General features: G+C 58.9%; 40 protein-coding genes and 9 pseudogenes. 24 read left to right on the top strand and 25 right to left on the bottom strand.

The features are described 5' to 3' along the window. Nucleotides 1-273: 273 nt before the first annotated feature. Nucleotides 274-873, bottom strand: coding sequence for an SOS response-associated peptidase family protein (locus EV561_RS32900; protein ID WP_132528095.1), 600 nt, complete (start codon nt 871-873; stop codon nt 274-276). Between the two features lie 237 nt (nt 874-1110). On the opposite strand from EV561_RS32900, the pseudogene EV561_RS32895 reads away from it, so the two are divergent. From EV561_RS32895 to EV561_RS38175, 3 genes and pseudogenes are all read left to right on the top strand, one after another. Further along, a pseudogene (locus EV561_RS32895) lies at nt 1111-1652 on the top strand (dienelactone hydrolase). After that, on the top strand, nt 1649-2011 hold the full coding sequence (locus EV561_RS32890) for a dihydrodipicolinate synthase family protein (protein WP_348633766.1): 363 nt from the start codon (nt 1649-1651) through the stop codon (nt 2009-2011). The pseudogene EV561_RS32895 and the gene EV561_RS32890 overlap by 4 nt, the downstream one beginning before the upstream one ends. 675 nt (nt 2012-2686) lie before the next feature. Further along, nucleotides 2687-2803, top strand: a pseudogene (locus EV561_RS38175) (GTPase RsgA); the annotation flags it as partial. Nucleotides 2804-2886: 83 nt separating this feature from the next. On the opposite strand, the gene EV561_RS32880 reads toward EV561_RS38175, so the two are convergent. Beyond that, nucleotides 2887-3138: a hypothetical protein gene (locus EV561_RS32880; protein ID WP_132528093.1), complete on the bottom strand. Its 252-nt coding sequence runs from the start codon at nt 3136-3138 to the stop codon at nt 2887-2889. A 316-nt stretch (nt 3139-3454) separates the two neighbouring features. Here EV561_RS32880 and EV561_RS38170 point away from each other — a divergent pair. Next, a pseudogene (locus EV561_RS38170) lies at nt 3455-3605 on the top strand (MFS transporter); the annotation flags it as partial. Between the two features lie 228 nt (nt 3606-3833). On the opposite strand, the pseudogene EV561_RS38165 reads toward EV561_RS38170, so the two are convergent. From EV561_RS38165 to EV561_RS32850, 6 genes and pseudogenes are all read right to left on the bottom strand, one after another. After that, a pseudogene (locus tag EV561_RS38165) lies at nt 3834-3997 on the bottom strand (ISL3 family transposase); the annotation flags it as partial. Nucleotides 3998-4112: 115 nt separating this feature from the next. Then, nucleotides 4113-5177 carry a sn-glycerol-3-phosphate ABC transporter ATP-binding protein UgpC gene (gene ugpC / locus EV561_RS32870; protein WP_132528092.1) on the bottom strand — a complete coding sequence of 355 codons (1065 nt, stop codon included), beginning with the start codon at nt 5175-5177 and terminating at the stop codon, nt 4113-4115. Between the two features lie 18 nt (nt 5178-5195). Next, on the bottom strand, nt 5196-6086 hold the full coding sequence (locus EV561_RS32865; RefSeq protein ID WP_132528091.1) for a carbohydrate ABC transporter permease: 891 nt from the start codon (nt 6084-6086) through the stop codon (nt 5196-5198). Continuing rightward, a complete protein-coding gene (locus EV561_RS32860; protein WP_165928008.1) occupies nt 6083-7018 on the bottom strand; it encodes a sugar ABC transporter permease in 936 nt (311 codons plus the stop codon). Before EV561_RS32860 ends, EV561_RS32865 begins: the two co-directional genes overlap by 4 nt. 56 nt (nt 7019-7074) lie before the next feature. Beyond that, nucleotides 7075-8397 (bottom strand): extracellular solute-binding protein, encoded by a 1323-nt coding sequence (locus tag EV561_RS32855; RefSeq protein WP_132528089.1) that lies wholly within the window; start codon nt 8395-8397, stop codon nt 7075-7077. A 38-nt stretch (nt 8398-8435) separates the two neighbouring features. Continuing rightward, the gene (locus tag EV561_RS32850; protein WP_132528088.1) at nt 8436-10103 is read right to left on the bottom strand and encodes a gamma-glutamyltransferase family protein; all 1668 of its coding nucleotides are present in this window, start codon (nt 10101-10103) and stop codon (nt 8436-8438) included. A gap of 144 nt (nt 10104-10247) precedes the next feature. Here EV561_RS32850 and EV561_RS32845 point away from each other — a divergent pair, with 144 nt between their 5' ends. Then, complete coding sequence (locus tag EV561_RS32845; RefSeq protein WP_132528087.1) at nt 10248-11453, top strand: ROK family transcriptional regulator; 1206 nt, start codon at nt 10248-10250, stop codon at nt 11451-11453. Between the two features lie 4 nt (nt 11454-11457). Here EV561_RS32845 and EV561_RS32840 read toward each other — a convergent pair whose 3' ends face one another. Together EV561_RS32840 and EV561_RS32835 are read right to left on the bottom strand one after the other, a co-directional pair. Continuing rightward, on the bottom strand, nt 11458-12360 hold the full coding sequence (locus tag EV561_RS32840) for an ROK family protein (RefSeq protein WP_132528086.1): 903 nt from the start codon (nt 12358-12360) through the stop codon (nt 11458-11460). A 5-nt stretch (nt 12361-12365) separates the two neighbouring features. Further along, nucleotides 12366-13388 (bottom strand): SIS domain-containing protein, encoded by a 1023-nt coding sequence (locus EV561_RS32835; RefSeq protein ID WP_132528085.1) that lies wholly within the window; start codon nt 13386-13388, stop codon nt 12366-12368. A gap of 149 nt (nt 13389-13537) precedes the next feature. On the opposite strand from EV561_RS32835, the gene EV561_RS32830 reads away from it, so the two are divergent. Then, on the top strand, nt 13538-14413 hold the full coding sequence (locus EV561_RS32830) for an aldose 1-epimerase family protein (protein WP_132528084.1): 876 nt from the start codon (nt 13538-13540) through the stop codon (nt 14411-14413). A gap of 39 nt (nt 14414-14452) precedes the next feature. Here EV561_RS32830 and EV561_RS32825 read toward each other — a convergent pair whose 3' ends face one another. From EV561_RS32825 to EV561_RS32810, 4 genes are all read right to left on the bottom strand, one after another. After that, entirely contained in the window at nt 14453-15697 is a 1245-nt protein-coding gene (locus tag EV561_RS32825; RefSeq protein WP_132528083.1) for an amidohydrolase family protein, read from the bottom strand. 653 nt (nt 15698-16350) lie between these two features. Then, nucleotides 16351-16794 carry a substrate-binding domain-containing protein gene (locus tag EV561_RS32820; RefSeq protein ID WP_165928007.1) on the bottom strand — a complete coding sequence of 148 codons (444 nt, stop codon included), beginning with the start codon at nt 16792-16794 and terminating at the stop codon, nt 16351-16353. Then, a complete protein-coding gene (locus EV561_RS32815) occupies nt 16775-17419 on the bottom strand; it encodes a TenA family protein (RefSeq protein WP_132528081.1) in 645 nt (214 codons plus the stop codon). The genes EV561_RS32820 and EV561_RS32815 overlap by 20 nt, the downstream gene beginning before the upstream one ends. Nucleotides 17420-17424: 5 nt before the next feature. Further along, a complete protein-coding gene (locus EV561_RS32810) occupies nt 17425-18267 on the bottom strand; it encodes a BtpA/SgcQ family protein (RefSeq protein ID WP_132528080.1) in 843 nt (280 codons plus the stop codon). 28 nt (nt 18268-18295) lie between these two features. Here EV561_RS32810 and EV561_RS32805 point away from each other — a divergent pair, with 28 nt between their 5' ends. Next, the gene (locus tag EV561_RS32805; RefSeq protein WP_132528079.1) at nt 18296-19192 is read left to right on the top strand and encodes a PfkB family carbohydrate kinase; all 897 of its coding nucleotides are present in this window, start codon (nt 18296-18298) and stop codon (nt 19190-19192) included. 5 nt (nt 19193-19197) lie between these two features. On the opposite strand, the gene EV561_RS32800 is transcribed toward EV561_RS32805, so the two are convergent. The 6 genes from EV561_RS32800 to EV561_RS32775 are packed head-to-tail and all read right to left on the bottom strand — an operon-like array spanning nt 19198 to nt 24892. Beyond that, nucleotides 19198-19968, bottom strand: a complete 771-nt coding sequence (locus tag EV561_RS32800) for a glutamine amidotransferase (protein ID WP_132528078.1) — start codon at nt 19966-19968, stop codon at nt 19198-19200. Nucleotides 19969-19979: 11 nt separating this feature from the next. Beyond that, nucleotides 19980-21059: a phosphotriesterase gene (locus EV561_RS32795; RefSeq protein ID WP_132528077.1), complete on the bottom strand. Its 1080-nt coding sequence runs from the start codon at nt 21057-21059 to the stop codon at nt 19980-19982. A gap of 1 nt (nt 21060) precedes the next feature. Beyond that, nucleotides 21061-22065: an ABC transporter permease gene (locus tag EV561_RS32790; protein WP_132528076.1), complete on the bottom strand. Its 1005-nt coding sequence runs from the start codon at nt 22063-22065 to the stop codon at nt 21061-21063. Then, the gene (locus EV561_RS32785; protein ID WP_132528075.1) at nt 22062-22874 is read right to left on the bottom strand and encodes an ATP-binding cassette domain-containing protein; all 813 of its coding nucleotides are present in this window, start codon (nt 22872-22874) and stop codon (nt 22062-22064) included. The genes EV561_RS32790 and EV561_RS32785 overlap by 4 nt, the downstream gene beginning before the upstream one ends. Further along, the gene (locus EV561_RS32780; RefSeq protein ID WP_132528074.1) at nt 22871-23827 is read right to left on the bottom strand and encodes a substrate-binding domain-containing protein; all 957 of its coding nucleotides are present in this window, start codon (nt 23825-23827) and stop codon (nt 22871-22873) included. Before EV561_RS32780 ends, EV561_RS32785 begins: the two co-directional genes overlap by 4 nt. 39 nt (nt 23828-23866) lie before the next feature. Continuing rightward, nucleotides 23867-24892 (bottom strand): LacI family DNA-binding transcriptional regulator, encoded by a 1026-nt coding sequence (locus EV561_RS32775; protein WP_132528073.1) that lies wholly within the window; start codon nt 24890-24892, stop codon nt 23867-23869. 837 nt (nt 24893-25729) lie between these two features. On the opposite strand from EV561_RS32775, the pseudogene EV561_RS38160 reads away from it, so the two are divergent. Both EV561_RS38160 and EV561_RS32765 read left to right on the top strand, forming a co-directional pair. Then, nucleotides 25730-25849: pseudogene (locus EV561_RS38160) on the top strand (ProQ/FINO family protein); the annotation flags it as partial. A gap of 49 nt (nt 25850-25898) precedes the next feature. Continuing rightward, nucleotides 25899-26601 (top strand): annotated as a pseudogene (locus EV561_RS32765) (IS6 family transposase). Between the two features lie 69 nt (nt 26602-26670). Here EV561_RS32765 and EV561_RS32760 read toward each other — a convergent pair. Together EV561_RS32760 and EV561_RS32755 are read right to left on the bottom strand one after the other, a co-directional pair. Continuing rightward, nucleotides 26671-27087, bottom strand: coding sequence for a hypothetical protein (locus tag EV561_RS32760; RefSeq protein WP_132528072.1), 417 nt, complete (start codon nt 27085-27087; stop codon nt 26671-26673). Continuing rightward, nucleotides 27080-27340 carry a type II toxin-antitoxin system prevent-host-death family antitoxin gene (locus EV561_RS32755; protein ID WP_245513147.1) on the bottom strand — a complete coding sequence of 87 codons (261 nt, stop codon included), beginning with the start codon at nt 27338-27340 and terminating at the stop codon, nt 27080-27082. The genes EV561_RS32760 and EV561_RS32755 overlap by 8 nt, the downstream gene beginning before the upstream one ends. A 679-nt stretch (nt 27341-28019) precedes the next feature. Here EV561_RS32755 and EV561_RS38155 point away from each other — a divergent pair. The 7 genes and pseudogenes from EV561_RS38155 to EV561_RS32720 all read left to right on the top strand — a co-directional run. Continuing rightward, nucleotides 28020-28193 (top strand): annotated as a pseudogene (locus EV561_RS38155) (IS6 family transposase); the annotation flags it as partial. An 822-nt stretch (nt 28194-29015) separates the two neighbouring features. Further along, nucleotides 29016-29603 (top strand): thioredoxin family protein, encoded by a 588-nt coding sequence (locus EV561_RS32745; RefSeq protein ID WP_132528071.1) that lies wholly within the window; start codon nt 29016-29018, stop codon nt 29601-29603. A gap of 65 nt (nt 29604-29668) precedes the next feature. Further along, nucleotides 29669-31300 (top strand): FAD-binding protein, encoded by a 1632-nt coding sequence (locus EV561_RS32740; RefSeq protein WP_132528070.1) that lies wholly within the window; start codon nt 29669-29671, stop codon nt 31298-31300. Then, nucleotides 31297-31623 (top strand): ferredoxin family protein, encoded by a 327-nt coding sequence (locus EV561_RS32735; RefSeq protein WP_132528069.1) that lies wholly within the window; start codon nt 31297-31299, stop codon nt 31621-31623. The genes EV561_RS32740 and EV561_RS32735 overlap by 4 nt, the downstream gene beginning before the upstream one ends. A 15-nt stretch (nt 31624-31638) precedes the next feature. After that, the gene (locus EV561_RS32730; protein ID WP_132528068.1) at nt 31639-32472 is read left to right on the top strand and encodes an ABC transporter ATP-binding protein; all 834 of its coding nucleotides are present in this window, start codon (nt 31639-31641) and stop codon (nt 32470-32472) included. 17 nt (nt 32473-32489) lie between these two features. Further along, nucleotides 32490-33359 carry an ABC transporter permease gene (locus EV561_RS32725; RefSeq protein WP_132528067.1) on the top strand — a complete coding sequence of 290 codons (870 nt, stop codon included), beginning with the start codon at nt 32490-32492 and terminating at the stop codon, nt 33357-33359. A 16-nt stretch (nt 33360-33375) separates the two neighbouring features. Beyond that, nucleotides 33376-34392: an aliphatic sulfonate ABC transporter substrate-binding protein gene (locus EV561_RS32720; protein ID WP_132528066.1), complete on the top strand. Its 1017-nt coding sequence runs from the start codon at nt 33376-33378 to the stop codon at nt 34390-34392. 207 nt (nt 34393-34599) lie between these two features. On the opposite strand, the gene EV561_RS32715 is transcribed toward EV561_RS32720, so the two are convergent. After that, nucleotides 34600-35829 carry a LysR family transcriptional regulator gene (locus EV561_RS32715; protein ID WP_132528065.1) on the bottom strand — a complete coding sequence of 410 codons (1230 nt, stop codon included), beginning with the start codon at nt 35827-35829 and terminating at the stop codon, nt 34600-34602. 232 nt (nt 35830-36061) lie between these two features. Between EV561_RS32715 and EV561_RS32710 the strand changes: the two genes are divergently transcribed. The 7 genes from EV561_RS32710 (at nt 36062) to EV561_RS32680 (ending at nt 43345) form a co-directional block, all read left to right on the top strand. Continuing rightward, the gene (locus tag EV561_RS32710; protein ID WP_245513145.1) at nt 36062-37450 is read left to right on the top strand and encodes an LLM class flavin-dependent oxidoreductase; all 1389 of its coding nucleotides are present in this window, start codon (nt 36062-36064) and stop codon (nt 37448-37450) included. 172 nt (nt 37451-37622) lie between these two features. After that, nucleotides 37623-38687, top strand: a complete 1065-nt coding sequence (locus EV561_RS32705; protein ID WP_132528064.1) for an ABC transporter ATP-binding protein — start codon at nt 37623-37625, stop codon at nt 38685-38687. After that, on the top strand, nt 38684-39568 hold the full coding sequence (locus EV561_RS32700) for an ABC transporter permease (RefSeq protein WP_132528063.1): 885 nt from the start codon (nt 38684-38686) through the stop codon (nt 39566-39568). The genes EV561_RS32705 and EV561_RS32700 overlap by 4 nt, the downstream gene beginning before the upstream one ends. After that, nucleotides 39565-40374, top strand: a complete 810-nt coding sequence (locus tag EV561_RS32695) for an ABC transporter permease (protein ID WP_132528062.1) — start codon at nt 39565-39567, stop codon at nt 40372-40374. The genes EV561_RS32700 and EV561_RS32695 overlap by 4 nt, the downstream gene beginning before the upstream one ends. Further along, a complete protein-coding gene (locus EV561_RS32690) occupies nt 40371-41432 on the top strand; it encodes an extracellular solute-binding protein (protein ID WP_132528061.1) in 1062 nt (353 codons plus the stop codon). Before EV561_RS32695 ends, EV561_RS32690 begins: the two co-directional genes overlap by 4 nt. Nucleotides 41433-41509: 77 nt before the next feature. Then, nucleotides 41510-42853, top strand: a complete 1344-nt coding sequence (locus tag EV561_RS32685; RefSeq protein WP_132528060.1) for an LLM class flavin-dependent oxidoreductase — start codon at nt 41510-41512, stop codon at nt 42851-42853. A 3-nt stretch (nt 42854-42856) separates the two neighbouring features. Continuing rightward, nucleotides 42857-43345, top strand: a complete 489-nt coding sequence (locus EV561_RS32680) for a flavin reductase family protein (protein WP_132528059.1) — start codon at nt 42857-42859, stop codon at nt 43343-43345. A 251-nt stretch (nt 43346-43596) separates the two neighbouring features. On the opposite strand, the gene EV561_RS32675 is transcribed toward EV561_RS32680, so the two are convergent. Beyond that, nucleotides 43597-45348: an EAL domain-containing protein gene (locus EV561_RS32675; RefSeq protein ID WP_132528058.1), complete on the bottom strand. Its 1752-nt coding sequence runs from the start codon at nt 45346-45348 to the stop codon at nt 43597-43599. 605 nt (nt 45349-45953) lie between these two features. Between EV561_RS32675 and EV561_RS38150 the strand changes: the two are divergent. Further along, nucleotides 45954-46374: pseudogene (locus tag EV561_RS38150) on the top strand (helix-turn-helix transcriptional regulator); the annotation flags it as partial. On the opposite strand, the pseudogene EV561_RS32665 reads toward EV561_RS38150, so the two are convergent. Beyond that, nucleotides 46372-46813, bottom strand: a pseudogene (locus tag EV561_RS32665) (zinc-binding dehydrogenase); the annotation flags it as partial. The pseudogenes EV561_RS38150 and EV561_RS32665 sit on opposite strands and share 3 nt — an antisense overlap.

Here is a 46813-nt window from a genome sequence, read left to right as displayed (position 1 = left end):
AAGACGGCGGATTACTATCAAGCACGCCGAAAGGGCCGCTGAAAAAGCATCGTCAAGGCTCGTCTTCGAGCCATCTAGCGAGGATCGGCTGAAAAATTAGCGCTATTTCCGCACCTTGCTAAGTGAGATTCGTCTCATCCTGATCGCCGCGCTATAATGGAATGATTGCTCGCGTTGCGAGATAGAGCAACGACCGCCGCCGACAATACGCAAAGAGGCAAAGTCCGACCTGTCCCGAGCGCCTCATCCATCCCGGCTCTTTTCCTTCGCGTGCTATGAGCCGGTCGGCCGGTCTCTGCGGGTCTCCACCCTCAGCGAGCCTACCGGGAGCGGGCCTAACAATTCTTCCTCTGGCTTGGTAAGGTCAATCCACGCCTTCCAACCTAGCGGATGAAGAACGACGACCTGGCGATTGTGAACAGGCTCTACATCCGGCCCCGACTCCGTTGTCAACATCGTGAACGCCGCAGGCTGGCCTTTGCGGCTGGGCCGCCAGATCGCGGCGATCGCCATCATGGGCGCGCTCACGAGCGCAAAACGGTGTTTGGCCTTCGAGTATTTCCTCCCCGTATACGCAAAGAACGCGCTGGCCGGAATCAGACACCGATGGCTGTCGCCGAAGTGCTTCCGCTCCGATCGAAGGTTGAACACGGGACCGCGCGTTCGGGTTGGGGGAAACCCGAACTTCATCTGCGTCAGCTCCACGATATTATCGCCGGCAGCACGGATGACCGGGGCCATCTCGCCGATCTTGATGTCGTTGGCAGCCGGCATATCCAGTTCCGATTGGTGGGTGGGGATGCCAAGCGCGAGATCCTGCATCACCTTGCAGTATTGGGTGTAGCTGATGTGTTGTTCGTACTCGGTACACATGGGACAAGCCTACTGCTCGGGAATCGTTCCAGAAGACCGCTATGAGAGCGGGCCGTCGACTGCGCTGATGCTTAAGCGGCAAGCTCGGATACTGTTGGCCGCACCTCTAGCGCGAGCGGTAATCGGATGCGTCTTGCAATAGGTTAACTCCAGGGTCCGCAGTCATCAACCCATATGTCGGCTGCCTCCCGAACCGGCCTTACCTGCCGCACCTCATCGGTTATTTAGAGATGACTTATGGCTGAGGTCTTGCTGTTCCACCATGCTCAAGCAAGGGCTGACCCCTGGTGTGTGCGCGTCCGCCGGTGTCTTGCGGGCCGGCGGTCACATCGTGCACACGCCGGACCTGTTCGACGGACGGACGTTCCAGAGTATCGACGAGGGTCTCGCCTACATCGGTAGAATCGGATTCGACGAAATGCGGGAGCGCGGAGTCCGCGTCGCCAACGAACTTCCCCCTGAGCTCGTCTACGCGGGGTTCTCCTTCGGTGTGCTACCGGCGCAGAAGCTTGCACAGACACGTCCCGGAGCCCGCGGAGCCCTGCTCTTCAAATCTTGCCTGCCGATCACTGGCGAATGGGCCTTCGTTCCCTGGCCTGACGGCGTTGCGACGCTAATCCACGGTATGGACAATGGGGCGACATCGACGCCGCCCGCGAGATTGTGGAGAAGGTCGAGAACGCAGCACCTACTTCGCCGACAGCTCGCTCCCGTCGTACGACGCGGATGCGACCGCGTTACTAACCATCCGAGTGGTTGAGTTCCTGAATCGCGTCTGAATCATGCTGGAGATTGCGGAGACCCTGCTCGCCTCCGTGTATCCGTTCGGACGTCCGGCGCGGCTCTTTGGGTCGCCCTTTCCTCGCTCAACGCCGAGGTCAGCGGGCAAAAACCGCAGCGCCTGCTCGCTTCCAGCTGCGATGCTCTGAACGTCCTGGGGACGACCGGCGAAGAGACTTCCCTGTCGGTGAAAACCCGGCGCTCGCTGATGGAGGTCGCCGCCTCAGAGCTTCCCAGTGACGGGCTTATGGTGGGGATCGGCGCGGCGGCGCCATCGGATGTCGTCGAGCTAGCGTCGGCTGCCGCAGAGTCCGGCTACGCCGCAGCGCTGGTTCTCGGCACCCCATCCCTCGCCTGAACCATGCAGGACAGTCAGCGAATATGGCAAAAAGGGCTGTCACGGTGATTGCCAACCAAGCAGGAAGACGCAGGAGTATAGGGACAGGAAGACAAAATACACATCGGTGCATTTGGAGAACGGTTTTGCGGCATTGCAATAGTCAACAATGCGTCGCAATATAGCTACTACATATCTCTGCAGTTAGGTTCCGTGCGATGAGGATTTGCATCTATAAGTCGGAAAAAGCACCTGACCTCACCCTCCTGCTGCGAGAAGGATTGCCGCTCCCGCTCGATACCAAGATCGACAAGTGGACCAAAATCAAGGTAGTCACTGATGGGGAAATGAGAGCAGACCTTTTGATTGAGATTGGTGGCACCGGATATGCGGTAGTTCGGCTTGGCGCGCCTAGACAACATTAGGCGGTAACACCCGCCTTGCTGCCGCGTTGTCACCAAGCAACAGTTGCCTCGCGGGGCTTTCTCTCCTGAAAACGCGCATATCTGGCACTCACGAGCTGATCAGCGGCCAAACGTTCGCTTTGGATTCCAATAGCGGTCACCGCATATTGTTGACGTGATAGCGCCCAGACGCTGCAACACTACTGTCCAGCACACACCACTTCGTCCCGAAGTGGGCTCCCTCATTGAGAAACGTCAGGAACGCTTTGACATTCGGATTGGCGCGGAGGCTGCCCTGGAGGCCGATCGCCTGGAACGCAGGCGAAACCCGCTTGCAGAAAATCGCGACCGAAGACGGGTCGTGAGCGGACCACGCGCCAACAAGATCGTTCGCAAGAAGAAATACTGAGAGTTTTTCGCGTTTGCGACAGTGCTCATCGGCGTTAGCCCGATCCACCGCTTTGGTGAATTGGCTGGCCTGCGGTCACCACGTCAGGCTCTAGGGTTGCGATAGCGGTCAAGAAGAACCTGCAAACAGCCGGTCCCACTTGAAAAGGTTACTTCTTTGAACAACCGCGACATGAGGCGCGGTCGCAATCCTTGCCTCTCATCGATGAGGAGAAATGACATCCTCTTTATCTCGATCGTGATCACGCCTGCAGCGTCATGCCGACGATAATTCCCCGAATCGATCGCATGGAATCCGTTTTCCACCGCCCATGCGGCTATCATATCCGCGTTCATCAAGGTCCTGCTTTTGGAGATGCGGACGTCCTTCCCTAGTTGTCCCACTCGTGCAAATTGCTTTGCGTTGCTAGGGTTACCGTAACTGAAACGCCCAAATCCAGCCAAATCCGTCGAAGGTTACAGTTCCGGCTTTGGTGTTGCTAGAAAGACTCGCAGCAATCGGTATGGCTCCGCCGTACCCCACGTTGATTTGCTCTTGAACGGAGTCGAACCGGCGACAGGCTGATCAAAATTGCCTGTTTGATTTGCTCCAGATTGAAAGGCGGCTTCTACCCGTCACCACGAACACGTTCCGGTTCGAGCCGGATCCGACGCGATCAAAGCGGCGGCGAGCCCTGTGGTCGCAGGCGCCCTTTTCGCTGCACCCTACCGCATTTGGCCTTTGGTCATCTGCGCGGCACATCACCTACGACATGCTGATGTTGCTGCAATTTCGACACTACAAGCCACCCGAGGAAAACTGACCAAGCAATATTCCAAGCGGGCAACCCAAAAGGCTTCGGCCGCTGCGATGTTCCACCGTGGAGGCCAGCCTCATTCGCCACAATCAAAGGCTCCTAACAGTCTGTCGCGGCGCGGCGTCAGACTACGACGAGGCCCTTGCCAGGGTCAATCAAGGCCTCTTCCGCAATTTTGGTGCAGGTTGTGATAGTCCCCCCTGTCGAACCAATATTGCTGCTGGCCTGCGTCCACGCTCGGGCCAGCACCTTCCTTTTCAGGAGGCTGTATCCGGAACGTCCGTACATCTGACGCTTGATCATCTTGGGTCGATTGATTTTCCCCTCGACCGGGCTGGTGCTCTAGGGCTCCGTGTGGCTTTCACTGCCTCAAGACCACGTTCGATCCCCGCAGCAAATGACGCCAGTTACTTTATGGGCTTGTTCGCAACCGGCGTGAATCCGCTACCTGCACCAAAGTTGTTGAGAACCCAAACAAAGTGAGTTTCGAGTTAATGGGTGTGGCTTGTCCATTCACAGCCGCGCACCGGTGACCTTGTCAAAAAGATGAATCCTGTCGAAAACAGGGGTGATCTGTAGCTGGTCCCCCGGCTGTACCCGTATACGGTCGCGCGAAAGCATCACGACATCCAGCGAACCGACTTTGGTGATCAGCAGAGTTTCAGGTCCCGTCGGTTCCACGATCCTCACCGAGGCGAGAACAGATCCGGTGCCAATCAAAACATCTTCCGGCCGCAACCCATAGACGACCGATTTCCCTACGAGCTCGTGACGGCTTTCGGGCAGGGGAAGATCGACCTTGTCGTCAGTCCTTAGCACAGGGCGGCCATCTACGAGCTTCACAGTTCCGGGGAAGAGATTCATTGCCGGCGAACCGATAAAGGTCGCGACAAAGACATTCGCCGGCCGGTCGTAGAGATCAAGCGGCGCACCCATCTGCTCTATCCGACCGTTCTGCATCACGACGATCTGGTCCGCCATTGTCATCGCCTCGATCTGATCATGTGTTACATAGATCGTCGTGGTGCGGAGCCTCTGGTGCAACTCCTTGATCTCGCTTCGCATCTGCACGCGAAGTTTAGCATCTAGATTGGAAAGCGGTTCATCGAACAGAAAGACCTTCGGATCGCGCACGATCGCCCGACCCATGGCGACCCGTTGGCGCTGTCCGCCGGAAAGCTGGCGCGGATAGCGCTCCAGCAGCGCATCCAGGCCGAGAATGTTCGAGGCACGATTGACGGCGGTATCAATCAACGGCTTGGCCGTGCGCTTGAGGCGCAGGGAGAAGCTCATATTCTCCGTCACCGTCATATGCGGATAGAGCGCGTAGTTCTGAAAAACCATGGCGATGTCGCGATCCCTAGAGGCGACATCATTGACCACCTGGCCGCCGACGCGGATTTCCCCCTCCGTTATGCTTTCGAGACCGGCAATCATCCGAAGCAAAGTCGATTTTCCGCAGCCGGACGGACCGACGAGTACGACGAACTGACCATCGGCAATATCGATATCGACGCCGCGAACGACCTCCGTATTTTCGAAGATCTTCTGGACGTTGGAAATTTCAACGCGAGCCATTGCGCACTAACCTCACTTCTATTGTTTCAGTCCGGAGCCCGCGACGCTCTTGATGAAGTATCGCTGCATGAAGGCGTAGACGAGAACGATGGGCGCGAGCGCCATGGTCGCTGCCGTCATCAGCATTGGGATGTCGGTGCCGTAGCGGTCGTCCTGCAGCAGCGCGAGGCCCAGCGACATGGTGCGCATGTTCTCGCCATTGGTGATGACCAGCGGCCAGAGAAGGTTGTCCCATTCGCCGAGGAACCGCAGGATCGCCAGCGAGACCAAGGCCGGGACATGCATCGGCACGATGATCTGGAACAGGATGCGCAGTTCGCCGGCGCCATCCATGCGCGCGGCATCGATCAGTTCGTCCGGCGTTCCTGAAAAAGCCTGGCGCATCAGAAAGATACCGAAGCTGCTGATGGCCGCCGGGATGATCAGCCCGGCATAGGAATCTAGCCAACCTAAATTGCGTACCAGAATATACTGCGGAACTAGGATGACGATAAAGGGAACCATCATCGTCGCCATGATGATCCCGAAGACGAGATCCCGTCCGGGAAAGCGGTATTTCGCGAGCGCGTAGCCGCAGAGCGTCGAAAAAAACAGGTCGAGAAGCGTCACCGACGTCGCAACAATGACGCTGTTCATGAAATAACGAAAGAAATTGATACGATCGAGAACGTGCTGGATATTTTCCTTCAGCAGAGGATGTGGGGGTATCCACCAGAGCGGCTTGTCGAAGACATCCTCATGCGACTTGAGCGCCGTGATCACCATCCACACCAGCGGGGTGACGATGAGACCGCAAGCGACGATCAGGATCAGATGTATGATCCAGTTGCCGCGATCGAGATGGGATCGCTTCGCCGGTCGCCGGACACGCGTCGCGGCAGCGCTGTTTTCGAGGGGAGTATCGCTCATGCCTGCGGCCTTAGAACACGGAATTGAATGATCGTCAGGACGAGGAGTGCCGCAAACATCACGACGGCCATGGCCGAGGCGTAGCCCATGCGATTGAAACCGAAGGCGACATCATAGATCAGATAGGGCAGCACCTTGGTCGCATTGGCCGGGCCACCGCTCGTCAGTGAGTAAAACAGGCTGAAGGCCTGCGACGCGCGGATGATGGAGATGACCGATACGAACAGGATGAAGGGCTTCAGCAGCGGCAGGGTGATATTGCGGAAGATCGCCCAATTCCCCGCCCCGTCCATGCGGGCCGCCTCGTAATAGGAAGAGGGAATTGCCTGCAAGCCGGCCAGGAAAATGACCATGTAGTAGCCGATATTCTTCCAAACGCTAACGATAAGGATCGCCGGCATGGCGAGATTGCGGTTGTTCAGCCATTGAACGCCACCAATGCCGAAGGGCTCGGTAAACATCAGATAAAGACCTGAAGTCGGCGCATAGACCACGCGCCAGATCATCGCGACCGCCACCATCGTCAGCACGGCGGGCGCAAAGATGATCGCCTGATAGAGACCGCGCGCCTTGATCTTGCGGTCGAGAAGCAGCGCGAGGCCAAGTGAAATCGGCAGCTCGAAAATGATCAAGACGAAGGTGTAATAGATAGTCACCATGGCCGAATTCAGGAACGACCGGTCCGAGAAAAGCCTGACATAGTTGCCCAGCCCGATGAATTTCGGCGGACTGATCAGATCCCACGATGTCAGGCTGACATAGAAAGCGTTGCAGACGGGATAGATGACGAAGACCGCGAAAAACAAGACGGAGGGCAGGACCATGAGCCAAGCCGTCCCCGCATAGGGATATTCCTTGCGCAATCGCGAACGAAGCTCACGGGGCGATAGGCTGCGTCGCTGCTTCTTCGTTGTGGACACCGGTTCACCCATGGGTCGCCCCCTATATTCCTTGGCCATGCTGTACGAAAAAATGCGGCACAGGCATGTCAGCTCTGGAGCAGATTATCGATGTCGCTTGCCAGATCCGGCACCACCGCATCCGGTTTGTCGCCATTGGCTGAGATGCGGTCGTAGGCCTGGGCGACGGCGGTTGCGAGCTCATTGAAGCGATGGGTACGCGGCAGGGGAACGCCGATTTCGAGATCGTCGAAGAAGACGCTGCCATAACCTAAAGCTTTGACCGCATCCGTCGTCCGGAATCCTTTCCACGGCAGGACGTAATGTGCCTTGCTGAACCAGATATCCCGGCTTTCGGGACGCTGCGTCATGTAGGCGACGAACTGCCACGACTCCTTTTGAACCTGTGATTTGGCGCTGACCATATATACCCAGGGGTTCAGGCGGGTCGCCGGCTTGTCGCCCTTGAACTGCGGCAGGCGGGCAACGCCATAGATACCGTCCTTGTAGGTGACTTTCGGAAACTTGGCCTCGACGGACGGTGCGAGCCAGAGACCGGAATTCATCATTGCCACGCGGCCGGAGCCGAAGTCGTCAACCGGATCGATGGTCGGCGCAAGACCGAGCGCGCTGATGCGATTGTCGCCGTGGAACGTGTCGTAGAGATATTGGAAAGCGGCCATGCCGGCGTCATTGCTGAAGCCGTTGCCGTCACCTGCTGCATTCAGGAAATCGACGCCCTTCTGCGGAAGCAGAGTGCCCCAATAGTAGAAATGCGAGGAGATGCTGCGTGCCATCCAGCCCCAGCCGGCGCGGGTCACGGTGCCGTTGCTATCGGTCTTGGTGAGTTTCCTGCCCATTTCCATGACCTCATCCCAAGTCTGCGGCGGCTTTTCGGGATCAAGGCCGGCTTCCTTGAAGAAGTCCTTGCGGTAGTACATGGAGATGGAGGCAAGATCCATCGGCACCGCGTAGAGAACGCCGTCGACGATGAAGCCGTCGAGCACACCGGGCTCGAAAGCATCGACCAATTCCTGCTGCGTCTTGAAGCCGAAGGCGGTGTAATCCACCGGCGCGACCAGCTTGCGATAGACATAGTTCGTCACATTGTTGTCGCCGACGGAGACAAGGTCAGGGCCGCCTTCGCCGCCACCGGCCCATGCCGTCAGGATTTTCAACTCGTTCTGGTTGGTCTCGAAATCCTCGTGGATGACCTGGATGCCGGTTTCCTTCAGGAAGCCGGGGACCATGATCTTGTTCACGATTTCCACACGTGTCTGATAGTTGTGACCCCAGTAGGTAAGTCCCTTGCCAGATTGCGCGAAGGTCGAGCGCAGGCCCTGCGAATAGAGCGCCACGGCGGCCGTGGATGCACCCATGGTCTTGATCACAGAACGACGTGAAATTTTCATGCTTCTGTTCCCTTTATCTTTATTTGGTCAAGTCCGGTTTATCTGCCGACGGCGTAGCTCATCCGGCGCGGATCGGCAGCACCGTACAGCACCGCAGATCGGTGATGGCGCTCGACCGCGCAAATGCCGCCGGCCAGCGATGCCCGCAACGGCCAAGCCTCGACACGGTGCCCCCGGCTGCGCAAATCCGCGCCAATGGCATGTTCGAGCCCTTCTTCGACCCGCACCATCTTTGGCTCCATGAAATGCGGATCCTCGGTTGTCGGCACGCCGTAGCTTGCCCATCGCGGATGTTCGCAGGCGGCCTGCAAGTTCATGCCGCGATCGATATGATTGACGAGGAATTGCAGCATGGCCTGCGTCTGTACCTCGCCGCCGGGCGTGCCAAAGACCATCAATCCATCGTCGCTCAGCATCAGGCCCGGGTTTGGCGTCAGGCGCGGCCTCTTGCCGGGCGCCACGCAATTGGCATCCTGAGGATCGAGCGATGCCTGCAGTCCCCGATCGGAGATGCCGAAACCAAGCTCCGGCACGATCGGCGTCACCAGCATGGTGCTGTCGCTCGGCGTCGCCGCGAAGGCGTTGCCATCGGCATCGACGACGCAGACGAAGGTGGTGTCCGGACTGGCCGATCCCTGAACCGGATCGTGGGGAACATCGTTCGCCCGGGATGGCGCGATCAGCCCGGCCAGTCTTTGGGCGTGCTCCTCGGACAACAGACGCTCGATCGGAACATCGACGAAGCGCGGATCGCCGTAATGTCGGTTGCGGTCACCCAGGGCCAGCTTGACGATCTCGATCAGCGTGTGGGCAAGGTCGGCCTCGTTGAGTGCGGCCAGATCAAAACGCGCGCCGAGGTTCAGCATCTGCAGCACCGCCGGCCCCTGCGACCACGGCCCGCAAGCGTAGAACCGCCGGCCGCGATACGAGGTGGAAACGGGCGGTTCTTCCCGGGCGACGAAAGCGGCCATGTCCGAGGCGCGAACGAAGCCGCCGACCTGGCGCGAAAAGCGATCGACCGCCTGGGCAATATCGCCTTTGTAGAAGCAGTCGCGAGCGGCCCGTATGCCGTCTTCGCGGCTGCCGCCCGCTGATCTCTCGGCCGCGACAAGACGCTTCAGCGTATCGGCCAAGCCGGACTGGCGGATCACGTCGCCTTCGACCGGCAGATGGCCTTCCGGCATGTAGATTGCCCGGTTGTCGGGAAAGTCCGCCCAGGCGGCTTGCGAGATCGAAACATTGTAGCAGAGGAAATAATGCGCCGGAAAACCGTTCTCAGCGAGATCGATCGCCGGGGCGAGCGCCTCGGCGGCAGACAGCGTGCCGTAGCGTTCAAGCCCCGTCAGCCAGGAGCCGACCGCCGCCGGCACGACCCAGCGCTGTGGACTGACTGGAATGCGACCATTGCCGGCCTTGCTCACGGCGTCGAGCGTTGCAAGCTCCGGCCATTGGCCAATGCCGGCGATCGTCGTCACTTTCTTCCGCTCAGTGGAGTAAAGCATGATCGGAGCGACGCCGCCCAGATTGGCCATGTCCGGATGCACGACATTCAGCGCGAAACCGGCGGCAACGCCGGCATCGATGGCATTTCCTCCAGCCTCGAGAATATTGAAGCCGGCCAGCGCCGCAAGCGGATGACCCGCCGAAACCATGTGGCGGTTTCCGAGCAGCAATGGGCGCGAAGTCCTTGCATCGGCCAGATTCATCCAAATTCCCTTGCGTTTAGAAATGGGATGATGCGAAAAGCACGAAAATTGTCGCGCCGACTTTTTTAATCCATTAATTGGATTTAATCATGTCACGGTCGGAATGCAACAAGAATCTGACGAAGTGTCGCCGAAGGAGCCACTATGTTGTTTGGTACGAACCTCGATCGCACGCAGCGTTTCAACCGCCGTGTCGTCCTGGAGACGATACGGCTGAACGGCCCGCTGTCGCGCGCCGAAGTCGCTCGCCTGACAGGGCTCTCGGCTCAGACCGTGACCAACATCATCGACCAGTTCAAACCGGATGGGCTGCTGATCGAAAAGGCGCGCAAGACCGGCGGGCGCGGCCAGCCGCCGATCGATCTCGTCATCAATCCCTCGGGAGCCTTTTCGTTCGGCATCTCCTTCGATCATCGTCGTCTGGTCGTCGTTCTGCTCAATCTTGGCGGCGAGGTGCAGGCGGAAATCGAGTTGCCCGTGACGCATCCGACACCCGCCGTCGTCCTGCCGCTGATAGAGGCGGCGGTGAATGAACTGATCAACAAGGCCAAGGTACCTCGTGAGCGCATATGGGGTGCGGGCGTCGTCATGCCGGTGCTGGTGTCGGAGGGGAATCCGACCGTGCTCGGTCCCAGCTCCGTTCCGGACTGGCTGGATTTCCCTGTCGTCGAGAACCTGAAGCAGCGGCTCAACATGCCGATTTTTCTCGACAATGATGCGACGGCCGGCGCGCTCGGCGAACTTCTGTTTGGCGCGGGCCGGCAATTCTCGGATTTTTTCTACATCTATCTCGGCGTCGGCCTCGGCGGCGGCATTATCATTTCCAGTCACCCCTATCGCGGGGCATTCGGGATGTCGGGAGAGCTGGGACACATCATCAGCGTTCCGAACGGGAGGCTTTGCTCCTGCGGCAACAGAGGGTGTCTGGAACGTTATGTTTCGCTTTCCGCCGCTTTCGCGGATTTGACAGGCGAACCGGAGAGCCTGAAATCCATCGACCTCGACCGTCTCTACAAGGCGTTCGAAGATGAGGAACCAAAGCTGGTCGCATGGCTGGACGAGGCCGCCGACCATCTGCGCAACGCGTTGGTGACGATCGAAAACCTCTTCGATCCGCAGGTCGTCATTCTCGGCGGCCCCGTTCCCGATTCCATCCTCGATGGGCTGATCGCCAGGATCAAGCCCTCGCTGATCAGTGTCAGCAGCCAGCACAACAATGCATCCGGCCGGCTGCTGAAATCGGAAAGCGGCCTCGACACGCGTGTCCTCGGGGCGGCATCGCTGGCGATCTTCGACAGCATGACCCCTGATTTCTCCGTCCTCAAAAAAGAACGAGCCGAAGGCGGCTGAGAACCTATTTTGGAGCGACTGTATCGGCGGCCAGCGAGGCGACGCCGACCAATCCGGCATCATTGCCGCATTCGGCGCCGATGACCCTGGTTTTTTTCAGCAGCAGCGGCCAGACGTAAGACGTCAGATGCGAGCGGATCGGCTCAAGGAGCGCCTCACCCGCCGCAGCCACGCCGCCGCCGATGACGCACGCATCCAGGCTTAGTGAATTGATCAGCGCCGACAGCACTTGCGCGATGACGCGGGCGATCTCGTCAACGGTTTGGCGCGCCAGCTGGTCTTCAGCGATGCGCGCAAACAGTTCCGGCACGCTTTCAACAGACCTGTCTTTGCAAAGACCGTTATATCGCTCGATGAAAGCGGCCGCGCAGGCCAGCTTTTCGAATGTCTGCGGCATTCCCGGTCGGGTCTCACCTAAGACGGTTGCGCCGATCTCCGGCGGTTCGCCGCGCGAGCCGGTGACGACATTGCCATCGATCGAGACGGCACCCCCGACGCCCGTGCCGATCGTTAAAAGCGCGAACCGTCCGACATTGCGCCCCGCACCGAAACGCTGCTCGCCAAAGGTTGCGGCAACGCCGTCATTTTCCAGATGTACGGGCCGGCCCGTCTTCTCGAAAAGAGCCAGAGCGAGCGGGCCTTGTCGAAGCGCCGGTACGTTGGCGCCGCCGTCGGCAAGCATGCCTGTCTCGCGGTCGACAAAGCCGGGCATGCAGACGCCGATCGCCGTCGCCAGCTCTCGCGTTTCTGATTCAAGCGTATCGCATATCCTAGCGAATACGCTGATGAGCTCTTCAAAAGAAAGGCTTCTGTCGAAAGGCAAGGTCTGTCGTGCCAAAATCCGACCATGTTCAGCTACCGCACCAGCCTTGATCGCCGTCCCACCGATATCGATACCCAGAATCATCGGCTTCACCGCGCAAAGGTCTTGATGGCGAGCGCCCTGGAAAGTCCCGGGTAGCGCATCTCGTCCGGAACCATGTTCTGCCGCAGCGCCAGATCGACCGCAAGCCGCTGGAACGGAATGACGGCAGCGACCGCGTCAAAGGGGGCGATCGCGATACGGTCCGCGAGCAGCCAGTCATATGGCGAGGCAGTGGTGGTCAGATTCAGGAGGGCGACATGAACGTTTCGATCCCCCATCACGCTTGCAACGTTGAACGCTTCTTCTCGGCTTTCGATGGAATCAGCGATCATAATGACCAGGCTTTCGGTCGTTGCGCCGTGCAATCGGCCGTGCAGCAGCTCTTCGGGCTCGAAGGCGGCGGTCGGAAGTCCGGCGATCTCGGCGATCTTAAGCGACGCTTCCATCGCGACACCCAGAAATCGACCGGTTCCGGAAATGGCGATGTAATTGGGAACGTCCCGGTCTTGCAGCAGTTCGGAGGTCGCGGACGCTGACATCTCCAGCAGGGCATCGACGTCGGCCGCGGTGGTTGACGGGACGTCGCGGTCGGCAAGTTTCAGCGCGAACGCGAGGCAAGCCGCGACGCTGGCGGTAAAGCCTTTCGTCTTCGGCCCGATCGGTTCGTCGCCGATCGGGAGGTGGATCGTGCTCGATCCATAGCCGCCGATGGGGCTTGTCGGATCAGCCGTGATGACAATGCTGTGCCACCCGCGCTCCTGCGCTTTCGTGACCGCTTCGACGGATGTCGTGCTCCTGCCGCTTTGCGAAAGAACGACGACAAGCGGGTGCCCATAGATATCGTCAATCGTCTTGAGAAAGACGGCGGGATTGATGACCTCGACGGCACGGCGAAGGCATGCCTGCATGAAAGCCCGCACGATGGTCAGCGCATTCAGCGAGGAACCGGAACCGATGAGAATAACGCGATCGAAGGTTGGAATATTCTCGGCTGCTGCTGCAATGCTTTCATGGTTCAGGGCGTTTTCGATCACCTGACCCTGTTCCGACATGTAGACTTCGATCGACATTGCGTCTCCTGGACTCGCCGGCCGCCCCCGGGACGATGCCACCAGCAGCGCGATGAACTATTTAATCTATTTATTGGATTTAATTGAAAGTGTCGGGTAATTCAAGCCAATGTTCATGACCCGGCAAAATCGACAGGACGGAGGATGCGATGGTGAAAGTTCACGAGCTAAGGGCTGGGCCAATGCAGGCTCGCATCAGCGACCGCGGCGCCGAATTGCAGGATCTTCGCCTCGATGACTGGAATCTGCTTTGGACACCGGACATCTCTGTCTGGCCCGAAACTGCGCCTTTTCTTTTTCCCGTGGTCGGGCGGACCAGCGATGATAACATCAAGGTTGATGGCCGAGCCTATCCGATGCCGATGCATGGTTTTGCGCGCGCCAGCATTTTTGAAACCATAGCGAAGAGCCAAGATAGCTGCACATTGGAACTCGTTTCCAATGCGGAGACGAGGCGGCATTATCCCTATGAATTTGTGTTTCGGATAAACTATATGCTGTCGGAAACCAATCTCTCTATCATGGCCGAGATCGAGAATAGCGGCGCTGCCAGCATGCCGTTCAGCCTCGGCTTCCATCCGGGGTTTTCCTGGCCGCTGCGCCGGGATCAACCGAAGGACGGACACGTTCTGATCTTCAGCGATGACGAATGGCTGGACTATACGCGACCGGTCAATCGCCAGATTGGTCCCGATCGCCACCGTCTTCCGCTTGATGAGGGCGCGCTTCGGCTGCGGGAGCAGCTTTTCGCCGATGGCGGCTTGGCGTTTCTGAATTCTCGCAGTCGTTCGCTGCGATTTCAGACGCAGGATGGTTCGGCGGGAATAAAGCTGGATTTCCCCGATATGCCGCAACTGATCCTCTGGATGAAGCCGGGCAGCGATTTTCTCTGTATTGAGCCCTGCCTCGGTTATGCCGATCCCGTTGATTTTGCCGGAGATTTCTCGCAAAAGCCTGGCGTGACGATTATTGCGCCAAACGAATCGAAACAGTTGACGATAAAGATGTCGTCCTGGCTTCGGTAAGGCCTATGGCGCCCTTTGCGGGCGCCGTAGGCTTGTGCCTCAGAGCGCCAGATCCGGCTTCAGCACCGGGCGAGCGCTGAGATTGGCATGGCGGTAGCCGTGGCCTTGGGCATAGACGAGTACACCGTCCTTGTAGACAAACTTCGGCGTATTCATTGCCGCAATGTCTTCCGTTGCATTGCCGCTGACGACTAGGACGTCAGCGGCCTTCGCTTCCTCAAGAGTGCCGGTGATATTTTGAACGCCGCAGATTTCGGCCGCTATTCCGGTTGCCGAGCGGATGACATCGACGGGCGACATCCCGGCCTTGACCATCAGATCCATTTCGTCTGCGAAGTCGCCGACCGGGTTATAGAGGGTAGTTGCGTCGGTACCGAAGACGATGCGCACGCCGGCTGCCACCGCTTTTCGCAGGCTTTCGAAATGTGGGGCCAGCAATGGCCGTGATTTTTCCACAACGAAGGCTGCTTCACCGCCCGCAGGGCCGCGGGAAATGATCCGCGGATAAACCGAAATCGTCGGGCACAGCGCGACATTGCGCTTCAGCATCAGGTCGATCGCACGATCGTCCAGGAAGACGCCATGTTCGATCGTGTCGACGCCGGCTTCGACGGCATTGATGATACCCTGGGTCGCCAGGGCGTGTGCGGCGGCCGGTTTGCCAGCCTTGTGCGCCTCTTCGACCGCTGCACGGATTTCCTCCACGCCGAGTTGGACAGAGGTTGGTAGTTCTCCCGGCGTACCGGCGCCGCCGGTGGCCATGACCTTGATGACATCGGCTCCGGCCTTGAGCTGCTCGCGGGCGAGATGGCGGACACCATCGATGCCGTCGGCTTCAGCGCTGAGATTTGCCCAGCCGTGGCCACCCGTCATGCAGATGGCCTTGCCACTGACCAGATACCGCGGCCCGACCACGTATCCTTCGTTGATCGCTTTTTTCAAGCCGAAGACAGCATTGGTCTGTGCACCGAGATCGCGCATCGTCGTAACGCCCGCGCGCAACGCGGATTGTGCATAGTTGGCGCCCCAGAGGGCAGCGGCTCCTTCAGAAAGGCACAACATCTGCGGTTCGTGGAAGACGTGCATGTGGGTGTCGATCACACCTGGCGTCACCGTACATCCGGTCGTGTCTATCACCTCGCCCGGAAGATCCGAACTCAGGTCAGACACTGCCCCGACACGACCGATCTTTCCATCAATGATTTCGACAAAGCCCTGATGAATTACCGCGTCGCCGATACCGCGATAGATCGTACCGCCCTTTAGAATGATTGGGTTCGCCATTTGTCCATATCCACATTAATCCAACAAATGGATTTATTGACACCGGCGAGGCGATGTCAATAAATATCCCGGAGGTCATGATTTCTTGCATGGAAGACCTGCCAAGAAATCATGAACGTCCCGAAGTGGAAGGCGACTGGAGGGCGGCGGCGTCTTTCAACTGTGACAAGTTCACGGCTGCCGACCTCGCCTGGAAATGTTTGGCGAGCAGTAGGAATAAGGAGCAAGGTGAAACTTGAGAGCTTGATGTCTACTATGGAACGTCAGCGTATCGCTATGATGCTCTGATTTTGCACGTTTTCGAGCAAATGATCCGCACGCGATAAAAGCTAGCGGCGGCCCTCGCGTGCCGTCGACCAGAACTGTTTTGCTCGCCGAGTTTTTCTGTCAGGGACGTTGAGAATACCTCATCTCGATTGCGGCCATCGTTCTTTGCGGAGTAAAGCGGCATGTCTGACGATGCCAGCAGTGTGGCGGTCTCAGGGACCCTGTGCGTGGGCAATTCCTGCGAGAACTCAACTTTGATGAATTGTCCACCGCCCAGATCGATTGGGGTCAATTTCTCAGTTCGCCCGACATCATCCCAGCCGGCATCCTCGGTGCCACCACGAAAAGCGGTCCAAACCATCATTCAAAAAGAAAATTTCAATCTGTCAGAGGAGGAGGCTGCATGCCGGGCCACCAGGGGCAGCAGCCTTGATGAACTCAAGAAACTTCTGAACCTTAAACGTTCGATGCAGATCGACATGCGTGACCAGCCAAATATCGGAGATCCAATCGCCGCGCGAAGGCAGAATTTCCACAAGCTCTCCCCGAGACTGCCCAACAAAAGTAGGCAAAAAACCAAGTCCAGCGCCTGCAATAACCGCGTCATACACGGCCCGGGTGTCAGTTGCCCGGTAGCTGATGCAGCGCGAGGGCACTGCAGTCGAGAGCCAGCGGTAAACCGGAGCACGTGAACCGGCCGGGTTATCCGGGGCCACAAAATGATGAGAAGTTAGGTCGCTTTCATCTACCGGAATGCCCCATCGATCTACGTAGTGCTTCGAGGCATATTCCTCGCAATCGCGGCTCCCCTCAGAGATATGGTGCGTCATGAAAATCGATCTCGAGCTGCTGCGCGCGACCGAATATGCCGCTGAGGCGCGTTCTCTCGGCAGCGTCGAGGGTTTCACCCGCCTTGTCGAGCACATTGCGCAGCCAGATTGCCTGCGCTTCGAATTCGGGCGCGGCATGCAGATCAATCCATTCTTTCAAAAGCGGATCGCTAATCGTGCAGAGGCTGGCTACCTTGCACCAGGTCCAGTACATCCACTCGGCCGCGAACATGGCGACGACGGTGTCAAGGAAACCACCGTCGCGCGCGATCGCTAGCATTCCATCGCGGAAGGCGGCGACCTCCGGCCTGTCGGCGTCATAGGCCGAGGGATCAATGCCCCGAACCGCGAACGTCTTCTCGAAATAGGCGATCTGGTGATTGGCAAGCGCATCAAGAACACCGATCAGCCAGCGCTTGTGTTCGATCACTACCGCTTTCGCGGTGGCGAAAGCAAAGATCGAGATTGCCGTATCGACGAAGGCTCCCTCGAAGACCAGGTAACGCTCGAAGACGGATTTCGTCAGACGATCGGCCTTAATGTCCTCAACGAAGCGGTGGTTGACCATTGCTTCGAAGACGGCGGCATTCTCGAATAGGATTTGTTGCGAAAGGCTTTCCGTCATACGCTTCAGGCCTCCAGTGCCGGCTTGGCGGCCTCAAGGAAGGCCGTGACACGAGCAACCTCGACCGGCTTCCACCAGACGCCGTCTTCCTTCAGCGACGAGGCAACGATGACTCCGTTGGTCCGCTTCAGGATCTCGACGATATTGCCGCTGGTCACGCCGGAGCCGACGAGAAGCGGCAAATGGGTCGCAGCACCGATCTCCTCGATCTCCTCGATCGTCGCGGAATTACCGGTGCGCTGGCCGGTGGCGATGACGACATCCGCGTCGAAGAAGACGAGGTCGCGGGTCAATTCCTCGATGGTCCGGTCGGCGGTGATCGCATGGGCCCCGTGTTTGACATGGCTGTCGGCGAAGACCTTGACGTGTTCCGCGCGCAGCAGCGAGCGATAGCGCATGGCTTCGGCGGCACGGCCTTCCATGAAGCCCTCGTTGGCGACATAGGCGTTGGCCCATTGGTTGACGCGGATGAAGCGCGCGCCGCCCGCCATGGCGATGGCGAAAGCCGGAATGGGCGCGTTGGCAAGCACGTTGATTCCCAGGGGAGCATCGAGCGCACGGACGATGCGATCGGTGACGACGGACATGAACGCCGCGGTTTCGTGGCCGATATCATCGGGCTTCGAGAACGGGATATCACCGTGATTTTCGATGATGAGGCCATGGATCCCGTTCTTGATTAATGCCTCGGCATCACGCATGCATGCATCATAGATCGTGTCCATGCTGGCGCTCTTGTAGCGCGGCGCGCCTGGGAACGGCGGGCAATGGACCATGCCGATCAATGCCTTGTCTCTGCCGAATATTTCCCGTATGGCGCTTGAAGCCTTGTCGGATATGTCCTGCATCTTTTTTCCTTTTCAGTGAAAGCTCATCATGCGTGTGTATGTGATCGGCAACGTCGCCGTCGACGAAACCATCTCAGTTACGACGATGCCGGAAGCCGGCGCGTCCATCTTTGGCCGTGAGGAAAGTCGCGACCTTGGCGGCAAGGGCGCCAACCAGGCGGTCGTCATCGGTCGCTGCGGCCTGGCGACATCCTTTGTGACAGCGATCGGCGAGGATTTCCGCGGCGAGACCATTCGCGAGCAACTGGCAAGCGAGCCGGTCGAGGCCCGACTTTTGCAGTTCCCCGACGCCTCCAGCGATTTCTCCATCATCTTCACGACGCCCGATGGCGAAAACGCCATCGTCACCACCACCCGATCGGCCGAGGCAATGACGCTTGCCGCAGCGCTCGACGCCCTTTCGGCAGCACAGGCTGGCGATATCGTCGTCATGCAGGGCAATCTGTCGGAAGAGGTGACACGCGGCCTCCTTGCCGATGCCAAGCGACGCGGGATTGTCACGGCATTCAATCCGTCGCCGTTGCGCCCGTATTTTTCCGAACTCTGGCCTCTTGTCGACATGGCATTCCTCAATAAGGGCGAAGCGCTGAGCCTCACCGGAGCATCCGGCGCGGCCGCAGCGGCGCGTTTGTTGGCGGCGGGTGTCTGCCAGGTTGTGCTCACCGCAGGCGGCGAAGGCGCGTTGCTGGCGGAAGCCAAAGGCACTGTCACGGTTCCCTCCGCCCCCGCTTCGGTCATCGACACGACGGGAGCCGGTGACACGTTCATGGCTGTTGCCATCGCTTCCGCCGCGCGCCGGACGGGTCGGCTGGACGAAAGGGCGATCAGCGATGCCGCCCGTGCTTCCGCCGTAACAGTCAGCCGTCGGGGAACACGATCCGCCTTCCCCACGAGTGCCGAACTCGCCGAAATCCTTTCCGGCTGAAACGCTCAGCTCATCCTGGTCAACCAGCCGAGCACATTCTTCCAGAGACGCCCATAGCCTTCCCATTCGCAGAAGGCCGGCGACAGCCAGTGTGGGCCGATATCCGAGGTCCAGGCGGCCGTACGACCTTTGCCGAAGGCGCCGACGACAAGGAGCGGATGTCCGCCCTGATCCTCCGGCACGCGGGCGATCACCTCCACATCCGGCCTGTCGCGCACTTCCACTTCATTGACGCCCAGCAGGAAGGGCCATTCGCCTATCATGCCGGCAACGGTCGGATGGTCCGGCTTGATGATCGAGGCAATCGATCCCTCCGGCATCTCGACGCGGTCGTCATAGGGAAGGCAGGTGACGGGCAGCACGTCTTCGACCGGCGTGCGTCGCCAGCGCGCCTTGCCGTCGATCCCCTGGAAGGAGAAATAGCCGCCGATCATCATCAGCGCCCCACCCTTTTCCACCCAAGCCTTGATCAGCCGGAGGCGGTTCGGCACGGTCTTCGAATGCAGCCAGACATCCGGCGGCAGAAGGAGAGAATTTGCTCCGATATCCGAGAGGATGATGGCGTCATAGGCTTCTAGCCCGGCCATGTCGAAGGGGAATTTCTCGACCGCCTCGTGAGCCGTCATGTAGGTCAGCTCGAATTCGCTGCCTTTCAGCGCCTTGACCAGCGGCTCGGCGCCAAGGTGAAAGGTCACGCTACCGAACTGGTCGAACCCTTTGTAGTGCGTGGCGGAACTCACCCAGCTTTCGCCGACGAGAAGAACTTTCTTTGTCATGGTCTTTCCATTCATTTTGAGGAGGCGTGCTTTGCCTCGAAAACCGATCGCGGATTGTCGCGCATGAGGATGTCAAGGCTGGCGTCGTCGAGACCATGCCGCTTGAGCCGCGGCAGGAAGTGACGGAGGATATAGCCGTAGCCGTTGCCGCCGTAATGCTTCAGCATCATTTTGAGGAAGACGTCATGCGACAGCAGGATGCGGTCGCGATGTCCCCTCTCGATGAGCTCGACGATTGCATGCGCCGCCTGGTCGTCGCTCGGGCATTGCACCTGCTGATCGGCATAAAAGAAATCCATACCGATCATGTCGTATTCGATGAAGGCGCCGCGCGCCGCAAGCTCGCTCTGATAGGCAAGGTCGTCATGCGACGGGTTCATATGGCAAAGCACTGTGTGCCTGAGGTCGGCCCCCTCTGAAGCGACGATATCCAACACCTGATGACCAAGCCGGAACCAGCCGGGTAGATGCACCATCACCGGCAGGCCGGTGCGCACCTGCGCTTGCGCAGCACCCCGCAGCGACTTCTTTTCCTCATCGGTAAAGTCGGACGATACGCCGATCTCGCCGATCAAACCGATCTTCACATCGGTTCCCTCAGCGCCACGAAGTGCTTCGGCAACAATTTCGTCCGCAATCGCCTCGACGCTCATCGACGCGACCTTGGCCGGATGCGAGGAGCCGAGATAGAAGCCCGCACCCATGATGATGTTTAGGCCGGTCTTTTCCGAAATGCGTGCCAGCGCGCGGGGATCGCGGCCAATTCCCTGGCAGGTCGGCTCGATCACAGTCTTGCCACCTTGATTGGCGAAATCGGCAAGCTCCTTGATCGCCAGCACTTCGTCGTCGAGCGTGATGTTATGCTTGTTGACGAAGGGATCCTGATGCAACTCGCTCAGGATTTCCATGCAGACGAAGCCGTCCGCCAGATATTGACGCTCCGGCGTCTTGGGCGCATGCCACCAGCAACGGCAATCGTTGAGAATGTGCTCGTGCATCAGCGTCACGCCAAGGCTGTCGACGGACACAGGCCCGCGAACGGTCATGACCTTGCCGGAGCCGAGATGCCCTTCCGAAAGTTCGCTTGCCATGTCAGTCTCGCTTTTTCGCGCCGAATCGGAAGTTCGTGGTGAAGATCCGTGTGTTGAGCCAAATGGCGATCAGGATGATCGCGCCGGTGACGATCTCCGTGAAGAACGGCGAAATGTGCATCAGGATTAGGCCATTGCCGATGACGGCGATGGTCAGAGTGCCAAGCACCGTGCCGATCATCGTGCCGCGTCCTCCGGTCAGCGATGTGCCGCCGAGGACGACGGCCGCAATCACCTGCAGCTCGAAGCCGACGGCGGCATTCGACGAGCCGGAGCCGAGACGGGCGGCCGTCAGGATGCCGGCAATGCCGCAGGCAATGCCCGACACCATATAGACGGACGCGACGATCCATTTGGCCGGCATGCCGACACGCCGCGCGGCCTCCAGATTGGAGCCGACCGCGATGATCTGCCGGCCGTATTTGGTGTAGGTGACAATGACGACGCCGAGGGCGGCAACAACTATGGCGACGATTGCCGGAAACGGGATCGACAGGATCTCGCCGCGTCCGAGAAAGAAGAAGCCGGGCAGATTGTTAATCGGGATCGAATAGCCCTGCGTCAGGTAGAGCGCCACGCCGCGCAGGATAGAGAGGCCCGCCAACGTGACGATGAAGGCCGGTATGCCCTGATAGGCGACGAACCAGCCTTGCAACAGCCCGACCACACCGCCGAATATAAGCATCCCGATAACGACAAGCGGCCATGGCGCACCCGTCGCAAGGATGATCGCCGCGACGGCGTTGATGAGCGCGACGGCCGAGCCGACCGAAAGATCGATGCCGCCGGTCACAATCACCAGCGTCATGGCGATCGCGACGACAAGGATAGGCGCTGCCTGGCGGATGATGTTCAGGATGTTTCCGAGCGTCATGAACGTCGTTGTCATCGCCGAGAAAAACAGCAGGCAGACGATGAAGAAGACGGCGATCGACAGGACCTGCGCATGTTCGGCAAGGAAGTCGGCGAATGGATGGCCCTTTGAGCGTTCAGTGTAGACGGTCAATGTCTTTCGCCTCCGACGATGAGCTTCACCAGATCTTCGAGGTTGGTCTCGGCGATGTTGCGTTCGGCGACCTTGGTTCCCTCGTACATGACTGCGATGCGATCACAGACGCGGAAAAGGTCCTGCAGGCGGTGCGTGATGAGGACGACAGAGACGCCTTTTGCCTTCACTCGATTGATGAGCGCAAGCACAGCCTCGACTTCGGCCACGGCAAGCGCCGAGGTCGGCTCATCCATGATGAGGACCTTTGGATTGAAGGACGCCGCCCGGGCGATCGCAATTGCCTGGCGCTGACCGCCGGACAGCTTTTCCACCTTCGCAGAGAGCCTGGGAATACGGATCTCCAGCGCGTCCAGCATCTTGCGGGCTTCCGCGATCATGCGCGAGTGATCGAGGAACGGTCCCTTGGTGAGCTCGCGACCAAGAAAGAGGTTGCCGACAACGTCGACATGGTCGCACAGGCTCAGATCCTGGAACACCATCTCGATATGCCGGTTGCGTGCATCCGCCGGACCCGACAGGCGCACGACGTCGCCATTTACGGCGATGGTCCCGTCATCGGGGATATAGGTTCCCGAAATGACCTTGGTCAGCGTCGACTTGCCCGCGGCATTGTCGCCGACCAGGCCAAGGCACTCGCCGGGATAGAGGTCGAGATCGACGCCGCGAAGCGCCTGATGGGATCCAAAGACCTTGCGGATACCCCGAAGGGATATTGCGGGTACGCTACCCCGCGCGCCGCCGGGCTGCCGGGGACCGTTCGGGTCCCCGGCGCCGGCAGCAGCGACTGGCTGCTGATCGGATATCATTTGAACATCGCACGATAGGGGTCGACATTGGCCTTGGTGACGATCGTGATCGGGATCGAAATCGTCTTTTCGACCGAGCCGCCGGCGGAGAGCTTGGCAAGGCTTTCGACCGCTGCCTTGCCTTCGCCAGCCGGATCCTGCTGGACCACGGCAACGACAAAGCCGCTGTCGATGGCGGAGATCGCCTGCGCTGTCAGATCCCAACCGAAGATCTTGATCGAATCCTGCTTGCCCTGGCTCTGAACCGCGGCGATGGCGCCGAGCAGAGCCGGCTCGCCGGTGGCATAGATGGTCGTCATGTCGGGATTGCCGGTTATCAGGTTTTCAGCGGCGGAAAGCGCGTTGTCCTGGATATTCTGGCCATCGACGACGCCGGCGGTGGTGATGCCGTCATTACCCTTAATGGCGTTTTCAAAACCCTTCTGGCGCAAATTCTGGATGAAGGAATTAAGCGCGCCGACGACACCGACCTTCGCTTTACCGCCCATGTTCTTTTTGACGTAATCGACGAAATAGGCGCCGATGTCGCCGCCGGCCTTGCCGTTGTCGACGCCGATCTGCGCCTTTTGCGGACCGTCCGGGAGGACGGCGTCGATGGCGACGACCGGAATGCCGGCCTTCGCGGCTTCGTTGACGGCAGGCATGATGCCATTGACATCGATGGCAACGACGATCAGGCCGTCCACCTTCTGCTGGATATAGGTCTCAATTGCGCTGTTCTGCGCCGAAGCGTCATTGTTGGCATTGAAGATGACCAGCTTGTCGCCGGAGGCGTCAGCCGCCTTCTGCGCGCCGGCATTGATCTGGTTGAAGAAGAGCGCCTGCTGATTGATCTGCACGAGCGCGTAGGTCTTGCCCTGTGCATGCGCAAGTGACGTGGTCATGCCGAAGCCGAGCAAGGCGGTCGTCATGGCAAGCGCGGCACCGAATGTTCTGCGTCTGATGGATTTCATGTTCCTCTTGTCCTCTGTTTGGTTTTTGACGTTGCAGTTTTATTGTTTCGCCGGCGGTGCAACGGAATTTCGCACGACGATTTCTACGGGCAGGAGTTCTTCCGTCGCGAGCGACTGTTCATCCTGCCAATTGGTTTCAACGAGCATCGCGAGAGCCCGCCGCCCCAGCCTGCGCACCGGCTGGTGGATCGCGGTCAGCGGCGGAGCGAAGAGGTGAAGGGGACTGACATCGTCGAAACCGACGACGGAAACATCCGCTGGAATGGATACTCCCTGTGCCCGCAGAACTTCGATTAGCCCGATGGCGATTTCGTCCGAGCCTGCAAAGATCGCCGTGGTGGGCATCCCTTCGGCGATGAAGCGGTGGGCTGCCTCGCGCCCGAAGTCCACTGTATATTCGCCACCATAGCGGATAACCTCCGCCTTGCCGCCGTAGCGATCCGACATCGCGCGCTGAAGGCCGCGAAAACGCCGTTGCGTGCTGATCATCTCTTCCGCGCCACCGAGGTAGAGAGCGCGGTGATGGCCGAATTCTGCCAGATGGCGTCCGGCGAGGTAGCCGCCCTGCTCATTGTCGCAGAAAAGTTTCGGTACATTTGCGAGCGGCACGTCCTCGTCGACTACGATGACTTTGCCGGTGCGATTGATCAGCGTCGCCAGTTCTCCGTCGTCAGGATGGTTGGTAATGAAGACCAACCCATCGACATGGTTGCGCTCGATCAGGCTGAGGTAGGCAATCTCGCGACCCGGTCGGTTGAGCGTCGCATAGAGCGAAACGGCCAGGCCGTTCGTGTCCGCTTCCGCTTCGACGGCAGCGACGAAGGTTGCGAAGAAGGGATTGGCTATATCGGGCACGACAAGGCCGATCGTGTCGCTGCGGCCGCGACTGAGACGCCGCGCGTGCGGATTGGGCTGGTAGTGAAGGTCCCGGATTGCCGTCTCGATCCGCTCTCGGGTAGCCGCAGGCAGATCAAGTGTGCCGTTCAGCATGCGCGAAACCGTAGTGACAGACACGCCAGCCGCCGTTGCCACATCCTTCAGACTTGTCACTTTTTTGCCAAGCATACCAGATCAGCCATAGTAAAGCGCTTTAGTAAACCGATTTACCTAGCTTTCTTTACAAATCGCCGCCTGTCAACAACGCCCTTGCACGAATCGTGGGCGAAAATCGTTTCAGATTGTTTTTTATGCGATTTCTCTCCGGGTCGGACGCTCGACTCGGGCAATTGATCGGCGCTCCGCCGGTCGCTTTTGGCATTATCAGAGAAAGGTTTAATGCCAGCCGCGCTTCCGGTCCAGCGCGTTGAGCACGAGAAGATCATCAATGTTGGGCAACATCTCTCGACTGAGCGAGGGCTCGCCGCCGCGACAGTGGGGGTCATAAGCTTCTGTCGCTCCGATTTCTCCAGGTGGGGTGTCCTGCCACGCAGAGATCGTTGTATCGGTTAACAAATGTTCCGAGGATGTCGTGGCAAATCCCTCTAACTTGCTTTCTTCTGGACATCTGGAATCTAACTTTGTCGCCGCCTGAAAGGAGGATGCAGGGCCACATCGCGATAGCAACGGCCTTAGCCGTCTTTTGTTTTTACAAGGTGACGCGATGTTGACTGGGAGGCTTTTAATTCGTTTCACCGTAGAAGCTGATTACAGATCAGGGCGGCCATGCCACGTGGGAGCCGAGCCGAACACAGGTTACTCTGATAGTGGTCCTGTCGGGGTAGCAGAGGATCGAATGGCCGTCCTCACCCGCAAACGTCTCGTGGAGACGCCACCGCCAAAGAAAGTTGTGCTGTATGGCTTCGATAGGTTTTCACGTTGAAGTCTCGCCACTAAGCTGGCGGAGTCCAAACTTCGGGATGACCGACAATCGCTCCCGAGAAGTCCGAAAGGAGCACGCAAGAGATAAAGAAGGTTTGGACAGTCAGCCGCGGGCCGATATTGGCATTGGCAACACCCCTTGACGTCGAGAAGGCGCAAAGCATCAACGCGCTGCTGTCGCGGCCAGCAACCATCCTTCCGGCGGCATTGTCAATTTAACTAAAAGCTGGAATTCGATGTGCGATGACGGCCTATGACAGACCGTGATCCCCTCTATCGCCGCCATCGCTTTCCCGCTGAAATCATTGCTCACGCCGTTTGGCTGTATTTCCGGTTTCCTCTCAGCCTGCGGATGGTCGAGGACTTGCTGGCGGCTCGAGGGATCATTGTCTCCCATCAGACAGTTCGGCTGTGGGCGGAGAAATTTGGGCGAACTTTCGCCAATGAGATCCGCGGCCGCTCCTCCGGTCGGCTCGGCGATAAATGGCACCTCGATGAAGCCGTGGTTGCGATCGGTGGAAAAGAAGCATTGGCTGTGGCGCGCTGTGGATCAGGACGGGTTCGTCTTGGAGGTTCTTGTGCAAAGCCGCCGAAATGCCAAGGCAGCCAAGCGTCTGATACGCAAGCTTTTGAAGGGCCAGGGCCGAGAGCCGCGGGTGATGATCACCGATAAGCTTCGATCTTACGACGCCGCAAAGCGCCAGATCATGCCCGGCGTTGAGCATCGCTCCCACAAAGGGTTGAACAATCGGGCGGAGAATTCTCACCAACCAGTCCGGCGGCGAGAGCGGGTCATGAAGCGCTTCAAGTCACCGCGACATTTACAACGCTTTGTCTCCATCCACGACCCGATTGCCAACCTGTTCCACATCCCCCGTCACGACATCCCCTCCAGCCATCATCGCGAATTGCGTTCAGCGGCGATGAACCTGTGGGCGAAAATTGCCCGAGCATGACCGATGAACTCTGCCCGCGCCATGGTTTGGCCTCGTTGCCGTTAAGTTTACGATGCCGCGGGCATCGCTTCATTCGGTTCGGCTTATTCTGGCATTAGCGCTTGCCAGAAACGGCTTGAAGGCTGCGGCGATCTTCGCAAGAAAGCCCTTGCTGAACGATCCCAGCACTTCCGCATTCGGATCGAAGTAGAATGAGGCTTCCGCCAGATCGTGATTGAATTCCGACACGGTGATCCAAGCATCTTTCCATTCACGAATGCCGGCGCGGCGGCATTCGAGCTGTGGAATCTCCAAGGCTGTCTGGTCAGAGCGAGGCGGCGTTCCCGAAATGGCCAGCAGAATGAGGTTCGTCTGATTCCCCTTGGGAATCGCAAGAACCATGCAAACGGGTCGGCTTTTTCGCCCTTCCGTTTCTCCTTTGTCGCGTTGCCACGCCCAGAGATAGGGGTATCGGATTACGGAACCATTGGCCGGGACGTCAGCCATTGGCATCCCGCCCTTCCTCTATCAGCCGGTCAAGCTCGGGAAGGATCATTGCCGCGAGATCTGCGGGAGCTTCGTTCGGACCATAAACCCGGCGCAGATCACCTCGGCTTTTCAAAGCTTCAAATTCGTCGTAGGTCATAAGGACATATCTTGGTTTGCGATGCTGCGTGATCGCGACGGGCTGGCGGTCTGCCGCCATGGTCACCGTCTTGATGTCTCGCAGCAATTCGACGGTCGAGAATTTTTCCATCATCACGCTTCCTTCAATTAATGCGAAATATACAAATTATTTGACTATTTCGCAAGCCCCGGGAAGCACTGCTACGTGCAATCGTGCTTGTAGCGGCAGGTCTCGAAAAGCTTGACGATGATTTTGAGGCGGGGATTGTTCATAGGATGACCTGAAGGCTGGATTGATCCGCGAAGCGGCTTTCTGGTCCTACGTGTGAATCGGCTCCGAACATTCACCCCGCTGACATCCGCGACAACCTCAACCCGCCGATCAGAGAAGCGCAGGCCGGGATTTCGGGAGTTCTCGACACGCTAAGGGTGGACTAAAGGTAGCCGCAGGAGCCTCGGCATCGCGGCCCGAAGGGGAGGCGAGATCACTGCCGCCCGCACGTTCCGTGTTGATACCGGGCTCAATCGGACTGCGATGGGTTGTGAGGATCCATGATAGGAAGCTGCACTCTCTGCCGAGCAGCGGCCATTTGCTCGTACTCCCTCAGGAGGCGCAAAGCCGCTGTGTGAACCGGCTTTAAACAATGACCCCGTTGCGTCCCCCCTCAACAATTTGATATTTATAGGAAAATCGAAATGACCATGGGGTCATGGGCGACGCCGGACGTGGCTGCTTCTTTCTCCAGGAAATCGAATATATTTCAATGATTTATGTCCCATATCCACGGGGTCGTCTTTGGATGCTTTTTCACATCATGAAGGGCTTCAAGTCAGCCCGACATCTCCAACGTTTCGTTTCAACTCATGACCCGGTCGCCAACCTTTTTCACATTCCACGCCACGAGATTTCATCAGACCATCATCGAGAACTTAGAACCGAAGCCATGCAGATGTGGAACGAAATCGCACGCCTGCAAACCGCATAAGCGAAAGCCGCGCGCAACATTTTTGATCAGTGTGGGTTAACTTTACGGTGCCCATTGCGCTATTGGAAAGCAATGGTGCAGATGTCAGCAGGGCCATAAAGGCGATGTCATCGACTGCAGCCTGGAGCCCGGCCGCAACGCATTTGGCGAATGGCATGATTGCCGGCAATTTCGCGGCTCAGGACGGAATTCAACACCATCATCTTATCCTCTCGTTCTTTGCTATCGGAACCAGGGCTCACGTCCGTTGGACGTTGAAATAGAAGGAAGGCGCACTCGTCGGTAGTCCACGGAGGTTCGCAGGAAAGACGCTGCCGCATGTTGCCATCATGGCTGGCGTGATGAAAGCGAAACCATCGATCGAATCCATGAAAGCCCCTCAGCTGGGCCGACGGCCAATATGTGCGACGCTATTCGTAGGCCGTTAAAAAAAACTTGAAAGTGCCTCGCTTTGCGCATCATCAGGTTAGATTTTGCGACTTCTTTCCGATGCTGCGACCAGAGGCGCGGCAGCCCCGCCGTCCGCTGGAGGGATGCGCCCCGCGGTTGTTGCATCTGTGTCCGCTTTTTCCTCTCCCCCACTGTTCCGCAGGCTCAATTAACGATCGCACTTCCATCATCTGATGGTGACCATCTTTCGGGACGTAAAAACAGCGGGCCGGCGCCTGAGCACGGACGCATTCGAGCGCGAAAGAGAATCTCACATTCCGGCAAATTCTAACCGTTGATGCTCATCTTGGTCTCGTCTTAGCAAAAACATCCGTTTTAATACATCAATTTTATAGACAAAATGGCTTCTATCGATTTTGAAGGGGAGCCCCCATGCCGCAAACCACATCCAATCAGATTGCTATCGGCACGAAAGCGGCAGATTTCCTCCTGCCGGATGCAGAAGGGGCACTGCATCGTCTCTCTGATTTCGAGGACGGCAAGGCCCTGTTGGTCGCCTTCATCTCCAATCGCTGTCCCTTCGTGCTGCTGCTTCGCGAGCAATTCGCGGCTTTTGCCCGGGAGTATGCGCCGAAGGGACTGCGGGTCGTCGCGATCAACAGCAATGATGCCGAGGCGCATCCGGAAGAATCGCTTGTCCGGATTGGCGAAGAGGTCCGCAATGTGGGATACGAGTTTCCGCACCTGAAAGATGTCTCGCAGGATGTCGCAAAGACCTATGGCGCGGCCTGTACACCGGACTTCTTCCTGTTCGACGCTGACGTCAAGCTCGCCTATCACGGCCAGTTTGACGATGCCCGCCCGGGCAACGGCAAGCCGGTGACCGGCGCGGACCTGCGGGCGGCTGTCGATGCCGTCCTGAACGCAGGCAAGCCTACCGAGCAGCAGACGCCCTCGATCGGCTGCAACATCAAATGGCAGCCGGGCAACGAACCTTCCTGGTTCCCGAAAGCTGCCTAATCCTTTCCGGCGGCGGCTCACCCGTCGCTTCTCTGCTCCCTCAGCAACCAGCAAGCAGTCCCCCAATGTCTTTGAAGCGTAAGGATTTGTCCGGCGATCTCCTGCATCTGCAGGCGGATGTTCTCGTCATCGGTGGTGGCCCCTCCGGTGCGTGGGCAGCGCTTGCCGCGGCCGAAGCAGGTGCCAACGTCGTATTGGCCGACAAGGGATACTTCGGCACCAGCGGCGCAACCGCACCCTCCAATACCGGTACATGGTTCGTTCCGCCTAGCGAGGATCGGCAACTGACAGTCGAGAGGCGCTGGCAACGAACCGGCGGCCTTGCGGATCAACGCTGGATGCTGCGCTGCGTCGATCGGGCCTATGAAAACCTTTTGAAGCTGTCCGAATGGGGCTATCCGTTCCCGAGCGAGGACGATGGCAAGCTCTATATCGCCAATCTTCGCGGCCCGGACTACATGTCCTTCATGCGCCGCCGGGTGCTCCGCGCTGGCGTGACCGTACTTGATCATCACCCCGCACTCGAACTGCTGTCCGATGGGGAAGCAGTCACAGGCGCTGCCGGCATCGACAGGCAACGCGGCCGTGACTGGCGCGTGGACACAGGCGCCGTTGTGCTGGCGACCGGAGGCTGCGCTTTCGGTGAGCGCATTCTCGGCGCAACGACGCTCACCGGTGACGGCCTGCTGATGGCCGCCGAGGCGGGTGCCAGCCTCTCCGGGATGGAGTTCACCGGTAAATATACGCTAGCGCCACATGGTTCTTCGCTGAACAAGGGGCTGCCCTTTCGATGGGCGCGCTTCTTCCGGGAGGACGGCACGCCGATCCTCGATAACAATGGCGAACATCTCTCGAACGGTATCGGCGAACGCGAGAAGGAGATCGTCGGCGCGATGATCGATGCTCCGGTCTTTGCCAAGCTTGATATGGCAGAGCCTGCCTTGCAGGATTGGCTGCGTCGGGGCCAGCCGAATTGTTTCACGCCCTATGACCGCATGGGCATCGATCCCTTCAGCGATCTCTTCCGCGTCACCTTCAAGGCGGAGGGAACCGTGCGCGGCACGGGCGGCATACGTATAGCCACCTGCGACTGCGGTACCGATGTCACCGGCCTCTATGTTGCCGGCGATGCGGCGAGCCGTGAAAACCTGACGGGTGGCGTCTCCGGCGGCGGCGGGCCGAATTCCTCCTGGGCGATCGCCAGCGGCTGGTGGTCCGGACAAGGCGCCGCGGCCCATGCCCGGCGCCACGAGACCAAGGCGTTTCGCCGCGCGTCCCACCCACTGGGTCAGGCTGGATTGCGGCCGGCGGCAAGCGCGAAAGCTGGCGTCGGCGCCAAAGAAATCATCGATGCGGTCCGCTCGGAAGTCATCCCGCTCGAGAAGAACTATTTCAGAGACGGCAGCCGGCTGCAGGCCAGCCGCGACTGCCTCGATAACCTCTGGAGCGACGTCCGCGATCATCTCTCCGGCGACAACAATGATCGCCTGCGCAGCCGTGAGGCCGCAAGCATCGTGGCCGCCGGCCGATGGTCGGTAACCGCGGCACTCACTCGCCAGGAGAGCCGCGGCATGCATCGACGAACCGATATAAAAAACAGCGATCCCGCCTTGGCACGTCGCCTGGTGCTTTCAGGCGTAGATGCGATCACCATCGGCAGTGAGGCCGACCAGGACCACAGGGAGCTGGCATCATGATCGAGATCGTATCGGAAGCCCGCTGCATCGAATGCGATATCTGCGTCAAAGTCTGCCCGGCCAATGTCTTCGACGCCACCGATACGGTTCCCGTCATCGCCCGGCAGGACGACTGCCAGACCTGCTATCTCTGCGAAATCTACTGCCCGACCGACGCTCTCTATGTCGCCGAACAAGCCGACGGTCCGACCGGAATCCGTGAGTCTGAAGTCGAGGAGCGCGGCCTTTTCGGCATCTATGCCCGTGAACTTGGCTGGAAACGAGGGAAACCCGGCGGTACGGAATATGACCCCACACATCGTCTCCGCGTCGCCCAAGTCTAGGAAGGAGGAACAGCCATGGACCGCATCATCGTTTCCGATGTCAGCAAGACCTTTCAACTGAAAGCCGGCCAGCATGTCATGATCGACGGGCGGCCCTCCGATCGCGTGACTGTCCTCGATGGCATTGATCTGACGATTCAAAAGGGCGAGTTCGTGACCCTTGTCGGCCCGAGCGGCAGTGGCAAATCGGTTCTGCTCGACATCATCGGCGGCCTCAGCCAGGCGAGCGGCGGTGTCGTTCGCCTTGATGGCGACGTCATCGTCAAGCCCGACCCCAAAACCGGATACGTCTTCCAGCAATACGCCTTGTTTCCCTGGCGCACGGCGCTTGCCAACATCGAATATGCCCTCGAAGTGCGCGGCGTCGGCAAGGCCGAACGCAACGAACGCGCGCGGCACTTCCTGGCTCTCTTCGGCCTCTCCGATTTCGCCGATCGCTATCCGAACCAGCTCTCCGGCGGCATGCAGCAGCGCGTGGCAATCGCCCGCGCGCTCGCGACCGAGCCGCAGGTGCTGTTGATGGACGAGCCTTTCGCCGCCCTCGACGCGCAGACACGCGACACCCTGCAGAGCGAACTTCTGAAAATCTGGGAAAAGATCAACACGACCGTGATCTTCGTTACCCATTCCATCGATGAGGCCATCTATCTCGCCGATCGCATCGTCGTGATGACGGCTCGGCCAGGTCGGGTGAAGCAGATCATCGACGTCGATCTGGCGCGCCCGCGCGATAGCAGTATCCGCGCCTCCGACGCGTTCAACGCCTATCGCGCAGAGGTTTGGGAAGCCCTGCGTGACGAGGTCGACAAAGCGCAACGCGAAAGCGGCCTTGCCGCCCTCGCCCATTGAATTCGGGATTGATTGATATGGCTTATGTCAGCGACAAGACGGGTTTTGCCGGCAATCTGCGGTCGCGCCTCGATCGCTCCACTGGCCGTTCAACGCCGCAGAAAGCGGGGAAGCCGCGACAGATCCCCGGCTATCTCTACGGGCTGCCGCTACTCGTCGCCTTCTTCGGTCTTTGGGAGATCGCGCCCCGCGCCGGTTGGCTGAACCGGATATTCTTCCCGCCGCTGAGCGAAGTCTGCGTGGCCTGGTGGGCGATGGTTCTCGACGGCACGCTGATCGACAACATCAGCATCAGCCTGCAGCGGGCAGCCGGAGGCTTTGCACTTGCAGTTGTCGTCGCCATACCGCTCGGATTCCTGATGGGTCGCTATCCAACCTTCGAGAAGGTATCGGACCTGCTCGTCCAGACACTGCGCAATACATCGCAATTCGCGCTGCTGCCCGTCTTCATCCTGCTGCTTGGGATCGGGGAAGCATCGAAGATTGCAGTCACCTTCTATTCCTCGATCTTCTTTCTGCTGGTCAACACCATTGCCGGCGTCAAATCGGTCGATCCGCTGCTGATCAAGGCGGCCCGCTCGATGGGCACATCCGACCTCAATCTCTTTCGCAAGGTCATCTTGCCGGCAAGCATCCCCTCGATCGTGTCGGGGATGAAGCTTGCGGTCAAATCTTCGATCTTCGCCGTCATCGGCGCCGAAATGCTTGCGGCCAAATCCGGCCTCGGTTTCCTCATCCAGCAATCGCAACTGATGATGCAGACCGCGGACATGTACGCCGGCATCCTGACGATGACGGCGATCGGGCTTCTCGTGAACTATCTCCTGGTCTGGTTCGAGCGCTGGGCAACCGCGTGGAAGAGCCACTCCGATCATTCCACCTTCTGATTTCAGGGACCGCAACATGGCTATTTCTCTCAATCGACGCACCTTCCTCCAGGCCGTCGCCGCAGCGCCCCTCGCGCTCTCGATATCGAGCCGCGCCGTCATGGCTGAGGACAAGCCTTCAGTAATCAGGATCGGCAGCACAGCGCCTGGCCATCTGAAATTCATCCTTGCCCGCCATAACGGCGCCTTCGACCAGGAATTTGCAAAAGACGGCATCAAGGTAGAGCTCGTCGTCTTCACCAATGGCGGTTCCGAGGCGACGACGGCTCTTGCGACGGGGGCGATCGAAGTCACCTATACCGGCAACAACCCGGCGCTGCGGGTTGCCGCCTCGGGCGCCGACGTCAAGGCCCTCGGCCTGTCGAGCTTCACCAAAGCGGATGGTTCTGCAATCATCGTTCGTGCTGACGCACCGTTCCAGACCGTCGCCGATCTCAAGGGCAAGAAGGTTGCCTATCTCTTCGGCACAGTGCGTCATTCGATCTTCAGCAAGGCGCTTCACGCCGTCGGACTGACGACCAACGACGTCGATTCCCTCAATCTTGCTTTCGATGCCTCCGGCCCGGCACTTGTGCGAGGAGACGTGGACGCGATCGTCGAGACCGAGGATGTGGCTGCAAAGCTGGTCGAGGCCGGGCAGGCCCGCGTTCTGCTCGATGCGAACGATCATCCGGAATGGTCGGCACCCTATATCATCTCTGTCAATGGCGAGTTCGCCCGCAAATATCCCGATATCCTGACCCGGCTGCTGAAAGTCGACATCGAGCTTGCTCGCTGGGCCGACGCCCATCCTGACGAGACGATCAAGATATTCGCGGAGGAAACCAAGTCCTCGGAAAAGGCTGTGCGCAAGACCTACGCCGACGGGCATTTCTATCAGGATCCGCGCATCACGGATGCGGCCATCCAGTCGCTAAAGAGCGAAGAAGCCTTCATGTCCGAGGCGAAGCTGCTGAAGGGCTCGGTCAAATATGACAACTGGATCGACCAGAGCTATCTCGACAAGGCCTATAAGCTGGTGGATGGGGCCTAACTCCCCGTCTAAGCCGTTGCGCCAGCATTCGGCGAAACGCTGGTCACCTCGCGGGCCTGATGGGGTCCGACGTTCTAGGACTGTTTGAGCGATGTACGCAGGGTATAGAGGCCGGCTCTGAAGACTGATTGATGTTAGGTCCAGCGAAGGAGAAGTCCTAGCTCTTGAAGAGATATGAACCCATGCCCCGAAGCTTACCGCACAATACTAGACTTCTGGCAACTCCTCGTGCAGAGCTTGTAGCAAGTCCTGGACAAACAAGCCGGCTTCCGGACTCAGTTGACGCCCTGCAGGTACACAACACGTAAGGAGGCTGTAGCGAGCAATGGTATCTTTCAGAGGCACATAAACGAGTCGCGGATCCCGATTGGCAAAGGCCCCGCGTAACCGGGTCTGGATTGAGATAGCGACATCCGCAGCGACTGCATCCCGCATGGTCACAAATGAATTGGTCGACAACACAACGCGAGGTCGGATGCGCGAAGCGATCTGAATCTGGTTGAGGATGCCGCGCAGATTATCGCCTTCGATCGGCAGAGCAAGCGGGTATTGTGCGCATTCGCCGAGGGTGGTGTGCGCCCTGCCCGCGAGCGGGTGGTCGACGGGCACTAACACCGAGGAACTCATCTGGAATTCTGCAAGGCTGCGAAAGCCGACACGTACTGGCAGGTCGAAACACAGTCCGACATCGACTTGGTTTTCCACGAGAGCATCTATCAACCGCCGACGATCGAGAATTTGCATCTCGACTCGGATATTGGGCTGCCGGCGGCTGAAATCGCGCAGAAAAATCGAAAAGATATCCTGAGCGAGAGCGTCTGTCGTTGCGACGCTCACTTTTCCGCTGGCCGCACCGCGAATGCCCTCGATCTCCTGAAGGGCAACTCCGATCTGGTGCATCGCAAGCCGAACGCGATACAGCAGCAGCTCGCCGGCCGAGGTCAGTTTAACGCCGTCCCGCCGACGGCCGCGAACCAGCAGGTCCACGTTCAGTTGCTTTTCAAGCAAACCAATCTGTCGGTGAATGGCGGAAGCCGCTATGCCAATCTGTTCCGATGCGCCACGGAAGGAACCCGCCTCGGCGACGGCAAAAAAATAGCGGATCGCCGGCGAATTGACGAAATCGAAACGCATCGAAGGGGGAACTGCCATCCGCAGCGCTACTCTTTTCCAAAGTTGAAGGACAGCAAAATTAGAACACGAGAAATCCCGATAGCAATCGAATACCGAAGTCAAAGTCGCGCGTCGATCGACAATCAATTTACTGTTGTAATTAGAACGCGACGCCACGCTGAAACTGATGTATGCCAGCTTAAAAGATAATCGTTTCAATAGGCAAATGCATAAAGTTTCAGCTAGAAAGTTTTTGCCGGAAGCCAGTTTGTTGTTCTCACTTTGAGAAAATACCCCGATCATATCTGTAATAGACAACGGCACGGCTTTTGCCTCTATTCCTCTCTAAAGCGACAGGAAATCGAGATGCCCGGCTGCGGCTCGGAGCGGCTCGCAAGAAGCAAAACAGGGGATAGACCGGCCATCGGCGGGCTTTATTCGAATTCATCCTGAGCAGATCTCACCTGGCGGAGTCACCGACCCGCCAACGGACAGACGTCGGCTTGCCGGTCAGGTTGCCTGCGTGCCCAATGATGATGCCATGGAAGGAAGCGCAATGTCCGAAACAGAAAGCCGTCAGATGCATCTTGCGGTTCTCCTGCATCCGCTCGGCCCGCATCCCGCGACATGGCGCGCGGCCCGCAGCCCGGCGACGGCAGCCACGAGCTTTGCCCACTATGCCGAGCTGGTCCAGACTGCCGAACGGGCAAAATTCGATTTCGTCTTTTTTGCCGACGCCCTGGCACTCCGTAACCTTGATCCGGCAAAAATCAGGCGCTCTCCGCATTTCATCAACAATCTGGAACCGCTGACGCTGCTGGGCGCGCTGGCGCCGATAACCTCGCATATTGGTCTCGCCGGTACCGTTTCAACCACATATGTCGAACCCTACAATGTCGCTCGGCAATTCGCCTCGCTCGACCATATCAGCGGCGGCCGCACGGCATGGAACGTGGTGACCTCGACCAGCGTGACCGCCCCCTTGAACTTCGGTCAGCCGACGCAGGCCGCACATGCCGATCGCTACAGACGAGCGCGGGAATTCGTCGAAGTCGTCACAGGCCTGTGGGACAGCTGGGACGACGATGCCTTCGTCGCCGATACCGAGAACGCAGTCTACTTCGATCCGGTCAAATGCCATATCCTTGACCACAGGGGCGAGCTATTTACCGTTCGCGGTCCGCTCAATATTGCCAGGCCGCCGCAGGGCCACCCCGTCATTATCCAGGCCGGCGGTTCGGAGGCCGGCAAGATCCTGGCCGCCGAGACGGCAGAGGTTATCTTCACCAACGAAAAATCGGTCCAGAAAGCGCGCGAGTTCTATTCCGACGTCAAGTCCCGGCTTCCCGCATTTGGCCGCTCGACGGATGAATTGAAGATCCTGCCCGCTGCTCATCTTATGGTCGGCCGGACCACCCAGGAAGCCAAGAAAAAACTCGCGGCCTACAACGATCTGCTGCACCTCGACGTGGCGCGTGAGGTCGTGGAAGACGCGATGGGGGCGATCGACCTGTCCGACCTGCCTATGGATCAGCCCTTCCCGTTGGAGAGACTGCCGAAATCGGTGAATGGCGGGACGACATATTTCGCCGCGCTGGTCGACATGATCACCAATGAAAAACCGAGCTTCGGCGAGCTCTGCCAGCGGTTTGCCAGTAGCCGCGTCGGCGATGTGCTGGCCGGCAACCCAGTGGAAATCGCGGATCACCTCGAACATTGGTTCCGCAGCGGAGCGGCTGACGGCTTCATGTTCGTGCCCCTGCATCCTGAACAGGACCTAACGGATTTCGCCGATTTGGTCGTGCCGGAGCTCCAGCGGCGCGGACTATTCCGGAGCAAGTATGAAAGCGACACTTTGAGGGGCCATCTCGGCCTGAAACGGCCGACGGTCGGCCAGCGTGCCGATGTTTCCCCCTTCCGTTCCGCCGCCGGTGAAAAGCGATGACCGCGAATCCACAGTCTCCCAGTCCATTGCGGCCGTTTCGGGCGGAGCGCCCTGCCGCCGTCACAATGACTGCCCTACAGGACGAGCTCGCAGCAGAGGCCAAGCGATGAATTCAGGCATAGCAATCGCCTCATTTTCCGCCGTCACACCGCTTGGAGGGACGGAGACCGGCATGGAAAGAACTGCCAACGGTCTTGACTGTTGCTCCCTCGTCAAAAGCTTCACCGGCGCTGCCGCGCCGGTGCTGAAAAATGTGTCGCTGTCGATCCGCGAAAACGAGTTCTTTACACTGCTGGGTCCCAGCGGCTGTGGGAAGACGACATTGCTTCGTCTTATCGCCGGCCTTGAAGTGCAGGATTCCGGTACGATAGATGTGGCGGGCGTTCGCGTCGACGCAATGCCGCCATTCAATCGTCCGGTAAACACAGTCTTCCAGAGCTATGCGATCTTTCCGCATATGACGGTGGCACAGAACATTGCATTCGGATTGGAGGCCCGCCGCCGACCGCGGACTGAGATCGCGGCCAAGGTCGCGCAGATGCTTTCGCTTGTGCGGCTGGACGGCATGGGCAACCGCCGACCCCGGCAGCTTTCGGGCGGCCAGCAGCAACGCGTCGCGCTTGCCCGCGCGCTTGCCAATCAACCCAAGCTGCTGCTCCTGGACGAGCCACTCTCCGCGCTCGACCTCAAGCTGCGCACGGAAATGCAGCTGGAATTGAAGCGCATCCAGTCCGAGCTCGGCATCACCTTCATCTTCGTGACGCACGACCAGCACGAAGCTCTGGCGATGTCCGACAGGATCGCCGTTATGTCCAACGGTCAAATCCTCCAGATCGGTACGCCCCAGCAGATCTATGAGACACCGGCCAACCGTTTCGTGGCGGAGTTCATCGGTGAGACCAATCTCATGGATGCCACGCGGCTGAGCCAAGGAAAGTTTCGGTTGGCGTCAGGCGTGGTGCTGGATGCCGAGGGATCCGCTCAGGACGCCGCTATCGTCACGCTCGCTATCCGCCCCGAACACGCCGCAATCACCGAGCCGAGGAATGCGGGCATGAGAGGCATTGTGCGGGACGTCGCCTACCTCGGCGCAGATCGATTGTATTATGTTGAGCTCGACGGTGGCCTTATCTTCCGTATCCGCGAGACGAACCACGACTGGGGCGCCCAGACAGCGAGTAAAGGCGCGCGTGTCGGCGTAGCTCTTCGCCCGCGTTCGGTGAGGGTGCTGTCATGATTGCGACAAATCGCAGCCTCGCGCTGGTGAGCCCCGCCATTCTGCTTCTCATCGTCCTGCTGGCCCTGCCCTTGGCAATCATCGTGGTGATTTCCTTTTGCGGCCGCACGGATAGCGGCGCAGTCATCTGGGGAAGCTTCGATACGTCGGCCTATACCAGCCTGGTTTTCGACCGCGACTTCCTGACCGATGCGCTCGTTTGGAACACCGACTATCTCGCGATCCTGCGCCGCTCCATCGTTTTGGCGGCGATGACGGCCGTCATCACGTTTATCATCGGCTTTCCGACCGCTTTGTGGATCTCGCAGCAGCCCGCAGACAGGCGCAATCTCATCCTGCTCCTGATCACCGTTCCCTTTTGGGCCAACCAGCTCGTGCGTATCTATTCCTGGATGATCCTGCTGCGCACGGGCGGCGTGTTCGACACGCTGGCGCATTGGGTTGGTCTCACCGACGGCTCTCTCAATCTGCTCTACACGCCATTTGCAACCGGGATCGGCCTCGTCTACTCGAACCTGCCCTACATGATCCTACCGATCTATGTGAGCCTGGAAAAGCTCGACCGGCGCTATATCGAAGCGTCCTTCGATCTCGGCGCCGGCCGCCTGCTTACGGTGCGCCGCATCTTGTTGCCCCTGTCGCTGCCGGGCATCATCGGCGGGTTCATATTGGTCTTCGTGCCGAGCCTCGGTTCCTTCATCGCGCCGGAACTGCTGGGCGGCGCCAAGACGGCGATGATCGCCAACCTGATCCAGGACCAATTCGGCGAGCTGCGCAATTGGCCCTTCGGCGCGGCTCTGTCGGTTGCGTTGCTCGCGATGGTCTTCGGATCCCTTGCAATCCGCTCGCTGCTGGCGCGCAGACTGTGGGCGATGTCATGACCGGTACGCCCTGGCAATTCAGAGGCATCGGCATCGTCTCCGTCGCCGTCTTCATCTTCCTTTATCTGCCGATTGTCACACTTGTCGTACTTTCCTTCAGCAATGGCGACTCCGCCGCCGGTGGGCTGCAGCACGGAATGAGCCTCAGGTGGTATCGAGCCCTGCTCACCAACGAGGAAATCCAGCGTGTGCTGCGCAATTCTGTGACCGTCGGTGCTATCTCGACCGTACTGGCGACGATCATCGCCACCATGGCCGCCCTCGGTCTCAGCCAAGGCGGCTTTCGCGGTCAACGTGAAGTGGAAGGGGCGATCGTGGTCCCGCTGGTCATTCCGGAAATCGTGCTCGGCGTTTCCCTGTTGGTGTTGTTCGTCGCTGCTGGTGTGTCTCCGGGGCTCGCGACGATATCGATCGCCCATGTCGTACTGATCCTACCGGTCGCCTATGTGCCGATCAGAGCACGGCTGCAGGGGCTCGACCCAGCGCTCTTCGAGGCAGCTTCTGATCTCTACGCGTCGCCATCTCTGACCTTCCGGCGCATCACGCTGCCGCTCATCGGTCCAGGCATTGCTGCCGGCGCACTGCTCGCCTTCATCGGCTCCTTCAGCGACGTCGTGGTCTCTTATTTCGTCTCCGGACCCGGGTCGACGACATTGCCGGTCTACGCCCTCAGCATGGTTCGCGTCGGCGTCACCCCCTTGATCAACGCGGTCTCGACGCTGCTGCTCATCGCACCGACTGCGATCCTCATCATCGCCCACTTCTTCAACCGCTCCCAAGAAAAACGCATGGAGGCACTTGCATGACATTGAAATCTATTCTCTCGAAGGCCTGCTTGCTGACGGCCTTTGTCACGGCCAGCTTAGCGCACGGGGCGGCCGCTGCGGACGACAAGGTTCTCTACCTCTTCAACTGGGCCGACTACACAGCGCCCGATCTCATCAAGCGTTTCAGCGCCGAGACCGGCATCAAGGTCATCATCGATACCTACGATTCCAACGGCGCCCTGCTTGCCAAACTCGAGGGCGGCGCCGGCGGATACGATGTCGCGGCCCCCTCTCAGACGACATTAAAGGGATTGATCGATGCCGGCGCGCTTTTGAAATTCGATGCGAAGACGCTTCCGAACTTCAAGAATGTCGCAGCCCCGTTCGATTCCATCGACAGCGACCCGGGCCGCCAATATTCGATACCCTACACCTGGGGCATGGATAGCTTTGCCTATAACAGTGCCAAGGTGCCTGGCGGCAAGCTGGACGACAGCTGGAAGTCGCTCTTCGACCCCGCGCCCGACATGGTCGGCAAGATTTCGATGGTCAAGCCGGATGCGCTTTATTACGCGGCAGCTCTCTATCTCGGTGTCGAGCGTTGCACAGAAAATCCGGAAGACGCCAAGAAGATCCTCGACGTGCTGCAAAAACAGAAGGTTGCCGTCAAAACCTATGTCGAAAACGGCGGCGCGCGCGAACAGCTCGCCAACGGCGAGGTAGCGGCAGCCATGATCGGCAACGGCTCCTATCATCGCGCGCTGAAGGATGCGTCGTCGCTGGTCTTCGTCTACCCGAAGGAGGGTGTCAGCGTCTGGTATGACAATTTCGTCATTCCCGCAAAAGCACCCCATGTCGAGAATGCCAAGATATTTCTGAACTGGATGATGGATCCGAAGAATGCGGCCGAGGCTGCGAACTACACCAGCGACAATGTCAGCATCAGGGGCGCTGGACCGTTCCTGAAGCCGGAATTACGGGATGATCCCGCCGTCAACGTGCCCGACAATATGTCCGACCGCCTAAAGCCGATGGCGCAGTGCTCGGCAAAAGCCAATGACCTGCGCGGCCGCGTCTGGGCGAGCCTGGCCCGGTGACATCAGCACAGGCTGCGGGAGGATCCTGCCCGCAGCCACCTCCAATCAGAAAAAAAACGCTTATCAAGGAGAGAAACATGCTTTCCCGCCGACCTCTCGTGCTGGCACCGATCCTGGGCTCCCCGGCCTTTTCTTGGCGCAACGGACGCGCGCAGACGTCGGGGGATCTCGACATCTCGCTCTTTGTGAAGCTCGCGCAGACGGCCGAGCGCGGCAAGCTCGACGCCATATTCCTCGGCGACAGCTTCGGAATCAAGGATGACAAGGCCGGACTGAAGGGCATGGAAGGGTCGGGCTCGGCCCTGATCTTCGAATCGATCACCCTCGTCGGCGCACTTGCCATGGCGACAAAGCGGATCGGGCTCGCCGCCACCGTTTCGACTAGCTATAACCATCCCTTCAGCATCGCCCGGCAGATCGCCTCGATCGACCATATGAGCGGCGGACGCATGGGCTGGAACGTCGTCACCTCAGCATTCGATGCGGAGGCACAGAATTTCGGGCTGCCTGCCAAGCAGACGAGCGAACAACGCTACGAACGCGCCAGGGAATTCGTCGATGTCGTCCTCGATCTCTGGGACAGCTGGGAAGACGAGGCCATCATCCGCGATCGGGCCAGCGGACGATTTTTCGATTCCGCAAAGGTTCATCGCCTCAATCATGAGGGCAGGAATTTCAACGTTCGCGGTCCCTTGAACGTTTCTCGCTCCCCTCAGGGGCGACCGGTGATGTTTCAGGCGGGCACATCGGAAGCCGGGTACGATATTGCGGCCGAGCTCTCGGACGCCATGTACGTCAAGGCGCCGACATTCGAAGCGGGCAAAGCCTTTTATGAGCATGTGAAGGCGAAGCTGCCGAAATTCGGACGCAGCGATGACGAGCTGTCTCTGATGCCGGGCCTGACTGTAGTGACCGGGACGTCGGAGAAGGATGCCCGGGACAAATTCATGGCATCGATCGAGACCTTGCGCGATGAGGAAGGCCTGATGCTGATTAAGCAGCTGCTTGGCGGCTTGGACCTGTCGCCCTACCCCGTCGACGAGCCGATACCACAGCTGCCGCACATCGACGCTGCGATGAAGGCAGCGCGCATGGTCTTTGAACGCCGCGGCCGGCGTATGACCACGCGGGAACTCATGGGCAATCTGGCGGCTAATCTCGGCCATCTCATGATGTTCGGAACGCCGGGCGAAGTGGCAGCGGAAATGATCCGCTGGCGGGACGAACGTGCCGCCGACGGCTTTATCCTCATGTCCTATTACCTCCCAGACGGCCTTGAGGAATTCGTCGATCATGTTGTTCCCGAGCTGCAGGAACGGGGCGCCTTTCGCACCGAATACGAAGGCCAGACCTTTCGCGAGCATCTCGGTCTGGCGCGGCCGGCCAACCGCTTTCGGCAGCGATCGATGGAGCGCGTTTAGCCAATGATCGACGCCTTCACGTTCAAGCTCGGCATGCGGCGGCTCGCGGCCGGCGTCTGCATCGTCACGACGCTCGATGAGGAAATCCCGCACGGTCTCGTCGCGACATCCGTAAACTCGGTCTGCGCCGAGCCGCGCCCTTCGCTGCTCGTTTGCGTCAATCGATCCGCATCTGCCCATGATCGCATTCTGAACGCCAGTTCCTTCTGCGTGAATGTGCTGAGCGATGGCGACGACGATCTGGCGGATCGCTTTGCAGCCGCCGATCGCGCTCGCCGTTTCGAGAGCGACCGGTGGACATCGCTACTCACCGGGGCCCCAGCTCTCGAAGCATCGCTTGCAAGCTTCGATTGCCGCCTGACGCAGACCGCAGTAATCCATTCTCATACGATTATGATTGGGGAGGTCTTGGATATTCGGCTCTGGCGTGACGATATCGCGCCACTCGTCTACATCAATGGACATTTTGATAGACTAGGGGTCGGGGGATAGTGCTGACCACCGGCACTAACGTTTTGGCGACGACGTTGATGAGTTTGCCGTCTATCGACGGACTACCGTCTAGCGGAACATGGGGCAACCCGGATTGCCAGCACGGAAACGGACGATCCCCGCGATCGTAGCAAATCGCTGCCGGCCCCATAATCAAAAAGGCCCGAGCATAAGCGGCTCGGGCCAATGGTCTGTGCGACACAGCACGGGAGGAGAATGCTGCGGCTATCCTTGAAATTAAGCTCCGATGGTTAACGATTGGTAAATGCTCTAGGAGGAGCACGCTGGGAATGTTGACGAGAAAGGCGCGGCGCTGTTAGCGCTGCCGCTTCGGGTCGCCCAAACGCATAGCCCTGAAGAACATCGGCGCCCAGCTCCGCCAATATTGAGGCATGCTCCATCGTTTCAACGCCCTCTGCTACGACAGTTATATCCAGCGCTCTGGCGATATCGATAAGTGAACTGATCAGCCGCCGTTGGGTTTTACTCCCAAGCACCGGATTGACGAGGTGGCGATCGATCTTAACTCGGTCGGGTCGCAGTTCGACCAAACCAATCAACGAAGCATGTCCCGAACCGAGATCATCTATTTCGATTTCAACGCCGAGCTGACGAATAAGCGCGATATTCTCCTTGACCTGAGTGCTTAGCGTGTCGAGGAAAATCGTCTCGATGAGTTCAAAGCTTATCTGACCTGGCGGTATAGCAACGGACCGCAGTCTGTCGGGAAGCCCTGGATCCGCCAAACGGGCCGCCGACAGGTTGACGGATACGCGGGGCACTTTGAGCCCAGAGAGTTCCCATCGCTTGATGTCAAACAGAACACGATGGAGGATGGCGTCATCAATAGATACCATCAACCCATTCGCGACTGCTACGGGAAGAAAGGCGGCAGGCGTTATCACGCCGTTACGGCTGTCCCAACGCGCCAATGCCTCCAATCCACAAATTGAGAAAGTGCGCGCCTCGACTTGCACCTGATAATAGGGCACGATTTCACCGAGGTCCGCGGCATTGCGCAGGTCCTGAAGCAGCTGTTTTTCCTCGCTGAGCTTTTCTGCCAGGGACGGGGAGAATATCTCATCACGATTGCGGCCATCGTTCTTTGCGGCGTAAAGCGCTATGTCCGACGATGCCAGCAGTGTGGCGATCTCAGGACCCTGAGCGTGGGCAATTCCTGCCGAGAATTCAACTTTGATGGGCTGTCCATCACCCAGATCAATTGGCCTAGAAAGTCGCTGCCGAACCAACTCAAGCAAAGTTCCGGCCCGTTGGACATCGCCTTGCGGCGAAAGGATAGCAAATTCATCGCCTCCCAGACGAGCGGCAATCTCATCCCCGGCTACAACGCTGGCCAATATCGAACCAACGTGCCGGAGGACAGCATCACCTCTTGCGTGGCCGAACCGATCGTTAATCTCCTTGAAGCGGTCGATATCGATATGACAAAGAGCCGCAGTATCGAAGGCACCTGTGGCGAGTCTCGTGAATGTTTCGTCAAAGGCGCGACGGTTGGTCAAGCCCGTGAGATAATCGTGCTCGGCGGCGAATTTGGCTTCGGCTCTGCTCTTCTCCGCAGCCTCGCGCTCATAGGCCAATTGTTCGTTGCGTAGCACATCCTCCGTGATGTCCCATTCCGCGCCGATAAAGCATTCCTCACCTTTGCCGTCGACAAAGTACTTGGCCCGAGAACGGACGTGTCGTATCTCACCATTGGGTCTGATGATGCGAAACTGAGAGGCGTAATCACTCTTATTGGCGATTGCATCTTCGAAGATCGCCCTCGCCAGCGGGCAATCCTCGGGATGAACACTGTCGAGCCAGACAACATCGAGTTCGCCCTTTTTGACGCCGTACAATCGTTGCAGCTGTTCGTCCCAACGAGTCTGGTTTAACCGCAGGTTATGCTGCCAGATACCAATCCCTGACGCCTCCAGCGCCACGTCCAGCTGCCGTAAAAGGTCCTCAAGCTCGTTATTTGTCCACGCGAGTTTGCTGCGCATATCGTTCCCCTGCCAACGATTATCGCCGGCACTGATTATGAAAAACTAAATCAGGAAAGGAAAATGCTGCTCTCACGCAGGAATTTAACGGCCAACAGCCTCGGACTCACTTCCGGATCTTGTTGGTGCGGTTGCGTAGCCGCGGATTGATCCTTTTTGCTGTCTTAAAACAAGGCCGATGACGGCATCGTGCTAACACTGTCCGAGAACGACTATTTGTAAGAGCGGACTTTCGGTTCGAGAGCTGGCAAGCTTCGGCGACGCGGTATTGGAGCTTATGTTGCTCGATCGCGGTGAAACGAAGTGCCGTTCCGTCCGCCGCTACCAAGCTTTCCATGTCTTTTTCGAGCGCATCCGGTCATCAACGCCCCGCGACAGGCGGCCGGCAAGCAGATCGAAACGGCGGTCGGCGATGTCCGCGATCAGACGTGCAGCACGCGAAGGCTCGACGTTGACGCCATCGTCTTCATCATACGTCCCCTGAAGGCAACAAAATCACGGCCTTCTTTACAATCACCTGAACAGGTGATGCCGGAGAGCGTGTGCTGGCCTATGAAATGCCGCTTCAACCGGTGAAATTCAGGCAACAGTTCGCTGGGCAGTTCGATTATGTCGGCGCAATAGCCGGGAACATCGTCTATCAGGCGCCGAACGGACGAGGGAGCTTTCTTAGTCCAGGCAGAATGCGGGATCTCAACTCGTTACCTACAGGAATATGCGCACAACCCTTACGCTCGCGCCTACGCGAGGGTCAGACCTGGTGACGTCGTGCTGGGGAACAGCATGGTTGATCTGGCGGCTGTTGAACCTTCTCCCTTCTACAGCGACATTTGCAAACCGGAGAACATCCACAACCAGTTGTTCACGCCGCATGCCGGCTTGCACGAGCCCGGAGGAATCGGAGGTGTCGGGCTTTTCCTTTCCCGTTGTCAGGACGACAATGCTACGGAATCGCTGAAGCGGCTAAAGCAACTCGCCCCGCACATTGAACGCGCCATTGATCTGTCCTTACATATTAGACGCGTCGGCCCCGAGAGATCGCGCGATTGCCAGTTTCTCCTCCGAGCTCGCGCCGGCGATAACCGAACGCGCGCCGGCGTGCCTGGCAAGCTGTACCAGCAGGGAGCCAACGCCGCCGCTTGCAGCATTGACGAGAACAGACTTGCCATCGGGATATGCGCGACGGGTGAGATGAAGCGCCGTCAACCCCTGCACCATCAAGGCCGTTGCGTCCTCAAAGGAAGGCTCGTCTGGCAGGGGAACGACTGAGGCCGCGTTCGTCGCAACGAATTCCGCGTAGCCTCCAGCGGCGGTCCCGGTGGCAAACAGCGGGACCGCCACACGCATGCCCAGCAGCGATTGGTCGGTGCCCGATCCAACATCCTCGACAATGCCTGAGACCTCGACGCCGGGGACCATCGGGAGGTCAGGTGTGACAGCGTAGCGGTCGGCACGCATCAGCACT

It is taken from the genome of Rhizobium sp. BK376 (genome assembly GCF_004341625.1).
GTDB lineage: Bacteria > Pseudomonadota > Alphaproteobacteria > Rhizobiales > Rhizobiaceae > Rhizobium.
The sequence above is the reverse complement of the archived record's forward strand: the minus strand, read 5'-3'. Positions and strand labels throughout refer to the sequence as shown.

Coding starts and splice junctions, on each gene's coding strand:
- EV561_RS32900 (WP_132528095.1), bottom strand. CDS start 873: ATGTGTACCGAGTACGAACAACACATCAGCTACACCCAATACTGCAAG.
- EV561_RS32880 (WP_132528093.1), bottom strand. CDS start 3,138: ATGAACGCGGATATGATAGCCGCATGGGCGGTGGAAAACGGATTCCAT.
- ugpC (WP_132528092.1), bottom strand. CDS start 5,177: ATGGCTCGCGTTGAAATTTCCAACGTCCAGAAGATCTTCGAAAATACG.
- EV561_RS32865 (WP_132528091.1), bottom strand. CDS start 6,086: ATGAGCGATACTCCCCTCGAAAACAGCGCTGCCGCGACGCGTGTCCGG.
- EV561_RS32860 (WP_165928008.1), bottom strand. CDS start 7,018: ATGGGTGAACCGGTGTCCACAACGAAGAAGCAGCGACGCAGCCTATCG.
- EV561_RS32855 (WP_132528089.1), bottom strand. CDS start 8,397: ATGAAAATTTCACGTCGTTCTGTGATCAAGACCATGGGTGCATCCACG.
- EV561_RS32850 (WP_132528088.1), bottom strand. CDS start 10,103: ATGAATCTGGCCGATGCAAGGACTTCGCGCCCATTGCTGCTCGGAAAC.
- EV561_RS32845 (WP_132528087.1), top strand. CDS start 10,248: ATGTTGTTTGGTACGAACCTCGATCGCACGCAGCGTTTCAACCGCCGT.
- EV561_RS32840 (WP_132528086.1), bottom strand. CDS start 12,360: ATGATTCTGGGTATCGATATCGGTGGGACGGCGATCAAGGCTGGTGCG.
- EV561_RS32835 (WP_132528085.1), bottom strand. CDS start 13,388: ATGTCGATCGAAGTCTACATGTCGGAACAGGGTCAGGTGATCGAAAAC.
- EV561_RS32830 (WP_132528084.1), top strand. CDS start 13,538: ATGGTGAAAGTTCACGAGCTAAGGGCTGGGCCAATGCAGGCTCGCATC.
- EV561_RS32825 (WP_132528083.1), bottom strand. CDS start 15,697: ATGGCGAACCCAATCATTCTAAAGGGCGGTACGATCTATCGCGGTATC.
- EV561_RS32820 (WP_165928007.1), bottom strand. CDS start 16,794: ATGACGCACCATATCTCTGAGGGGAGCCGCGATTGCGAGGAATATGCC.
- EV561_RS32815 (WP_132528081.1), bottom strand. CDS start 17,419: ATGACGGAAAGCCTTTCGCAACAAATCCTATTCGAGAATGCCGCCGTC.
- EV561_RS32810 (WP_132528080.1), bottom strand. CDS start 18,267: ATGCAGGACATATCCGACAAGGCTTCAAGCGCCATACGGGAAATATTC.
- EV561_RS32805 (WP_132528079.1), top strand. CDS start 18,296: ATGCGTGTGTATGTGATCGGCAACGTCGCCGTCGACGAAACCATCTCA.
- EV561_RS32800 (WP_132528078.1), bottom strand. CDS start 19,968: ATGACAAAGAAAGTTCTTCTCGTCGGCGAAAGCTGGGTGAGTTCCGCC.
- EV561_RS32795 (WP_132528077.1), bottom strand. CDS start 21,059: ATGGCAAGCGAACTTTCGGAAGGGCATCTCGGCTCCGGCAAGGTCATG.
- EV561_RS32785 (WP_132528075.1), bottom strand. CDS start 22,874: ATGATATCCGATCAGCAGCCAGTCGCTGCTGCCGGCGCCGGGGACCCG.
- EV561_RS32780 (WP_132528074.1), bottom strand. CDS start 23,827: ATGAAATCCATCAGACGCAGAACATTCGGTGCCGCGCTTGCCATGACG.
- EV561_RS32775 (WP_132528073.1), bottom strand. CDS start 24,892: ATGCTTGGCAAAAAAGTGACAAGTCTGAAGGATGTGGCAACGGCGGCT.
- EV561_RS32760 (WP_132528072.1), bottom strand. CDS start 27,087: ATGGCTGACGTCCCGGCCAATGGTTCCGTAATCCGATACCCCTATCTC.
- EV561_RS32755 (WP_245513147.1), bottom strand. CDS start 27,340: ATGATGGAAAAATTCTCGACCGTCGAATTGCTGCGAGACATCAAGACG.
- EV561_RS32745 (WP_132528071.1), top strand. CDS start 29,016: ATGCCGCAAACCACATCCAATCAGATTGCTATCGGCACGAAAGCGGCA.
- EV561_RS32740 (WP_132528070.1), top strand. CDS start 29,669: ATGTCTTTGAAGCGTAAGGATTTGTCCGGCGATCTCCTGCATCTGCAG.
- EV561_RS32735 (WP_132528069.1), top strand. CDS start 31,297: ATGATCGAGATCGTATCGGAAGCCCGCTGCATCGAATGCGATATCTGC.
- EV561_RS32730 (WP_132528068.1), top strand. CDS start 31,639: ATGGACCGCATCATCGTTTCCGATGTCAGCAAGACCTTTCAACTGAAA.
- EV561_RS32725 (WP_132528067.1), top strand. CDS start 32,490: ATGGCTTATGTCAGCGACAAGACGGGTTTTGCCGGCAATCTGCGGTCG.
- EV561_RS32720 (WP_132528066.1), top strand. CDS start 33,376: ATGGCTATTTCTCTCAATCGACGCACCTTCCTCCAGGCCGTCGCCGCA.
- EV561_RS32710 (WP_245513145.1), top strand. CDS start 36,062: ATGTCCGAAACAGAAAGCCGTCAGATGCATCTTGCGGTTCTCCTGCAT.
- EV561_RS32705 (WP_132528064.1), top strand. CDS start 37,623: ATGGAAAGAACTGCCAACGGTCTTGACTGTTGCTCCCTCGTCAAAAGC.
- EV561_RS32700 (WP_132528063.1), top strand. CDS start 38,684: ATGATTGCGACAAATCGCAGCCTCGCGCTGGTGAGCCCCGCCATTCTG.
- EV561_RS32695 (WP_132528062.1), top strand. CDS start 39,565: ATGACCGGTACGCCCTGGCAATTCAGAGGCATCGGCATCGTCTCCGTC.
- EV561_RS32690 (WP_132528061.1), top strand. CDS start 40,371: ATGACATTGAAATCTATTCTCTCGAAGGCCTGCTTGCTGACGGCCTTT.
- EV561_RS32685 (WP_132528060.1), top strand. CDS start 41,510: ATGCTTTCCCGCCGACCTCTCGTGCTGGCACCGATCCTGGGCTCCCCG.
- EV561_RS32680 (WP_132528059.1), top strand. CDS start 42,857: ATGATCGACGCCTTCACGTTCAAGCTCGGCATGCGGCGGCTCGCGGCC.
- EV561_RS32675 (WP_132528058.1), bottom strand. CDS start 45,348: ATGCGCAGCAAACTCGCGTGGACAAATAACGAGCTTGAGGACCTTTTA.